Source organism: Mesorhizobium sp. WSM4836 (genome assembly GCF_055811815.1).
Genome location: NZ_JBVVQF010000037.1, coordinates 1 through 41,669, shown reverse-complemented (window position 1 = coordinate 41,669; position 41,669 = coordinate 1). Strand labels below are relative to the sequence as shown.

General features: G+C 63.3%; 34 protein-coding genes and 1 riboswitch. Of the genes, 14 read left to right on the top strand and 20 right to left on the bottom strand.

Annotated elements, in window-relative coordinates:
* The 5 genes from AC0L2P_RS29555 to AC0L2P_RS29535 all read right to left on the bottom strand — a co-directional run.
* On the bottom strand, positions 1-1,619 hold a 1,619-nt coding region (locus AC0L2P_RS29555; RefSeq protein WP_473506446.1), incomplete at its 3' end, for an efflux RND transporter permease subunit.
* A gap of 2 nt (positions 1,620-1,621) precedes the next feature.
* Positions 1,622-2,815 (bottom strand): efflux RND transporter periplasmic adaptor subunit, encoded by a 1,194-nt coding sequence (locus AC0L2P_RS29550; RefSeq protein WP_473506444.1) that lies wholly within the window; start codon positions 2,813-2,815, stop codon positions 1,622-1,624.
* Between the two features lie 282 nt (positions 2,816-3,097).
* Positions 3,098-4,228: a patatin-like phospholipase family protein gene (locus AC0L2P_RS29545; RefSeq protein ID WP_473506454.1), complete on the bottom strand. Its 1,131-nt coding sequence runs from the start codon at positions 4,226-4,228 to the stop codon at positions 3,098-3,100.
* Positions 4,229-4,254: 26 nt separating this feature from the next.
* The gene (locus AC0L2P_RS29540; RefSeq protein WP_473506442.1) at positions 4,255-5,037 is read right to left on the bottom strand and encodes a 3-hydroxybutyrate dehydrogenase; all 783 of its coding nucleotides are present in this window, start codon (positions 5,035-5,037) and stop codon (positions 4,255-4,257) included.
* A gap of 200 nt (positions 5,038-5,237) precedes the next feature.
* A complete protein-coding gene (locus tag AC0L2P_RS29535) occupies positions 5,238-6,326 on the bottom strand; it encodes a citrate synthase/methylcitrate synthase (RefSeq protein ID WP_473506440.1) in 1,089 nt (362 codons plus the stop codon).
* Between the two features lie 92 nt (positions 6,327-6,418).
* Between AC0L2P_RS29535 and AC0L2P_RS29530 the strand changes: the two genes are divergently transcribed.
* Positions 6,419-7,567, top strand: a complete 1,149-nt coding sequence (locus AC0L2P_RS29530) for a citrate/2-methylcitrate synthase (protein ID WP_473506438.1) — start codon at positions 6,419-6,421, stop codon at positions 7,565-7,567.
* A 66-nt stretch (positions 7,568-7,633) separates the two neighbouring features.
* On the opposite strand, the gene phaR is transcribed toward AC0L2P_RS29530, so the two are convergent.
* Positions 7,634-8,242: a polyhydroxyalkanoate synthesis repressor PhaR gene (gene phaR, locus AC0L2P_RS29525; protein WP_473506436.1), complete on the bottom strand. Its 609-nt coding sequence runs from the start codon at positions 8,240-8,242 to the stop codon at positions 7,634-7,636.
* Positions 8,243-8,520: 278 nt separating this feature from the next.
* Here phaR and AC0L2P_RS29520 point away from each other — a divergent pair, with 278 nt between their 5' ends.
* The 6 genes from AC0L2P_RS29520 to AC0L2P_RS29495 all read left to right on the top strand — a co-directional run bounded on the left by AC0L2P_RS29520 (position 8,521) and on the right by AC0L2P_RS29495 (position 16,507).
* On the top strand, positions 8,521-9,705 hold the full coding sequence (locus AC0L2P_RS29520) for an acetyl-CoA C-acetyltransferase (RefSeq protein ID WP_473506434.1): 1,185 nt from the start codon (positions 8,521-8,523) through the stop codon (positions 9,703-9,705).
* A 106-nt stretch (positions 9,706-9,811) separates the two neighbouring features.
* Positions 9,812-10,537: an acetoacetyl-CoA reductase gene (phbB, locus tag AC0L2P_RS29515; protein ID WP_473506432.1), complete on the top strand. Its 726-nt coding sequence runs from the start codon at positions 9,812-9,814 to the stop codon at positions 10,535-10,537.
* A gap of 726 nt (positions 10,538-11,263) precedes the next feature.
* Entirely contained in the window at positions 11,264-14,671 is a 3,408-nt protein-coding gene (locus tag AC0L2P_RS29510; RefSeq protein WP_473506430.1) for a helicase-related protein, read from the top strand.
* Positions 14,672-14,683: 12 nt separating this feature from the next.
* Positions 14,684-15,070, top strand: coding sequence for an RNA-binding S4 domain-containing protein (locus AC0L2P_RS29505; protein ID WP_473506428.1), 387 nt, complete (start codon positions 14,684-14,686; stop codon positions 15,068-15,070).
* Between the two features lie 148 nt (positions 15,071-15,218).
* A complete protein-coding gene (gene fdxA / locus AC0L2P_RS29500; RefSeq protein ID WP_473506426.1) occupies positions 15,219-15,557 on the top strand; it encodes a ferredoxin FdxA in 339 nt (112 codons plus the stop codon).
* Between the two features lie 368 nt (positions 15,558-15,925).
* Complete coding sequence (locus AC0L2P_RS29495; protein WP_006327799.1) at positions 15,926-16,507, top strand: CarD family transcriptional regulator; 582 nt, start codon at positions 15,926-15,928, stop codon at positions 16,505-16,507.
* A 70-nt stretch (positions 16,508-16,577) separates the two neighbouring features.
* Here the strand turns inward: AC0L2P_RS29495 and AC0L2P_RS29490 are convergent, their stop codons facing one another.
* The 3 genes from AC0L2P_RS29490 to AC0L2P_RS29480 form a co-directional block, all read right to left on the bottom strand.
* Positions 16,578-17,351, bottom strand: a complete 774-nt coding sequence (locus tag AC0L2P_RS29490) for an amino acid ABC transporter ATP-binding protein (RefSeq protein WP_473506424.1) — start codon at positions 17,349-17,351, stop codon at positions 16,578-16,580.
* Entirely contained in the window at positions 17,348-18,028 is a 681-nt protein-coding gene (locus AC0L2P_RS29485) for an ABC transporter permease subunit (RefSeq protein ID WP_473506422.1), read from the bottom strand. Before AC0L2P_RS29485 ends, AC0L2P_RS29490 begins: the two co-directional genes overlap by 4 nt.
* A gap of 121 nt (positions 18,029-18,149) precedes the next feature.
* Positions 18,150-18,923, bottom strand: a complete 774-nt coding sequence (locus AC0L2P_RS29480) for an amino acid ABC transporter substrate-binding protein (protein ID WP_473506421.1) — start codon at positions 18,921-18,923, stop codon at positions 18,150-18,152.
* Between the two features lie 327 nt (positions 18,924-19,250).
* Between AC0L2P_RS29480 and AC0L2P_RS29475 the strand changes: the two genes are divergently transcribed.
* On the top strand, positions 19,251-20,108 hold the full coding sequence (locus tag AC0L2P_RS29475) for an RNA polymerase factor sigma-32 (RefSeq protein ID WP_473506419.1): 858 nt from the start codon (positions 19,251-19,253) through the stop codon (positions 20,106-20,108).
* Positions 20,109-20,118: 10 nt separating this feature from the next.
* Here AC0L2P_RS29475 and AC0L2P_RS29470 read toward each other — a convergent pair whose 3' ends face one another.
* The 4 genes from AC0L2P_RS29470 to thiB form a co-directional block, all read right to left on the bottom strand.
* A complete protein-coding gene (locus AC0L2P_RS29470) occupies positions 20,119-21,588 on the bottom strand; it encodes a M48 family metalloprotease (protein WP_473506452.1) in 1,470 nt (489 codons plus the stop codon).
* Between the two features lie 254 nt (positions 21,589-21,842).
* Positions 21,843-22,634 (bottom strand): thiamine ABC transporter ATP-binding protein, encoded by a 792-nt coding sequence (thiQ, locus tag AC0L2P_RS29465; protein ID WP_473506417.1) that lies wholly within the window; start codon positions 22,632-22,634, stop codon positions 21,843-21,845.
* The gene (gene thiP / locus AC0L2P_RS29460; protein ID WP_473506415.1) at positions 22,631-24,250 is read right to left on the bottom strand and encodes a thiamine/thiamine pyrophosphate ABC transporter permease; all 1,620 of its coding nucleotides are present in this window, start codon (positions 24,248-24,250) and stop codon (positions 22,631-22,633) included. Before thiP ends, thiQ begins: the two co-directional genes overlap by 4 nt.
* A 255-nt stretch (positions 24,251-24,505) precedes the next feature.
* Complete coding sequence (thiB, locus tag AC0L2P_RS29455; protein WP_473506413.1) at positions 24,506-25,519, bottom strand: thiamine ABC transporter substrate binding subunit; 1,014 nt, start codon at positions 25,517-25,519, stop codon at positions 24,506-24,508.
* 43 nt (positions 25,520-25,562) lie between these two features.
* Positions 25,563-25,677, bottom strand: a riboswitch (TPP riboswitch).
* A gap of 115 nt (positions 25,678-25,792) precedes the next feature.
* On the opposite strand from thiB, the gene AC0L2P_RS29450 reads away from it, so the two are divergent.
* The 4 genes from AC0L2P_RS29450 to AC0L2P_RS29435 all read left to right on the top strand — a co-directional run bounded on the left by AC0L2P_RS29450 (position 25,793) and on the right by AC0L2P_RS29435 (position 28,877).
* Positions 25,793-26,437, top strand: a complete 645-nt coding sequence (locus AC0L2P_RS29450; RefSeq protein ID WP_473506411.1) for a thiamine diphosphokinase — start codon at positions 25,793-25,795, stop codon at positions 26,435-26,437.
* Between the two features lies 1 nt (position 26,438).
* Positions 26,439-28,259 carry an ABC-F family ATP-binding cassette domain-containing protein gene (locus AC0L2P_RS29445; protein ID WP_473506409.1) on the top strand — a complete coding sequence of 607 codons (1,821 nt, stop codon included), beginning with the start codon at positions 26,439-26,441 and terminating at the stop codon, positions 28,257-28,259.
* Between the two features lie 76 nt (positions 28,260-28,335).
* A complete protein-coding gene (locus tag AC0L2P_RS29440) occupies positions 28,336-28,578 on the top strand; it encodes a type II toxin-antitoxin system CcdA family antitoxin (RefSeq protein WP_473506450.1) in 243 nt (80 codons plus the stop codon).
* Positions 28,578-28,877, top strand: coding sequence for a CcdB family protein (locus tag AC0L2P_RS29435; protein ID WP_473506408.1), 300 nt, complete (start codon positions 28,578-28,580; stop codon positions 28,875-28,877). Before AC0L2P_RS29440 ends, AC0L2P_RS29435 begins: the two co-directional genes overlap by 1 nt.
* 32 nt (positions 28,878-28,909) lie before the next feature.
* Here the strand turns inward: AC0L2P_RS29435 and AC0L2P_RS29430 are convergent, their stop codons facing one another.
* The gene (locus tag AC0L2P_RS29430) at positions 28,910-30,616 is read right to left on the bottom strand and encodes a hypothetical protein (protein WP_473506406.1); all 1,707 of its coding nucleotides are present in this window, start codon (positions 30,614-30,616) and stop codon (positions 28,910-28,912) included.
* Between the two features lie 73 nt (positions 30,617-30,689).
* A complete protein-coding gene (locus tag AC0L2P_RS29425; RefSeq protein ID WP_473506404.1) occupies positions 30,690-31,988 on the bottom strand; it encodes an adenylosuccinate synthase in 1,299 nt (432 codons plus the stop codon).
* Positions 31,989-32,308: 320 nt separating this feature from the next.
* Here AC0L2P_RS29425 and AC0L2P_RS29420 point away from each other — a divergent pair, with 320 nt between their 5' ends.
* The gene (locus AC0L2P_RS29420; RefSeq protein WP_473506402.1) at positions 32,309-33,211 is read left to right on the top strand and encodes a DMT family transporter; all 903 of its coding nucleotides are present in this window, start codon (positions 32,309-32,311) and stop codon (positions 33,209-33,211) included.
* Between the two features lie 84 nt (positions 33,212-33,295).
* Here AC0L2P_RS29420 and serA read toward each other — a convergent pair whose 3' ends face one another.
* From serA to glmM, 5 genes are all read right to left on the bottom strand, one after another.
* Positions 33,296-34,894 carry a phosphoglycerate dehydrogenase gene (gene serA, locus AC0L2P_RS29415; protein ID WP_473506400.1) on the bottom strand — a complete coding sequence of 533 codons (1,599 nt, stop codon included), beginning with the start codon at positions 34,892-34,894 and terminating at the stop codon, positions 33,296-33,298.
* Between the two features lie 171 nt (positions 34,895-35,065).
* Positions 35,066-36,241 carry a phosphoserine transaminase gene (locus AC0L2P_RS29410; RefSeq protein WP_473506398.1) on the bottom strand — a complete coding sequence of 392 codons (1,176 nt, stop codon included), beginning with the start codon at positions 36,239-36,241 and terminating at the stop codon, positions 35,066-35,068.
* Between the two features lie 181 nt (positions 36,242-36,422).
* Positions 36,423-37,196, bottom strand: coding sequence for an outer membrane protein (locus AC0L2P_RS29405; protein WP_473506397.1), 774 nt, complete (start codon positions 37,194-37,196; stop codon positions 36,423-36,425).
* 229 nt (positions 37,197-37,425) lie between these two features.
* The gene (locus tag AC0L2P_RS29400) at positions 37,426-38,274 is read right to left on the bottom strand and encodes an outer membrane protein (protein WP_473506395.1); all 849 of its coding nucleotides are present in this window, start codon (positions 38,272-38,274) and stop codon (positions 37,426-37,428) included.
* A gap of 226 nt (positions 38,275-38,500) precedes the next feature.
* Entirely contained in the window at positions 38,501-39,853 is a 1,353-nt protein-coding gene (gene glmM, locus AC0L2P_RS29395; RefSeq protein WP_473506394.1) for a phosphoglucosamine mutase, read from the bottom strand.
* Between the two features lie 816 nt (positions 39,854-40,669).
* Between glmM and AC0L2P_RS29390 the strand changes: the two genes are divergently transcribed.
* On the top strand, positions 40,670-41,332 hold the full coding sequence (locus tag AC0L2P_RS29390) for a hypothetical protein (RefSeq protein WP_473506448.1): 663 nt from the start codon (positions 40,670-40,672) through the stop codon (positions 41,330-41,332).
* The last annotated feature ends 337 nt before the right edge of the window (positions 41,333-41,669 follow it).

The window sequence follows — 41,669 nt, the reverse complement described above, 5'->3', positions numbered from 1 at the left end:
AAGAATTCGACGCCGGCGCCGAATTTCGAATAGGCGTAGCCGACGCCGAACAACAGCGCCACGGTGAGGACAAGCACTGTGATGGGATAATGCACCGCCTGCTTGACCACCGCCATGTACCAGCCGTCGTGATTGTCGTCCGGGTGATGAGCCGGCGCCTTGGCGAATATCGCGCCCAGCGTCGGCGCGAAGACCAGTGCGTAGAGCATCGAGGCCGAGAGTGTCACGATCAGCGTGATCGGCATATATTTCATGAAGTCGCCGATAATGCCCGGCCAGAACAACAGCGGCGAGAAGGCGGCAATGCGCGTCATCGTCGCCGCGATAACCGGGCCGGCCATGCGCTTGGCGGCAAGCGCGAACGCCTGTTGCTTCGGCATGCCCTCGCTCATACGCCGCTCGGCGAATTCGGTGACGATGATGGCGTCGTCGACCAGCATACCGACCGCCAGGATGAGACTGAACAGCACGATCATGTTGATCGTGTAGCCCATCATCGCCAGCAACAGGATGCCGATCAGGAAGGATGAGGGGATGGCCAATCCGATCAGCAGCGAGGCACGGCCCGACAGCGCATAGAGAATGACGATGAACACCAGGATGACGGCGATCATCACGTGGTTCTGCAGGTCGCCGAGCAACTGGTTCACGAAGACGGACTTATCTTGCGTGTAGGTGACGTGCATGCCCTCCGGCATCGTCTTGATGAAGGCGTTGGACACCTCCCTGACCTTGCCGATCGTATCGATCAGGTTGGAGCCGATGCGCTTCTTCACCTCGATGGCAATCGCCGGCTTGCCGTCGAGGCGGGTCACCGTCTCGGCGTCCTTGAAGGTCGAGCGGATGGTGGCGATATCCTTGGCCTGCACCACCGCATTGGGGCCGGCGACGACCGGAAGCGCCGCCACGTCCTCTGGCGTCTCGATAAGCGACGGCACCTTGACCGCGTACTTGCCCTCGGACCCTTCGATGTTGCCGGCGGCGACAAGACTGTTGGAAGCGCCGACCGCGCCGATCAACTGCTCTAGTTGCAGCCCGTAGGACGACAGTTTCATCGGATCGATGACCACTTCGACGAGGTCGTCGCGGGCGCCCTGCAGCGAGCCCTCGAGCACGCCAGGCACTTCCTCGATGCGGTCGCGCAGCTCGCGCGCGGCGGCCGTCAGCACGCGCTCGGGCACCTCGCCCGACAGCGTCACCACCAAAACGGGGAACTCGGAGACATTGACCTCGGTAACGACGGGCTCCTCGGCCGCCTGCGGCAGGTCGGCCTTGCCGTCCTGTACCTTGCTGCGCGTGTCCTGCAGCGCGGTGGCGAGATCCGTCTGTGGCTGGAATTCGACCAGCACATAACCGCCGCCCTGGAAGGCGGCCGATCGCATCTCCTTCAAGCCCTTCAGGCTCTTCAGCTTGGCTTCCATCGGCCGCAGCAGGAGGCGCTCGGAGTCTTCCGGCGAGATGCCCTGGTAGATCAGGCTGACATACATCATCGGAATTGGAACGTCCGGTTCCGCTTCCTTTGGCGTCGACTGGTAGGCGACCGCACCGGCAAGGATGAGAAAGACCAGGACCGAAATGGTCAGCCGGGCATTGCTGATTGCAAGTTTGACGATGTCCATGATTACTGCGTTCCGGTCGTCGCTTCGCCCAACAGCTTTTGAATGGTCGCCTGGTCTGCTTCGATCGGCTTGACCATTTCGCCTTCCTTCACCAGCTCCTGGCCGGCGACGATGATGCGGGCGTCAGCAGGAATGCCGCCGAGCACCAGGCCGGTCGGCGTGTCGTCGACCAGGTCGATCGGGAAGAACACGACCTTATCGCCCTTGTCGACGGCGCGGATGCCGAGATCGCCCTTGTCGCCGAGCGTCACCACGGAGCGCGGCAGCATGACAGCGTCCGTCGGCTGGGCGCTGAGCGCGATTTCGGCCGTCATGCCGGCCGGTACGGAACCATCTGCATTGGGGATGGCGACTTCGACCCGGAAGGTGCGGGTGGCGGACGACGCGTCACGGCTGATGTAGCGCACGGTGCCCTCGACGATCTGGCCGCTGACCAGCCGTACATTCGCCTTGTCGCCGATCTTCAGATAGCCGAGATCACGCTCGCTGACCTCGCCGCGGGCGATCACAGGGTCTAGGCTCAGAATGGTTGCCACCTCGCCGCCCTGCATGACCGAACTGCCAAGCTCCACCGGCACCCGGTCGATGACGCCGTCGAACGGAGCCCTCACCTCATTGCGATCAAGCTGGGCTTGCATGGCTTCCAGCATCGACTGCGCTAAGGTCAGGGTGGAGCGGGCGTTGTCGAGCTGCAGCTTAGGCAGATTGCCGGTTTTCGCCAGCCGCGAGGCCGCATCGAGTTCGGCCTGACGCTGCGCGACAAGCTGCTTGGCATTGCTGAGCGCCGAAAGTTTTTCCTCGGAAGCAAGCATCAGCACGAGGTCGCCCGTCTTGACGTGCTGACCTTGCTTGACCGGCAGCTTGTCGATGATGCCGTCGACCCGGGTCGCCAGCACCGCGCGCTTGTCTGCCTCGGTCAGTCCGGAAATGCGGATGGCGCGCGCATAGGTCCGCCGTGGCGGGGTTATGACCGCGACCGTGCGCAAAGACGCCTTCGGCTGTTCGGCTTCGGCAGTCCCCGATTCGGCATTCTTGGGCTTGCTCGCGTCCGCCTTGGGCTGCTCGACCTCGCCCGCCTTGGGTTTGCCGTCGGCGGCCGCGCTGCCGACTGACGAGAACTGTCCCGTCGCCATCCAGGCGGCAAACCCGATAAGCACAACAATGGCTGCAAGCTTGTGAAACCTGATTTTCGGCATCGTCATTTTTCCAGTGCACGGGGTTCGGCCAGGCCGCATCTTCTAGTTGGGGCGCGTCGCCGATATGGGTGCGCGCGAGGCCGTATTCAAATTGCCGTGATCGGCGAAGCGCGCTTCTACCTCAAAGTTGCATCGCAATATAGTCAGAAAAGTTGATGGGTTGTTGCTTTGGCTGCAAAGATGCGGCTGATGGATCGGCGCTCGATCACCAAAAAACAGCGGTATGGCAGCAAGTGTCAGGATGATTTAGACGATTGCGATGTCATCTGCTTTGCGCAGGCGCTAGGCCGGACGGCGGGCGGCCTGCGGCTGCTTGCGCGCTGCAAGAAACTCCTTGACCCGGCGGCCCGGCGCCGGCCCGCGCACCGGCTTCAAGCCGTCGTCGAGCTCGCCGGACAGATCGGTTGTCGGCCGCTTGCCGACGGCGTCGTAATTTTCTTCCAGCCAGTCACTGGCTGCGGTGCGGCCGAGGTCGCGCAGATAGGCAAGGAACGCCCATTCGGCATTGACTTTGGATGATGCCGACAAATCCTTGAACGCTTCGTCGGCATCGATGCGGTGCATGCGGATGTCGCGATATTCGCCGTGCGGCAATCGGCCGGCAGCGATCAGTTCCTTGACGAAGGCGATCGAGCGGAATTCGCGCAACAGCCCGGCATTGAAGGTGATCTCGTCGATGCGGTTTTGGATCTCATTGGCGCTCTTCGGCGTCCCCTCGCGGACCACCGGATTGATCTGCACCAGAAGCACGTCCTCGGTGGCCGCTGTCTTGAAGAACGGGAACAGTGCCGGGTTGCCGCCATAACCGCCATCCCAATAGGGCACGCCCTTGATCTCGACGGCACGGAACAATTGCGGCAGGCAGGCCGACGCCATCACCGTGTCGAGGTCGATCTCGCCGTCCGAGAAGACCCGCAACTGGCCTGTCTCGACATTGGTAGCGGAAATGAACAGTTCCATCGACTTGCAGGCGCGCACATTGTCGAAATCGATCTCACGTTCGACCACGTCGCACAGTGGATTGATGGCGAGCGGATTGGCGACATAGGGCGAAAATACCCGAGACATCGTATCGAACAGGAAATAGCCGGGCGTGTTCTCGATCGACCAATTGCCCCAGGCGACGTCCCAAGGCATGCGCTGCACCGGGCTGAAGCGGCCTTTTGCCGCCACCGCACGCCAGAAATCGTCGAGCTTACGCCGCGCGCCCTCGACGCCGCCGCGGACGAAACCGTCGGCCAGCGCCACGGCATTCATGGCGCCGGCGCTGGTGCCCGAAACCGCCGTTATATCGAGGCGCCCGTCCTCCAGCAGCCGATCGAGCACCCCCCAGGAAAACGCCCCGTGCGAACCGCCGCCTTGCAGCGCGATGTTGATCTTCTTTGGCTCTTCCACCTTGCCGTTTTTCGGCATGGCGTGGCCCTTGACCGCTGAAAGCTTCACTGAGCGGTCCAGCCGCCATCGACAGAGATGTGCGCGCCGTTGATCTGCGCCGCCGCATCCGAGCATAGGAACACCGCGGCCGCCGCAACCTGCTCGACGGTGACGAACTCCTTGGTCGGCTGCTTTTCGAGCATGACCTCACGGACCACCGTCTCGCGGTCCATCTTGTTGGCCTTCATCTGGTCGGGAATCTGCGCCTCGACCAGCGGCGTCAGCACATAGCCGGGACAAATGGCATTGCAGGTGATCTTGTCGCGCGCCAGCTCCAGGGCGACAGTCTTGGTCAAGCCGATAATGCCATGCTTGGCCGAGACATAGGCCGACTTGAACGGCGACGCGACCAGGCCGTGGGCCGAGGCGACGTTGACGATCCGGCCGCCACCGGCCTGTTTCATCAACGGGATGACGGCGGCGATGGTGTGGAAGGCCGATGACAGGTTGACGGCGATGATCGCATCCCACTTCTCGATCGGGAAGCTTTCCACCGGCGCGACATGCTGGATGCCGGCATTGTTGACCAGGATGTCGACCGAGCCGAATGCCTCGGCTGCCTTGGCCACCAAAGCCCGGCACTCGGCCGGCTTCGACATGTCGGCCTTGACGTAGACGGTCTTCACCTTGTGGTGCTTCGCAATTGCGTCGGCGACGGCGTGATCGTCGGCGGTGTCGGAAAAGGAATTGACGACGACGTTGCAGCCTTCGGCCGCGAGTGCGTGGGCAATGGCCAGGCCGATGCCCGAGGTTGAACCGGTGACGATGGCGGTTTTTCTGGTGGTCAAGGCGGCTTATTCCTTTCGAGGCGGGCTCCCGTGGAACCATGCTGCACTGCAGCATATAGGCTCTCTGTCACCCAAGAACAGCGGATGTGTGGAGCAATGACATGAAATTTTTGTCATGTAGGCACTCTCTCGTTTTGACGAGAGGGTGTCCGGAACCGGCTATAGTGGGCCGGTTTCCGTAAAGCATTCGGGGAGAAATCCTAAGCGACGAGGTCCGGCACCGGCCCGATATAGCGCGACTGCGGCCGGATCAGCCGTCCGCTCGACTGCTGCTCACGAGCATGGGCAATCCAGCCGGCGACGCGCCCGGCAGCAAAGACATTGGTGAACGCCTCTGTCGGAAAGCCCGCCGCTTCCAGCAGGAGCGCTGTGAAGAACTCGACATTGGTCTGGATCGAGCGCGAGGGCTTGGCGATGCGAAGCACTTCGAGGGCCGCCTGCTCAGCGCGCTCGGCAAACGCCAGCCGGTGGCCGGCTTCGCCCTTGGCGCCGAGTTGCCGCACCACCGCTTTCAGCACGTCGGCACGCGGATCGCGCACGCGGTAGATGCGATGCCCGAAGCCCATGATGCGGCGGCCGCGCGCGATCTCGTCACGCAGCCACCCGGCGGCGTCGCCATGCGCCTCGATCGCATCCAGCATGTCGATCACCGGACCAGGCGCGCCGCCATGCAGCGGCCCCTTGAGCGCTCCGAGCCCGGCCAGCACCGCCGAAGTAAGCCCGGCCTGCGTCGAGGCGACCACGCGCGTGGCGAAGGTCGATGCGTTGAGACCATGGTCGCAAACCGTCACGAGATAGGTATCGAGCGCCTTCGCCGATTTAGGCGAGGCCACAATGCCGGTCAGCATCCGCAGCATGTCGGCGGCATGATCGGCCGTGCTATCGGGCGCAATTGGGCTTTCGCCGCGCTGGAAGCGTAGCAAGGCCGGCGTCAGCACGGCAGGTGCCGCAACCAGCCGCAGCGCGTCCGGCAATTTGTCACCGTCCGGCAGCAGGGCAATGCCGGCGCGCATCGCGCTGTAAATGTCGAGGGATGCGAGAAACGGCAGCAAGGGTTCGATCTGCTCGAACACTTCGCGGCGCGCCCGACCGATCGCGTTCGCCAGTTCCTTGTCGCCGGGAAGATCGTCGAAAAAGCCGTCGAACAGCAGATGAACCACCTCGGCGTATTTCCAGCGGCCTGCCAGTTCGGGCAACGAATGGCCGCGGATGGTCAGGCGGCCACCAAGACCGTCAACATCGGAGAGCACCGTTTCCGCCGCCACCACATCATCGAGCCCATTCGCCATTGGTTTTCTCCTTGACCCTTTCCGGGCGGTAGATAAGGGTTGGCGACTGGACCATCAATCTTGATCAATCGAATCAACACACCAAGGCTGACATGACGGAGTGGCTGACGCGGGACGAAGCCCTGGAGCGTCTCAAGGTGCGCGCCCAGACGCTCTATGCCTATGTCAGCCGCGGACGCATCGGCATGCAGCCGGATCGGGCGGACCCACGCCGCAGCCAGTATCGCGCCGACGACATCGCGGCGCTGGCGAGCCGCCGGGCGCGCGGCCGAAATCCCCAGGCAATCGCCGAAAGCGCAATTGCCTGGGGCGAGCCGGCGATCGCCACCACGATCTCGACCGTTTTGCACGGCCGCCTCGTCTATCGCGGCCAGGATGCGATCGCTCTCTGCGAGGCTGCCACGCTGGAGCAGACGGCAAGCCTGCTTTGGGCATCCGACGCACCAGTGTCGTTCGCGTCGGCGAGCCGCCACGGCAACGGCGCAACTGGCCGGCCGGCGGCCTTCGCGGAATTGGCCGCGTTGGCGGCCAACGACCGGCCTTCGCTCGGCCGCAGATCGGCTTCGCTCAACCACGACGCGGCCGGCGTCATCGCCGCTCTGGCCCAGGCGCTCGGCGCGGTTCGCGGAACCGGCGCCGTGCATCAACGGCTGGCGCGGGGCTGGTCGCTTGATGCGGCCGGCACAGACTTGATCCGCCGCGCGCTCGTGCTGTTGGCCGATCACGAACTGAACGCATCGACCTTCGCCGCGCGAGTCGCCGCGTCCACCGGCGCACCTGTTTCGGCCTGCCTGCTTGCCGGCCTCGCCACGCTCTCCGGTCCGCGCCATGGCGGCGCCGCTGAGGCGGTCATGATGCTGGCGGAGGATGCGCAGAGATTGGGGCCGGATGCGGCTATCGGACGCTGGCTCGGTCACGACAGGCCGCTGCCCGGATTTGGCCATCCGCTTTACCCCGACGGCGATCCACGTGCGGAACCGTTGCTGGCCGCGATCGATGTCGACGATGGGCTGTTACGGCTTTGCGATGCGGCCTTTGCGGCAACGGGCATGCGCCCGAACGTCGATTTCGCCTTGGCTGCGCTGACGCGCAGCCTCCGCTTGCCGTCCGATGCGCCGTTCCGCTTGTTTGCGCTCGGCCGCAGCGTCGGTTGGGCCGCGCATGCCGTGGAGCAGGTGACAAGCAACGGCCTGATCCGGCCGCGCGCCCGCTACCGGGGACCGCTGCCGGAGCAGCTCTAGCCGCGTTGTTTGCGAAGTCTCAGCGGCACCTGAGGAAGTTTCGGCCGGCGCTTCGCCGGCCGGCAGTCACGACATCGTGTCGAGCTTGCGCTGCATGGCGGCGATCTGCTCCTTCAGCTCCTGAAGGTCGTCGGGTTTTTCCGATGTTTCCTTCCTGGCCGGTTCGCCCGGCGCTGCTGCCGGCGCAGAGCCCGCAGGCGGGAACGGCGTGAACAGCCGCATGGCGTTCTGGAACATTTCCATGTTGCGCCGCGTCTGCTCCTCCAGCACCTTGATCGGTGTGGCGATCTTCATCATGTCCATCGGCGACTTGCCGAGGGCATCTTTCATCTGCTCGCGAAAGCGTTCCTGCTCCTTAGAGAAGGCCAGCATCGACTGCTCGAGAAAGCTCGGCACGATCATCTGCATCTGATCGCCGTAATAGGCGATGAGCTGACGCAGGAACGGGATCGGCAGCATGTTCTGCCCGTCCTTATTCTCCAGCTCGAAGATGATCTGGGTCAGCACCGGATGGGTGATGTCGTCACCGGTCTTGGCGTCCTGGACAGTAAAGTCCTCGCCTTTTTTGACCATATCAGCGAGATCCTCGAGCGTCACATAAGTGCTGGTGCCCGTATTGTAGAGACGGCGATTGGCATATTTCTTGATAACAACAGGTTCGTCTTTTGCGGCCATCTGCATCCTCCCCGGACACCGGCCAGCTTAAGTAAGCCGCCGGTAACGATTGCGCCTTTTTTAAGGATATGCGCAAAAGCCTCATGAATCCAAGCAGTTTGTGCAGTGCGGGAACATTTTATGCTGCGCAGCACGGACGGGCCGCCGTTGCAGCGACGGGCGGCCTGCTTGCGACGGAGCAACGCCATGCCCATTTCGGGTTTGACTCGGATTGTGGAAAGGGCAAGAAAAGTCCCCAACGGCACCCGAAATCGTTTCCCGCAAGCCTGGAGAAGAACATGTCCGCTTCCAACGCCATCGTTGTCGCCAGTGCGGCGCGCACGCCCGTCGGCTCCTTCAACGGCGCCTTCGCCAACACGCCAGCCCATGAACTGGGTGCCGTCGCCGTCAGGGAAGCGCTGGTCCGTGCCGGCGTCGACGGCAAGGAGGTGGACGAGGTCATTCTCGGCCAGATCCTGACCGCGGCTCAAGGGCAGAACCCGGCGCGGCAGGCGGCAATGGCCGCCGGCGTGCCGCAGGAGGCGACCTCCTGGGGCCTCAACCAGCTCTGCGGCTCGGGCCTGCGTGCCATCGCGCTCGGCATGCAACAGATCGCCCAGGGCGACGCAAAAATCATCATTGCCGGCGGCCAGGAATCGATGTCGATGGCTCCGCACGCGCAGCATTTGCGCGGTGGCGTCAAGATGGGCGACTTCAAGCTGATCGACACCATGATCAAGGACGGTCTGACCGATGCCTTCTATGGCTATCACATGGGCAACACCGCGGAGAACGTCGCCCGCCAGTTCCAGATCACCCGCGACGACCAGGACCAATTCGCACTGGCTTCCCAGAACAAGGCCGAGGCCGCGCAGAAAGCCGGAAAATTCAATGACGAGATCGTTGCCTTCACCGTCAAGGGCAGGAAGGGCGACACAGTCGTCGACCAGGATGAATACATCCGCCATGGCGCGACAATCGAGGCCATGACCAAGCTCAAGCCCGCCTTCGACAAGGAAGGCACGGTGACTGCTGCCAATGCCTCCGGCATCAACGACGGCGCCGCCGCCGTGGTGCTGATGACCGAAACGGAAGCCGCAAGGCGCGGTATCACGCCGCTGGTGCGTATCGTTTCCTGGGCGACCGCCGGTGTCGACCCGCAGATCATGGGGACGGGACCGATCCCCTCCTCGCGCAAGGCGCTGGCCAAGGCCGGCTGGTCGGTCGGCGACCTCGATTTGGTCGAAGCCAACGAAGCCTTCGCCGCGCAGGCCTGCGCCGTCAACAAGGACATGGGCTGGGACCCGGCCACCGTCAACGTCAATGGCGGCGCCATCGCCATCGGCCACCCGGTCGGCGCCTCGGGCGCCCGCATCTTCAACACGCTGGTCTACGAGATGCGCCGCAGAAGTGCCAAGAAAGGTCTTGCGACGCTGTGCATCGGCGGCGGTATGGGTGTTGCCATGTGCGTGGAAGCATTGTGATGAGATAAGCGATACGAATAGGATGCTGGCGCAAAGCGAGTAGGGAGTAGAGGGCAAACCCCACCGCTTCAACGCTCAGTCATCTGCATTTCCGGGAGGAGGACACATGACAAAAGTTGCAATCGTCACAGGCGGGTCGCGCGGCATCGGCGCGGCGATATCGGTCGCCTTGAAAAGCGCCGGCTATTCGGTGGCCGCAAACTACGCCGGCAATGACGAAGCGGCGGCAAAGTTCAAGGCCGCGACCGGCATCCCAGTCTACAAATGGTCGGTCGCCGACTACGAAGCCTGCGCCGCCGGCATCAAACAGATAGAGGCCGATCTCGGTCCCGTCTCGGTGCTGGTCAACAATGCCGGCATCACTCGCGACGCGATGTTCCACAAGATGACGCGCGAGCAATGGAAGGAGGTCCTCGACACCAACCTTTCCGGCGTCTTCAACATGACGCATCCGTTGTGGGGCGGCATGCGCGACCGCAAGTTCGGTCGCATCATCACCATCTCCTCGATCAACGGCCAGAAAGGCCAGGCCGGCCAGGTCAATTATTCGGCCTCGAAGGCCGGCGACATCGGCTTCACCAAGGCACTGGCCCAGGAAGGCGCGCGCGCCGGCATCACCGTCAACGTCATCTGCCCCGGCTATATCGCCACCGAGATGGTCAAGGCGATAGACGAGAAGGTGCTCAACGAGCGCGTCATCCCGCAGATCCCGGTCGGCCGTCTCGGCGAGCCGGACGAGATCGCGCGCTGCGTCGTCTTCCTCGCTTCCGACGATGCCGGTTTCATCACCGGCTCGACCATCAGTGCTAATGGCGGCCAGTACATCGCCTGATGATTTATCTTTACGTTAAGACAGATACGCGCTGAACGAACGGGCCTGTAAAACGGCCCGTTTCAATTGGCAGCGTTTCCTCCGCAAGTCATCGGAGCGCTGGCCCAATCCGGCACGTAAAGGTTAACGGCATCTGCGCAACTTGTGCACAACCTGTCCCGCAGCCTGTGGATTCTCGGTGGAAAAGCTGTTCACAACACAACATGGTGTGGTGAACAAACCGAGAAACTTCGGCTATCTCTGATTCGTCGCCGATTCGTTCCGGCTTTGAGCAGAACGTTAACGGCGAGAGCTGAAAACACCCTCGAAATGATTAAAGCGCATTAGGAAACATCAATAATTTCATAATGTTGGACGACGCATATTCGCCGGCAACGATCATTCACCGGCAAAGGTTAACGGCGGTGCTGGCTTGGATGCCGCTTGCATGAATCGGGCCAGTTTCCGGGATTCAGCATGTGGTGAGACTCGCCGGCAGAAAACCCAGATGTAGCCGTGAACAAACCCTGAATCAGCGCGAGTCAGTGATTCGTCGCTGATTCGTTCCAGACTCGTTCCAACTGTTAATCGGGAACAGATTTTCTGGCTTTGAAGCGAGCAATCGGCCTGCCCTTGGCACATTCCGCTTTCGCTTCGCGCCCGAAGTCCCTATGTCTCGCCTGTCATACGCGGCCAATATGGGCGCGCTCCCGACAATGCGAGGCAGAGAGCCTTATTTCCAGGCCGATGAACATCCATCCGAAACACACTGAACCGCTGATCCTGTCGGGTCGAGACGTGACGGCCGTGCTCGGCCCGACCAACACCGGCAAGACCCATCTCGCCATCGAACGCATGGTGGCGCACGAAAGCGGCGTCATCGGCCTGCCGCTCAGGCTGCTTGCCCGCGAGGTCTATACGCGCGTCTGCGAAAAGGTCGGCGCCCATAAGGTGGCGCTCATCACCGGCGAGGAAAAGATCCAGCCGGCGGGCGCGAAATACTCGGTCTGCACCGTGGAAGCGATGCCGCGCGAGACCGACGCCGCCTTCGTTGCCATCGACGAGGTCCAGCTCGCCGGCGATCTCGAACGCGGCCACATCTTCACCGATCGCATCCTGCATCTGCGCGGCCGCCAGGAGACGCTGCTGCTGGGCGCGGCCACCATGCACGGCATCCTGCAGCGCCTGTTGCGGGGCGTGTCGGTGGTGACCCGGCCGCGCCTATCACATCTTGCCTATGCCGGCTCGAAGAAGCTGACGCGCCTGCCGCGGCGCACAGCGATCGTCGCGTTCTCGGCCGACGAGGTCTATGCCATCGCCGAGCTGATCCGCCGCCAGCAGGGCGGTGCCGCCGTCGTGCTCGGCGCGCTCAGCCCGCGCACCCGCAACGCCCAGGTGGCGCTGTTCCAGTCGGGCGACGTCGACTATCTCGTCGCCACCGACGCCATCGGCATGGGCCTCAACCTCGACCTCGACCACGTCGCCTTCGCCCAGAATCGCAAATTCGACGGCTACCAGTACCGCAACCTGACGGCGGCCGAGCTCGGCCAGATTGCCGGCCGCGCCGGCCGGCATCTGCGCGACGGCACCTTCGGGGTCACCGGCCAGGTCGATCCGCTGGATGAGGAATTGGTCAAGAAGATCGAGGCGCATGATTTCGACCCGGTGAAAGTGCTGCAGTGGCGCACAGCGCATTTCGATTTCGCCAACCTCGATGCACTGAAGCGCTCAATCGAGACCAACGCCCCGGTCGAAGGCCTGACGCGAGCACTGCCGGCAGTAGACGCGCAGGCGCTCGAGCATCTGTCGCGCGACGAGGACGTCCGGGCACTCACCACCGATGCCAGACGCGTGGCGCTGCTGTGGGAAGCCTGCGCGCTGCCCGACTACAGGAAGATCGCGCCGGCCCAGCACGCCGACTTGATCGCCTCCATCTACATGGACCTTGCCAGGCACGGCCACGTCGACGAGAACTACATGGCCGAGCAGGTGCGCCGTGCCGACACCACCGAAGGCGACATCGACACGCTGTCGCACAGGATTGCCCAGATCCGCACATGGACCTTCGTTTCCAACCGGCCCGGCTGGCTGGCCGATCGGGCACACTGGCAGGAAAAGACGCGCGAAATCGAAGACAGATTGTCTGATGCGCTGCATGAGCGGTTGACGAAACGTTTTGTAGACCGCAGGACTTCCGTCCTCATGCGGCGCCTTAGAGAAAACACGATGCCTGAAGCCGAAATCAGCCCAACCGGAACCGTCCTCGTCGAAGGCCATCACGTCGGCGAGTTGCAGGGTTTCCGCTTCACCGCCGACCAGAGCGCCGGCGGCGAGGACGCCAAGGCGGTGCGGGCGGCGGCGCAGAAGGCGCTTGCCGCCGAGTTCGAGGCGCGGGCCGAGCGCTTCGGCGCCTCGGCCAACGGCGACATCGCGCTGGGTTCGGATGGCACGCTGCGCTGGATCGGCGCCCCGATCGGCACACTGGTCGCCGGCGAAGACGCTTTGAAGCCGCGTCTCGTTCTGCTCGCCGACGAGCAACTCACCGGCCCGGCCCGCGACAAGGTTGCGGCGCGTGCCGAGCGCTTCGTCAACTTCCAGATCGAATCCCTGCTGAAGCCGCTGGTCGATCTCAAGAATGCCGAGCAGATCACCGGCATTGGCCGCGGCATCGCTTTCCAGCTCGTCGAGCATTTCGGCCTCATCAACCGTCGCGACATCGCCGACGAGATGAAGTCGCTCGACCAGGAAGGCCGCGCGGCGCTTCGCCGTCTCGGCGTGCGCTTCGGCGCCTATCATGTCTTCGTGCCGGCGCTGATCAAACCGGCGCCGGCCGGGTTGATAACGCTGCTGTGGGCGCTGAGAAATGACGGCAAGGACAAGCCCGGCTTCGGCGACGTCGTTCACGCACTGGCCTCCGGCCGTACCTCGGTGGTCATCGATCCGACCTTCGACAAGAGTTTCTACAAGCTGGCGGGCTATCGCAATCTTGGCCGGCGTGCTGTACGCGTCGATATTCTCGAGCGGCTGGCCGACCTCATCCGGCCGGCGACCAACTGGAAGCCGGGCCTCGGGCCTCGCCCCGACGGCGCCTATGACGGCCAGTCCTTCATGGTGACGCCGCCGATGATGTCGATCCTCGGCGCCACCGCCGACGACATGGAAGAAATCTTGAAGGGGCTCGGCTATCGCGCCGATGCCAAGCCGGCGGCCGAGGTCAAGGCGCGGCTCGAAGCACAGGACAATGCCGCGCGTGAAGCTGCCGCTGCAAAGCAGGCGGCGGAAGAGGCTGCGCGAGCCGAGCAGGCGAGGATGGCGGAAGCATCTGCCGCGGCAGAGCCGCCGGCCGAGATTTCCGAGCCAGTGCCGGATGCGGCCCCGGTTGCGGAGGCGGCGGCCGAAGCCGCGACCGAAGTGGCGGCAGAGCCTGTCGCGGAAGCTCCAGCCCCTGAAGCTGCGGCGGAAGTCACGCAAGAGACCCGGCCCGCCGCCGAGATGGCTGCTGAAGCGCCTGCAGAACCAGCGGCTGAGCCAAAGGCGGGTCGTGGGGAGGAAACTGAGGCTAAGGCACCGGCAGAGCCGCCGGTTTCCGAAACTATGGAAGCATCGCCGGCCGAACCTGCAACGACGGCGGAAGCCGTTGCCGGCGAAGCTGCCCCAGAGGCGGAGGAGCCAAAACCCATCCTGTTGTGGCGGCAGGGTCGTTTCGACCAGCGCCCGCGTCATCGCCAACATGACAAACGCCCCCGGGACAATCATCGGGACAGTCGCGCGCGTAATGGTCAAGCTGCGCCTGGCGGCCGCAGCGATGCGCCGGTGGATGCCGGCGGGCAACCAACGCCGGGCGACCGGCCCGCCCGTCAGGGACGCCACGACCAGCGTGACGGCGCCGGCAAGCCGCGCTTCGACCGCAGCAAGTTCAAGCCCAGGCCGCAAGGCGAGGCGGCAGAGCAGCGCGCCGGCAAGCCGCAAGGCGAACGCCCCGACGGGCGCGAAAACCGGCCCGACTGGAAGGCTGGCCGGCAGGACGGCAAAGGCGGCGCGCAAGGTGCAAAGCCCGCCTTCCAGCCAAAGCCGCGTGAGGAACGCCCGGTCCGCTTCGATCCGGACTCGCCCTTCGCCAAGCTCGCCGCGTTGCGCGACCAGCTGAAGAAGTAAGCTGCTCGTCCGATGGTCACTGATGCCCGCCAGCGCATCGACAAGTGGCTGTTCTTCTCGCGCGCGGTAAAATCGCGCACGCTGGCAGCCAAGTTGGTCGTCGCTGGACGCGTGCGCATCAATCGCGACAAAGCAGCGCAGGCCTCCGATACGGTCCGGCCGGGCGATGTTTTGACCATCACGCTGGAGCGGCGGATCTTCGTCTGGAAAGTCCTTGGCACCGGCCTACGGCGTGGCCCGGCCGAAGAGGCCCGCCTGCTCTACGAGGACATGTCGCCGCCCCCCGCGCCCAAGGGCGAGGCGCTTCCGGATGCGGTACCGCCGTTGCGCGAGGCCGGCAGCGGCCGCCCGACGAAGAAGGAACGCCGCCAGACCGACCACCTGCTCGGCGACGATTGAGCAAGGCCGACCTTCCGCTTTGCCGGCCCTCTGGAATTCCATTCCGGAAACCGCGGCACCGCTGGTAAGAGCCGCCCTTGCCACCAGCGGACAAAGGCGTTACCTCACCAAAAAAGCCGAACAAAATGGGACGTCCCGGAGCCGACCAATGACCTATGTCGTGACCGACAATTGCATAAAATGCAAATACATGGACTGCATCGAGGTCTGTCCGGTCGACTGTTTCTACGAAGGTGAGAACATGCTCGTCATCCACCCGGACGAGTGCATCGATTGCGGCGTCTGCGAACCGGAATGCCCGGCCGACGCGATCAAGCCCGACACCGAGTCGGGCCTCGACAAATGGCTGCAGATCAACACCGAATATGCCGAGAAATGGCCCAACATCACCGCCAAGAAGGAGCCGCCGGCCGACGCTAAAAACTTCGATGGTGAACCCGGCAAGTTCGAGAAATATTTCTCCCCGGAGCCCGGCGAAGGCGATTGACGAGCCTGCCGGCTGCGGCGGCCTGACGCCGCGTAACAGACGTGATACATTAACGGCCTTGACGGGCGGCGACGGCGCATGGCCTTCGCGCGTGCAGCAAAACCTTGATTCTTCCGACTTTTTGTGTTATATCAGCCAAACATGCCGGTGACACAACGTCGATTTATGGCGCAAACGCCCCAAATCACTGAAAGGTGAATTTCTCAATCCGGACCAGAGCGATCTGGGGCAGGCGATCGCGATGTTGCGATTTGCCGGTCCTGGCCTTTCCGGTGAGTTCATCGTTGTGCGGCTAACGACCGGTCACCCCGGTCGCACGAGTTCGGGCCGGCACGATGCCGGTACCACAACAAGGAGTTTAGGGCGTAATGGCAACGATCACCCCGCAGAAGAAGTCCACCGCAGCGCGCCACGGTTTCAAGACCGGCGAGTACATCGTCTATCCGGCGCATGGTGTCGGCCAGATCGTCTCGATCGATGAGCAGGAAGTCGCGGGCCACAAGCTGGAACTGTTCGTCATCGACTTCCAGAAGGACAAGATGCGCCTCAAGGTGCCCGTCGCCAAGGCGACCTCGATCGGCATGCGCAAGCTGTCGGAAGAGGATTATGTCGAGCGCGCGCTAAAGGTCGTGCAGGGCCGCGCCCGCGTCAAGCGCACCATGTGGTCGCGCCGCGCCCAGGAATATGATGCCAAGATCAACTCCGGCGACCTGATCTCGATCTCGGAAGTGGTGCGCGACCTCTATCGCGCCGACAACCAGCCGGAGCAGTCCTATTCCGAGCGTCAGCTCTACGAGGCGGCGCTTGACCGCATGGCCCGCGAGATCGCGGCCGTCAACCGCATGTCGGAGACCGAAGCGGTGCGCCTCATCGAGGTGAACCTCAATAAGGGCCCGAAGCGCGGCGCCAAGGCCGACAACGAGGAAGCCGAGCAGGAAGAAGCTGCCTGAGTTTTTCTCGCCCTCGAATTCAGAAACCCCGGCGCAATGCCGGGTTTTTTGTTTTAAAGCGTGTCGCGATTTAACCTTCGCCACCGCCCTCCCTTTCCGCCTCGTGCTTCAGCGTGGCGATAAACCGCTTGGTCCGCTGGCGTTCCGGGTTGCTGAACAGCACCGCGGCCGGGCCTTGTTCGACGATGTTGCCGGCATCAAGGAACACCACTTCCCGCGCGATCTTCGAGGCGAGCCGCAGATCATGCGTCGCCATCACCATGGTCGTGCCCTCGCTGGCGAGCTTGCCGAGCACGTCGACCACCTCCTGCGCCAGTTCCGGATGGAGTGCCGAAGTCGGCTCGTCGCAGAGCAGGACTTTCGGCGAAGGCGCCAGCGCCCGGGCGATCGCCACGCGCTGCTGCTGGCCGCCTGACAGCGTCGCCGGCCACGCATCGGCCTTGTGCGCCATGCCGACCTTTTCGAGCAGGGCGAGCGCCCGTTCGCGCGCTCTCTCCTTGGGCCATTTCAGCACCGTCACCAGCCCCTCCATGATGTTCTCGATCGCGGTGCGATGCGGAAACAACTGGAAATTCTGGAACACCATGCCGGTCTGCAGCCGCAGTCGCTGGATATCCCTGGTCGAGACCCTGCCGCCGGGGTGGAATTCGAGTGCATCGTCGCCGATCCGCACCGTGCCTGACGTCGGCAGCTCGAGCAGGTTGATACAGCGCAAAAGCGTGCTTTTCCCGCCGCCCGACGGCCCGACCAGAGCCGTGACGCTGCCTTCCTCGATGGTGACGGTCACGCCCTTCAGCACCAAATTGTCGCCGAAACGCTTTTCGATGTTGGTCAGGCCGATCATGCGCGCGCCTCCAGGAAGCCGCCGTAGCGGTTGAGTCGCGTTTCCAGCCGCGCCTGCAAGGCCGACAGCACGGAGCTCATGACCAGATAGAGGGCCGCTGCCTCGACATAGAGGATCAGCGGCTCATAGGTGGTGGCGACGATGCGCTGCGCTGCCTGGAACATCTCCGGCACGGTGATGGCGGCGGCGAGCGAAGTGTCCTTGACCAGCGAGATGAAGGTGTTGGACAGCGGCGGCACGGCGACGCGCCCCGCCTGTGGAAGAATGGTGCGCCGCATTGCCTGGGCCCAGGTCATGCCGATCGAATAGGCCGCTTCCCACTGGCCCTTGGGCACCGAACCGATGACGGCGCGGATGATTTCCGAGGAATATGCGCCAATGTTCAAGGTGAAGCCGATCAGTGCTGCCGGAAAGGCGTCGAGCAGGATGCCGACCGATGGCAGGCCGTAGAAGATAAGGAAAAGTTGCACGAGAAGCGGCGTGCCGCGGAATATCCAGACGTAGAAGCGGACCACGGCGACCAGCGGTTTGGGACCGAACAGCCGGGCAAGCGCCACGACCAGGCCGAGAACAAGACCGAATGCAAACGACAGCAGCGTCAACGGCACGGTGAAGATCAGTGCAGCCCACAGCAGCGTAGGCAGGGATTCCAGCATCAATTGCAGCCAGTGCGGCACGAAGGCTCCTCCTTGCCAGATTGCCGTCGCTCATATCACGCGAAAGCGGCGGGCCGTCAAAGACAGCTCGCCGCGATATGAACGACGCGGGCCGGCATTCGGCCACACGAGAAAAGCCGTTTTACTTCGAAACGTCCTGGCCGAAATAGGTGTCGGCGATTTTCTGGTAAGTGCCGTCGGCCTTGATGTCGGCCAGCGCCTTGTTGATGGCGGCCACCAGTTCCGGATCGCCCTTGCGCACGATGACGCCAGAATAGTCGGCGTTTTCTTCCTGGGCGGCAATCTTCACATTGGCGTCTGGCTTGTGCTTCTTGAAATCGAGGAAGGACAGGCTGTCGTTGATGGTGGCGTCGGCGCGGCCGGTAAGGAGCAACTGGATCGACTGGTCGAACCCATCGGTGCCGACGAGCTCGGCGCCGCTGGTTTCAGCCAGCTTGCCGAAATTCGAAGTCAGCGACTGCGCCGCCTTCTTGCCCTTGAGATCGGCGAAACCTTTGATATCGGTGTTGTCGCCACGCACGATCAGCACAGCCTTGGAGGCGATGTAGGGATCCGAAAAGTCATATTTGGCCTTGCGCGCCTCGGTGATGCCGACCTCGTTGATGACGGCATCGTAGCGGTTGGCATCGAGACCGGCGATCAGCCCGTCCCATTTGCCTTCGAGGAACTGGGCTTTGACGCCGAGGCGCTCGGCGATGGCCCGCGCGATCTCGACGTCGAAGCCGACCAGCGCGCCGGAAGCATCATGATAGGTGAAGGGCGCATAGGTCCCTTCCGTGCCGACCTTGAAGACGCCGGACTGCTTGATGTGGTCGAGATTGCCGCCGGCATGACCGGCGGCGATGGTCAGAAGCTGCAGCGTTCCGGCGACAATGAGCGATGTGAGCCATTTCATTTTTCTGTGATCCCGTCCTTGGCCGATCTCCGGCGTCATTGCGAGTGCCGGAAAATGACAGATGCGCGATGCCGGAATAAGAAATTAAATTTCAAAAATCTCGCGCCCTTGAAATCCCATTCTAACCAGAATCTCCCGGCGCCATCCGGCTGGGTCAAGGCCGGTGGCGAATCGCCTGGAACGGCGCAATCGACATGACAGTCCGGGGGAACATTCCCCCGCATGGCACGTTCTTCGCTGTTGTAGGGCGCGGCGCCGCCATTTCAACCATCGGCGCCAACTCACGATTCTGCGATTGCACCGCAACGCCTGAAGCAGGAGCGCGGCATGATGGAAGACAGTGCAGGACGGACCATGGTTCGCGCGGCGATGAAAGCCCCTTATCTGGAACGTGACGAAGAGCATCTCCTGGCGCTGCGCTGGAAGGAAAACAATGACCAGCACGCGCTGCACCGCATCACCGTCGCGCATATGCGGCTGGTCATTTCCATGGCGTCGCGGTTTCGCCACTACGGCCTTCCGCTGGGCGACCTGATCCAGGAAGGCCATGTCGGACTGCTGGAGGCAGCGGCCCGTTTCGAGCCAGAGCGCGAGGTGCGGTTCTCGACCTATGCGACCTGGTGGATTCGGGCCTCGATGCAGGACTATATCCTGCGCAACTGGTCGATCGTGCGCGGCGGCACCAGCTCCGCGCAAAAGGCGCTGTTCTTCAACCTGCGGCGCCTGCGCGCCCGCCTGGCAAACGGCGCCGAGCAGACGTCGAATGCCACGCTCTACCGCGAAGTGTCGGCGGCTCTCGGGGTATCCGAGGCCGATGTGGCGATGATGGATTCCCGACTTTCGGCGCCCGACAGTTCGCTCAACACGCCGCTTGCCGACGATGCGGGCGCTACAGAGCGGATGGAGTTCCTGGTTTCGGATGACCCGCTGCCCGATGAGGTTGTGAGCGACACGATCGACGTCGAACGCCGCTCTGTCTGGCTGAAGACGGCGCTCGGCGCGCTCAATGCGCGAGAACTCAGGATTATCGAGGAGCGCCGGCTGAGCGACGAGGGCGCGACGCTCGAAGCCCTCGGCGAAACACTCGGCATCTCCAAGGAACGTGTCCGCCAGATCGAGGCGCGCGCCATGGAAAAGCTCAAGGCGGCACTGGTGAAGCAGAACCCGGAATTTCTAGCGGCCTGAATCGCGTCGGCTATTTGTCGGTGACGATCTTGACCTTGTCGCCGGCCGAAACGGCAGCACCCGGCGACAGCGCGTTGAGCACCCTGAACAGATCCAGCTTGCGGTCGACGCCGACCATCTGTGCGGCGAGCGAGCCCATTGTCTGGCCGGCCTGCACCGTGACGATGCGGATACGCAGCGGCTTCAACGCCGCCTTGTCGGCAGCACTCAGGATGCGGAACGAGCCGCTGACCGAGCGCGCCACCGTGCTCAGCGAGGTGCTGGCCGAAGGCGCCGCGGTCAGCAAGCGGTAGACCTGGCCTCCGGCACGGATCACCGCAATGTCGAATTGCCAGCCGTCGGCGCCGGCATGCGCGGTTGCCGCTTCGTTGCCGTTGATCGTCTCCTGGCGCACGCTGCTCTCGTCGAGGCCGGCAACCCAGCCGCTGCGGATGTAGTCGGTCAGCGAGCGGTCCTTGTCCATCGAGACGCCGTCGAAGCGGATTGCGATGTCGCCCGGGCCGGTCGCCGTTACCGCCGCCGCCGAATTGTCGATGATGAAGCCGTTGGGCACCGAGAACGACACGCCGAGGCCAGGATGCAGGAAGGTTTCGCCGCGCACATAGCCTTCCTCCGGCGTGTCGCCGTAAAGCAGCCCGTCTATGCCTGCAAGGAACGATTCGCGATCGCGCGATCCGACACCGGGCGCACCGAACTGGCGGGCGTGGCGCTGCGCGAGATCGATACGCTGCGGCGTGTTGGGGTGCGTCGCCAGGAAGTCGAGGCTGGCGTCGGTGGCGCCGCTGATCGAGCGGAAATCGGTATAGGCCGACATCGACTGCAAGAAGCGGCCGGCGGCGTAAGGGTCGAGGCCGGCTTCGCCGATCGATTTGATGCCGATGGCGTCGGCCTCCAGCTCCTGATTGCGCGAGAATTGGGCCAGCCTAAGCTTGCCGCGGATCAGCGCCGCCTTGGCGGTCGGGTTGTCGCCGAGCACATCCGAAACGACCTTGGTCGCCAACCCCTCCTCGGCTTCCAGCTGCTGGCGCTGCAGACCATGATTGGCCGTAACATGGCCCATCTCATGCGCAATGACGGCGGCAAGCTCGGCTGAATCGTTGGCCAACGCCAGCAGGCCGCGGGTGATGTAGAGATAGCCGCCCGGCAGCGCGAAGGCATTGACGTTGGGCGAGTTGAGAATGGTGATGCGGTAGGTCTGGGTCGGGTTGGCCGACACAACGGTCAGTCTGCCGACGACCTTGGCCACCATGCGCTCGAGCATCGGGTCGGAATACTCGCCGCCATAGGTGGCAAGGATTCGCGGGTGCTGCGCCTTCGCCAGTTGGGCGAGCTTGCTGTTGGCGGCGACATTGTCGACCGTGATCGGCTTGTCGGAGGGCTGGAAGCCCGATTCCTGCACGTCGGGAGGCGTGAACATCTGGCAGCTTGCCAGCGCCACGGCAAGGCTGGCCAGCGCCACAAAGCGCGCCAGCGGCTTCAGCCTCCGATTGTCGATGCCGGTCGGCAGGTCGGCTTCCTTTCAAGTCCTGGCACGTGACCACGAAAATCAGGTGCGATTTCCGAAAAGCATCACGCGCAAAATCAAGTGCTGTGGCGTCCTTCGTGCGTCCGACAGATACGAGGCAGCAAGGGCAAATCACGCTCTAGGGCGGACCAGCTCCTGGCGGACCTAGCCACACTACCTCGACCATGGCAAGCAAGCGCCGCTTCGCCTTCCACCGGTTTGACCATAAATTATGTCCGCTTCCGGGCAACATCTCGTGATCCAGCCGCAAACGGACCCGAGCCGATATAGCGTCGGAATGCATCCGGTCCAGCCCCGACGAAAAAATCAGCGGCGGTGCCGGTCGCAGCAACCGTGCCACCATCCAGGAAAACCATTTTGTGGCCGATACGGCGCGCATCGTCCGGCTGGTGCGTCACGAACAGCACCGTCATGCGCTGCTCTGAATGGACATCGGCCACCAGGTCGAGCATGTCGTCGCGCAGTGCCGGTCCGAGCGAAGCGAACGGCTCGTCGAGCAACAGCACCGGCCGGTCACGCACCAGGACCCGGGCGAGTGCGACGCGCTGGCGCTCGCCGCCGGAGAGTTCGCGCGGCAGCCGGCTTTCCTTGCCGGCAAGGCCGACGCGCTTCAGCGCTGCGGCGATTGCGGCGCGATCAGCCTCGCTCAGTCTGAGCGAAGGCGAGCGGCCGAGCCCGACGTTCTGCTCGACGGAAAGATGGGCAAACAGGTTGTTTTCCTGGAACACCATCGATACCGGCCGCGCTGAGGGCGGCGCATTGCTGACATGGGCGCCGCCGATCAGCACCCGGCCCGACCGCGGCGCCTCGAAACCGGCCACCAGATTGAGCAGCGTCGACTTTCCCGAACCGCTCGGCCCCATGATGGCGGTGATCTCCGAGGCCGGGAAATCGACGTCGAATGTAAGCGGCGTTTCGCCATAGCTGAACGAGACATTGTCGAGCCGCACCGCCGCGCCTTTTTCCACCGAAATGGACCGTTCCGGGCTGATCGGCATCATGATTTCTCCCTCCTTCCCAGCCAGTCCGCGGTCAGCACCAGCGCCAGGCAGACAAGGCCGAGCAGCAGCGCCAGCCCGGCCGCATCCTCGGTGCGGTAACTGCCCATGCGCGCCAGCAGCAGATAGGGCAAAGTCTGCACGGAATCGCTGCCGAACAGCGCAATGACGCCGAGATCGCCGAGCGACAGCGCCATAGCGAAGGCGAAGCCGGTGGCGAGCGGCCGTCGCAGCGACGGCCAGTCGACCAGCCGCAACCGGTTCCAGCCCGAGATGCCAAGCTGTGCACAGAGCCGTTCGTGGCGTTCGCTCGCCGCGTCATAGGCAGGGCGGATGGCGCGGATGGCGAAGGGCATCGCCATCACCGCATTGACCGCCACCACCATGACGGGGGCGATCGCAAAGACATCGCTGACGATGCGCAGGAGCAGGAACCAGCCGGCGCCGATGACGATGGGCGGCACCACGAGGACGAACCCCGCACCGGTATCGGCCAGATGTTCGAGCAGTGTCCGCCGGCCTGTCCGCCGGGTGAGCGCCAGCGCCCGGCGCGCCATGACCAGCGACAGCGATAACGCCAGAGAGAGCAACGCCGACAGGAGGGCGAGCACGGCACTGGTCGCCGTCGCTTGCCGCACCACGTTCTCGCCGGCCAGCCGGCCGAGATCGGCGCCAAGCCCGGCCGCCAGCGTGGCCGCCATCGGCCCGGCGACAAACAGCACCGCCAGCCCGATCACCAGCGCGTTCAGCACGGTCTCGGCCGCACCGGCTGAAAAATACCGGCGCGGCGCCACCTGCAGATTGGCGTCGCCGGTCGTGTTGGCGCCAAGCCGCGTCAGTGCCAGCACGACCACGAAGGTCAGGGCAATCTGCAACAAGGTCAGCGTCACCGCCCGCGCCGGGTCGAAGTCGAAACGCAGCGCCTGGTAGATGGCAACCTCCAGCGTCGTCGCGCTGGGTCCGCCGCCGAGCGTAAGCACGATGGTGAAGGAAGTGATGCACAGCATGAAAACAAGCCCGGCGATGCCCGGCAGGGCCGCGCGCAGCGGCGGCCACTCGATCAGCCGGAAGGCCGGCGCAGCACCCATGCCGAGCTGACTCGCCAGCCGCCATTGGTCGGCCGGCACGGTCTGCAATGCTTCCAGGAACAGCCGCGTTGCCAGCGGCAGGTTGAAAAAGACATGGGCGACGAGGATGCCCGACAGGCCGTAGATGCCGGGCCAGTTCTGACCGCCAAGCGTGCTGAGCATGCCGGCAAAATAGCCGGCGCGGCCATAGAGTGCCAGGACACCGAGTGCGGCAACAATGGCCGGCAGCGCCAGGGGCAGCGCGAAAAGCTGCAGGATGAAGCCTCGCCCGAAAAACTGTGGATGCCGCGACAGGGCACGCGCGACGAACAGCGCCGGCGCGACGGAGAGCAGGGTAGAAAGTACCGCCTGCCAGAGCGTGAAACGGGCGACGCGCAAGAGATAGGAATCGAAAGCGGAGGCGGCGCCGGAAGGGTCGCGTGCGGCTTCGATGGCCAGCCCGGCGAATGCCCCGCCGATCAGCAGCGCGATGGCGGCGAGCGCGACAATGCCGGCGACGACGCGGGAGTCGGGTGATGACGCGCGTTGCACGCTAGACCGCCAGATTCGAGATTCTTAGCGAGGACAGCGTTTCTTCGCGCCCCCCTCTGTCCTGCCCTGTTCGCCAAAGGTTGGCATCTCCCCCACGAGGGGGGAAATTGGTGGTCATTTCGGCCTTAGCCAATCTCCAACGTTGCAGGACTGAGCGAAACGCCGAAGCTGCCAATCTCCCCCCTCGTGGGGGAGATGACCGGGAGGACAAAGGGGGGCGCCGTAGAGCAACCATCTTCGATCAGTCGGCCAATCCTACTTGCTCATCGCCGCAAGCCACTCATCGACCCAGGCCTTACGATTGGCCGCGACCTCTTCCGGACTGAACAGCAACGTCTTGGTCGGCTTGACTAGCTTGTCAAACGCCGGATTGAGCGGCTTGTCGGTTTTGCCGGCCGGGAACATCCAGTTGGTTTCGGGAATGACGTCCTGGAATTTCGGCCCGGTCATGAAGGCGACGAACTTTTCCGCCAGCGGGTTCTTCGCACCCTTGGTGGTGATCCCCGCAACCTCGATCTGCAGATATTCGCCTTCCTCGAAGGACGTTGCCTGGTAGCGCTCGGTATTTTCGGCGACCATGTGGTAGGCCGGCGAGGTGGTATACGACAGCACCATCGGCGCTTCGCCCTTGGTGAACAAGCCGTAGGCCTCGCTCCAGCCCGGCGTCACCGTCAGCACCTTCGGCTTGAGCTTGGCCCAGGCTTCCGGCGCCTTGTCGCCATAGACCGACTTGACCCACAACAGCAGGCCAAGGCCCGGCGTCGAGGTGCGCGGATCCTGGATGACGATCTTGTCGCCGGCATCGCCCTCGACCAATTCCCTGAGGCTCTTCGGCGGGCTCTTCAGTTTTTCGGTATCGTAGACGACGGCGAAATAGCCATAGTCGAACGGCACGAAAATATCGTCGCTCCAGCCGCCTGGCACGCTCACGTCAGACACGGCGCCGTGCGGCGAAAACAGGCCGGTTGCCTTGGCCTCCGCCGTCAAATTGGTATCGAGGCCAAGCACGATATCGGCCTTGGTCGCAGCGCCTTCCAGCTTCACACGGTTGAGCAGCGCAACCCCGTCGGCGACCGAGACGAATTCGACGACGCATCCGCATTCGGCCTCGAAGGCCTTCTTCACTGCCGGCCCCGGACCCCAATCGGCAGTGAAGCTTTCATAAGTATAGACGGTCAGCCTGTCCTGCGCCGATGCCTGCCCGGGCAGGGCGAGCGCGGATGCCGCAAGCAGGACAGTCGAGACAAGAGAGTGGAAAAAACTGCGCATCGGCGCCTCCTTCGTTCGCGTTGAAAGGAATTGAGGCGTCGGGCTGTCCGAAACGTCTAATCCCTCCGCCGGTACAAACCGGATCAGGTTCAGCGGGTTGGCGGTCTTGCCTCTCAGCCGGTCCGCGAAAATCGCGTCCGGCACCCCGTTAGAGCGTTGCGACACATAGGCCCGGCCGAACTGCTGCGCAAGCGGAAGTTTGCCGGGCATCCAAAGCCCAGCCTGCCGTTTGATCTTCCGTTTGTGGGGCAGGGCTGGTAAGGGCCACGAGATATGAGCACATTCACCATCCTGCTTGGCGGCGATCTCATCCGCACGCCGTTGCTCGACCGCCAAGTCGAAGGCTCGCGCGTCATCGCTGCCGATGCCGGCATCGGCCATGCTCGTATGCTGGGCCTGAGGCCGGAACTCTGGGTCGGCGATTTCGATTCGGTGCCTGCCGAGTTGCCGGAGGACCTGGCCGCCGTGCCACGGCAGGTGTTTCCCGCCGAAAAAGACAAGACCGACGGTGAACTCGCTATCGCCGCCGCGCTCGAGCGTGGTGCGACCAGCCTTGTGCTCGCAGGCGCCTTCGGCGGCAAACGCACCGACCACATCTTCCTGCATCTGGCGTTGAGCGTCCGGCTGGCGGAAAGCGGGACGGAAGTGCTTTTGACCAGCGGCGCACAGGAAGGCGTCCCCTTGCTGCCCGGCAAGGCGGGCTTCGACTATGCCGACGGTACACTGTTTTCGGTGCTCGGCTTCTCCGACCTCGCCGGCCTGAGCGTCACCGGCGCCAAATGGCCGCTCGACAATGTCGAGGTTGTGTTCGGCTCGTCGCTGACCATTTCCAACGAGGTCAGGGGCCGGCTGGAAATCGCGCTGGCCAGCGGCCGCGCGCTGCTGCTCGCGCATCCTTTTCCCCTACCTGAAAGCTGATATGGCGCCGCCACTTCTAAATCTCGACGGGATTAAGCTGACCTTCGGCGGCACGCCGCTGCTCGACGGTGCCGCCTTGACGGCCTCGGCTGGCGACAAGATCGCCCTGGTCGGCCGCAACGGCTCGGGCAAATCGACCCTCCTCAAGATTGCCGCCGGGCTGATCGAACCGCAGGACTGCGAAGTCTTCCGCCAGCCTTCGGCGACGGTGCGCTACTTGCCGCAAATGCCCGACATGGAAGATTTTGCGACCGTCCGCGCCTATGTCGAGGCGGGGCTCGGGCCTGCCGACGATCCCTACCGCGCCACCTATCTGATGGAGCATCTCGGCCTGACCGGCGAGGAACGGCCGAACGACCTCTCCGGCGGTGAGGCGAGGCGCGCCGCGCTCGCCCGCGTCATGGCGCCCGAGCCCGACATTCTCCTCCTCGATGAGCCGACCAATCATCTCGACCTCTCGGTTATCGAATGGCTGGAGGAGGAGCTTGCCCGCACCTCCTCGGCACTGGTCGTCATCTCGCATGACCGCCGTTTTCTCGAGCGCGTGTCGCGCGCTACAATCTGGCTCGACCGCGGCCAGACCCGCCGTCTCGACAAGGGCTTTGCCTATTTCGAGGAATGGCGCGACGCCGTGCTGGAGGAGGAAGAGCGCGAGCAGCACAAGCTCGGCCGCCAGATCGTGCGCGAGGAGCACTGGCTGCGCTACGGCGTGACGGCGCGGCGCAAGCGCAACATGCGCCGGCTCGGCGAGTTGCAAACCATGCGCCAGCGTTTTCGTGGTCATCGCGGCGCCGAGGGTACGGCGACGATGACAGCCAGCGACGCCGCCGAATCCGGCAAGCTGGTGATCGAAGCCAGGAACATCGAGAAGAGCTTTGGCGATCTGACCGTGGTCAAGGGATTTTCGATCCGCATCCAGCGCGGCGATCGCGTCGGCCTGGTCGGGCCGAACGGCGCCGGCAAGACGACGCTTTTGAAGATGCTGACCGGCGAACTGAAGCCGGACGCGGGCACGGTGCGGCTCGGCACCAATCTGGAGATCGCCACGCTCGACCAGAAGCGCGAGGCCGTCGACCCGCAGGAGACCTTGGCGCAGTATCTCACCGACGGGCGCGGCGAGAACCTCGTCATCAATGGCGAACAGCGGCATGTCGTCTCCTACATGAAGGACTTCCTGTTCAAGCCGGAACAGGCGCGCACGCCGGTGCGCGAGCTTTCGGGCGGCGAGCGGGCACGGCTGATCCTCGCACGCGTCTTGGCGCGGCCGGCAAACCTGCTTGTGCTCGACGAGCCGACCAACGACCTCGACATGGAGACGCTGGAATTGCTGCAGGAACTGGTCGCCGGTTTTGCCGGCACGGTGATCCTGGTCAGCCACGATCGCGATTTCCTCGACCGCACCGTGACCAGCATCATCGCGCCGGATGGCGACGGCCGCTGGGTCGAATACGCCGGCGGCTATTCCGACATGCTGGCGCAGCGCGGCGGCACCAGGCTGGACGACCGCAAGGCGCGGCCGAAGGCAGAGACCAGCGAAGCGACCGCGGCAAGCAGGAGCGAAGCGGCCGCTCCCAAGGGCCCGGCCAGAAAACTGTCCTTTAAGCAGAAATTCGCGCTGGAAAACTTACCCAAAAAGATCGAGGCGGTGTCGTCCTCGATCTCGCGGCTGGAGAACAACATCGCCGATCCGGCCTATTACGAGCGCGACCCGGCCTCGTTCCAGAAGACGATTGCCGCGCTCGACAAGGAGCGCGTCACACTGGCAGCGCTCGAGGAGGAATGGCTGGAACTCGAGATGCTGCGCGAGGAGATGGAGGGGTAATTCGCGAGCTCAAACACCTTGTCATTGCGACTGGACAGGTGTGCGCATATATTATGCGCATGCTGTGGAGGTGATCATGCGCAAGATAGCTGTGAATGCAGTTCGTCAGCCGGCAAATCTGTCGATCGACTCAAAGCTCATGAAGGAAGCCAAGGGGCTCGATGTGAATGTCTCGCGCGCCGCTGAAGCCGGCATCGCAGAGGCAGTGGCCGCCGAAAAGACGCGGCTGTGGAAGCTTGAGAACCGCGCGACGATAGATGCGTGGAACGAATACGTCGAAAAACATGGTATTCCGCTGGTAGAACATCGCCAATTCTGATGGCGCGCTACGACGTCTTCGCGGGTGGCATTGAAGGCGGCTATCTCCTCGACGTCCAGGCCGATCTGCTCGACCATTTCAAGACCCGGGTGGTCGTCCCGCTACTGCCGGCTGCGATGGCGCCATCACCAATGCGAAAGCTCCATCCCGTTTTCGAGATCAATGGTCGGAAACTGGTCATGGCCACCCATTTGATCGCCACGGTTGCGGCGACGGAACTGGGCGAGAGCCGACTGAATCTGACGAGGCATCACGACGACATCGTGAGCGCACTCGACATGCTGTTCCAAGGCTTCTGAGCCAAAGAGGGCGTTGGGCTGGTGAGCCGACCTCACCCCGCCGTCTTTGTCTGCCAGGCCTTCAGCACCTCGTCGAACACCTTCTCGCCGGGAATTCCCTTTTCCATGGTGAGCAGCGCCCGCCGCCCGGTCTTGTAAACGACCGGCACGTCGATCCAGTCCTGGCCCCTGAGCAAGGTCAGATTGGCGTCTTCATCCGCCTTGGTGTCGTTGAGCGCAACCAGGAAGAAACCGTCGGCGATCTTGGCAGGGATCCCGATCAGCGGGCTGCCGGCATCCTGCTCGGAGCCCTTCATGGCGACGCGCAGGATGTTGTCGACGCCGCCGCCCTCGAAGCCCTCAGGCGTCAGGAAGATCATCTCGATGATATGGCTGGCCGGCAGCGTCTGGTCGGTATTGCGACGGATCGTCATGCGCAACTGGATATCCTTGCCAGGAATGGTCGCTTCGGCGCGGATTGCCGGCTCGGGCGGCAGGTCGCCGCCGGGCGATTCTTGCACCAGCGACCAGACGATGTTGCCAGGCTCGGCCGAGCCTTGAGCGGTGCTGGTGCGCTCCTCGTAGAAGATCGCCTTCTGGCCGACGGCCAATGCGGCTTGCGGCGGAACTGCCGTCGGTGCCGCTGCCGTCGCGGGCGGCGGGGCCGCCGCTGTCGGGGGCGCCGCAGCATTGGGCGGTGCCGCCTCACCGCTGGCGGGCGGCGTTGCGGGAGTTGGCGCAGCGGGGCCATCGACCGCTGGAGCATTGGCCGTGGCTTGCGCATTGGCAGGTGCGGCCGGTGCCGACGCGGCGGGTGCCGGGGTGGTCGGTGCTTGTGCGGCCGACGGCGGCGTGGTCAGTGCGGCGACGGATTCGCCTTCGCCGATGCCCGCCTGCCCGGCCGCGGGGCCGGGATCGACTTCGTGGCCCTCGGGCGTCAGGCGCTGCGTGAACTTCGCGCCTTCGCCGGCCTCCGTCGGCGGCGCGGCGGCCGGTACGGCCGCATCGGCCACCGGCTTGGCCGGGGCTGGTTTTACCAGCGGTTCGGTGGCGACGGCGTTGGTCTCGTCGAGGCCGAGCATGCTGCCGAACGCATCCTTGTTCAGCCATATGCCGTAGCCGCCACCGGCAATGACGAGCAAGGCCATGACGGCGGCGATCAGACCACCGTAGCTGCGCCTGCGCTCGGCGGGATGGAGCCGCTGGAACCTGTCCTCCGCGGGGCCGCCGTCGTTGGAAAAGTCATCGCCAGGAAAAAGGCCGTCTTGGCCCTCGGCCGTCGGAAGATCCATACTGGGCGGCGGCGGACCCGCGCGCTCCTGAGGAAGAGCGACGGGCTGCGGCTTTTGCCAGTTCGGCGCTGCCTTGGCGGGCGTGGGCTCCCATGCTGGCCCAGCCTTTGCCGGCTCCGTTTTTGCCGGTTCGGTCTTTGCCGGCTGCCATGCCGGCTCCGTCTTTGCCGGCTGCCGGACATGGCTGGACTGGTTCTTGTTGCGGTCGATGGAGGAGAAGATGTCCTCCAGTTCCGCCAGCGGATCGGGTGGCGGCGCAGGCTTGGCATAGTCCCGCTCGACTTTGGCGATGGCGTCTTCCAGTGCACGCATCTGCCGGTCGACATCGGAAGGCGTCATCGTGGCCTTCTCTGCGAGTTGTTTCGCGATTGACGAACGGGCCCTGTCATAGACCCTGGCGCGCACTTCCGCCGACGGCTCACCGAGTTTATCGAGCGCCTTTTTCAGAATAGGAACAAAATCTACCATACGTCAGTCGACCTGCATTTGTTTCTGGGCCGGCCCCCGCAAATCAGCCGCAATGCCCGGAAAGGCTGAGAAACTAGTCTTGAAACGGATCGGTCACAAGTATCGTGTCGTCCCGTTCAGGGCTGGTGGAAAGGAGTGCGACCGGCGCGCCGATCAGCTCTTCGATGTAGCGAACGTACTTCACCGCCTGGGCCGGCAGGTCGTTCCAGCTGCGCGCGCCTGCGGTGGTGCCTTTCCAGCCCTCCAGCGTCTCGTAAACCGGTTCGACGCGGGCCTGCGCGCCCTGGCTGGCCGGCAGGTAATCGATCGCCTCGCCGTCGAGGCGGTAGCCGGTACAGACCTTGATCTCGTCCAGCCCATCGAGCACATCGAGCTTGGTCAGCGCAATGCCCTTGATGCCGTTGACGGCGACGGCTTGGCGGACCAGCACGGCATCGAACCAGCCGCAGCGCCGCTTGCGGCCGGTGACGACGCCGAATTCATGGCCGCGCGTGCCCAGGAACTCGCCGATCTCGTTCTTCTGTTCGGTTGGAAACGGGCCTTCGCCGACGCGCGTCGTATAGGCCTTGGTGATGCCGAGCACATAGCCGATGGCGCCCGGCCCCACACCTGACCCGGCGGCGGCCTGGCCGGCAACCGTATTGGACGAGGTGACGAACGGATAGGTGCCGTGGTCGATGTCGAGCAACGTGCCTTGCGCGCCCTCGAACAGGATGCGCTCGCCGGCGCGGCGTTTGTCGTCGAGGATTTTCCAGACGCGGTCCATATAGGGCAGGATCTCGTCGGCGACCGAGATCAGCTCGCTCATGATCGCCTCATGCGTGACCTCGGCATGGCCGAGCCCGCGGCGCAGCGCATTGTGATGCGTCAGCAGCCTGTCGACCTTCAAGGGCAGCGTTTCCAAATCCGCCAAATCCATCACCCTGACCGCGCGCCGGCCCACCTTGTCTTCGTAGGCGGGACCGATGCCGCGACGGGTCGTGCCGATCTTCGTTCCGGAATTGGAAGCGGCGTCCTCGCGGAATCCGTCCAGCTCCCGATGCAAGGACAGGATAAGCGCGGTATTTTCGGCTATTTTCAGGCGATCCCGCGTGACCTCGACCCCTTGCACCTTCAATTTCGCCACCTCCGCGACGAAAGCGTGCGGATCGAAGACGACGCCATTGCCGATGATGGACAGCTTGCCTTGCCGCACCACGCCGGACGGCAGCAGCGACAGCTTGTAGACCTTGCCGTCGACGACCAGCGTATGGCCGGCATTGTGGCCGCCCTGGAAGCGCACGACAACATCGGCGCGCTCCGACAGCCAGTCTACGATCTTGCCTTTGCCCTCATCGCCCCATTGCGAGCCGACGACCACCACATTGGCCATATTTCTTTTCCCTTGAGACGCCGCACGAGCAGCTTGAACAATTCGAAACGATAGGCCTCTATCGCATCGGCCCCCAAAATCGGAATCGATTTTCGGAAAAGCACGACGCGAGGATTAAAGCCTTCCGACGCGTACTTTGTAGCGTCCAATTGCACGCACGTCGCTCTATAGCGTCAAGACCCGGCGAGCGCGACCACTCTTTGCCGCCCAAAACGCTCCGAGGCACAACAATTTTCGCCTTTGACATCATTTACTTGGGCTGGCGGTCGCAATAGGCCCACACGACCGTCAAATTCCCTCTGCCTGGCCGGAATGTCGCGATGCATCGAGCCGCCTATCTGTTCCTGCTGTTCACCACCTTGCTTTGGGGCGGCAACTCCGTGGCGGGAAAGCTGGCGGTCGGCCATATCTCGCCGATGACGCTGGTCTTCCTGCGTTGGCTGCTGGCGGTTCTGATCTTGCTGCCGATCGGCTGGCGAACGCTACGCCAGGACTGGCCGGTGGTGCGCAGGCACTGGTTGCTGCTTGGCGGGCTCGGCGCTTGCGGCTTCGCCTTCTTCAACACGATCTTCTACACGGCGCTCAACTACACCACGGCGATCAACGTCTCGATCGAGCAGGCAGCGATCCCGATCGTCATCATCATCGCCAATTTCGTACTGTTTCGCCTGCGGGTGAACCGGGTACAGATCGCTGGCGTCGTGCTGACCATCATCGGCGTCGCGGTGACGGCGAGCCATGGCGACCTGCGCCAGCTGCTCAAGCTGGATCTCAACTTCGGCGACGCGATCATGCTGGTCGCCGTGCTTTGCTACTCTTTCTATTCGGTGGGGTTGCGGCTGAAGCCGGTCATCCGCTGGCAGAGCCTGATGCTGGCGCTGTCGGTTGCCGCACTCATCACGTCGCTGCCTTTCTTCCTGTGGGAGATTGCCGCCGGCAAGGTCATCGTCCCCGATACCCGCGGCTGGGCTGTCGCGTTCTATACCGCCATCGGTGCTTCGGTCATCTCGCAGATCTTGTATATCAGGGGCAACGAGCTGATCGGCGCCAACCGGGCCGGCCTGTTCATCAATATGGTGCCGATCTTCGGTACGCTGCTGTCGGTGCTGATTGTCGGTGAGACATTCCAGCTTTATCAGGCGCTGGCTCTCGTGCTGGTGCTCGGTGGCATCAGCCTCGCCGAATACAGCGGGCGGAAGATGGCGGCATCCGCTGCTGAATGAAGTCGCTTGCCGCGACGTTTCACTGCGGATCTATCACGACCGCGGAAGCGCCCCGCGTGCTGCTGCACACGGGGCGACCGAATTTCAGGCTATCCCCACGTCGAAATGCAGCCGCTTGGCGGAATCGATCGACTTGTGCGAGCGCACCTGCGCCAGCACGTTTTCCGGGAACGGCGCATCGAGATAGAGCAGCGCGATGGCATCGCCGCCCGGCCGGTTGCGGCCGAGCTGGAAATTGGCGATGTTGACGCCGTTCTCGCCGCACACCGTGCCGAGCAGGCCGATGATGCCGGGCGCGTCGGCATTGGTCGTGTAAAGCATGTGCTGGCCGACCTCGGCGTCGAGATTGATGCCCTTGATCTGGATGAAGCGCGGCTTGCCGTCCGAAAAACAGGTGCCGGCGATCGAGCGCGTCCTGTGCTCGGTCTTGACCGTCAGTTTGATATAGCCGTCGAACACGCCCGACTTGTCGCGCTTGACCTCGGCGACGATGATGCCGCGCTCCTTCACCATGATCGGCGCCGATACCATGTTGACGTCGGCGACCTGCGGCCGAATCAGCCCTGCAAGGGTGGCGCTGATCAGCGCCCGCGTGTTCATCGTCGCCGTCGAGCCGTCGAACAGTATCTCGACCTCCTTGATCGGATCCTCGGTGACCTGTCCGACAAAGGCGCCGAGCACTTCGGCGAGCTTGACGAAAGGTTTCAGCCGCGGCGCTTCCTCGGCGGTGATCGACGGCATGTTGATGGCGTTGGAAACGGCGCCCTTGATCAGATAGTCCGACATCTGCTCGGCGACCTGCAGCGCGACGTTCTCCTGCGCCTCCATCGTCGAGGCCCCCAGATGCGGCGTCGCCACTACATTCTCCATGCCGAAAAGCGCGTTGTTCTCCGCCGGTTCGACCTCGAACACGTCGATGCCGGCGCCGGCGACCTTGCCGCTCTTCAGCGCCGCGATCAGGTCGGCCTCGACGATCAGCCCGCCACGGGCGCAGTTGATGATACGCACGCCGGTCTTCATCTTGGCGATCGCCGCGGCGTCGATGATGTTGCGCGTCTTGTCCGTCAGCGGCGTGTGCAAGGTGATGAAATCGGCGCGGCCGAACAGCTCGTCCAACTCGACCTTCTCGACACCGAGCTCCTCGGCGCGGCTGTCCGACAGGAACGGGTCGAAGGCGACTACGTGCATCTTCAGGCCGACGCCACGCGTGGCGACGATCGAGCCGATATTGCCGCAGCCGATGATGCCGAGCGTCTTGCCGGTGATCTCGACGCCCATGAAGCGGTTCTTTTCCCATTTGCCGGCATGAGTCGAGGCGTTGGCCTCCGGTATCTGGCGGGCCAGCGCGAAGATCATGGCGATTGCATGCTCGGCGGTGGTGATCGAATTGCCGAAGGGCGTATTCATCACGATGATGCCCTTGCGGCTCGCCGCCGGGATATCGACATTGTCGACGCCGATGCCGGCGCGGCCCACGACCTTCAGCCTGGTCGCGGCGTTGATCAGCTTTTCCGTGACCTTTGTCGCCGAGCGGATGGCCAGCCCATCATACTGGTCGATCACTTCGAGCAGTTTTTCCTTGTCCTTGCCGAGATCCGGCAAATAGTCGACCTCGATGCCGCGATCCCTGAAGATCTGCACGGCGGTGGTGGAAAGTTTGTCTGAGACGAGAACGCGGGGCATTGGCGTGATCCTTTGCGATTGGCGTCCCTCCCCCTTGAGGGAGGGTCGGCGCGAAGCGCCGGGTGGGTCGGTACGGCCGGACGCGGCCTAATCTTCTTAAGAGGGTGTCGAGTCAGGTGGAGAGGACCCCCACCCGGCCCTTCGGGCCACCCCCCCCTCGAGGGGGAGGGATCAGGCCGCCGCCTTGAGCGACGCCTTTTGCGCGGCAAAGGCCCAGTCGAGCCAGGGCAGCAGCGCTTCGAGATCGGAGGTCTCGACTGTCCCGCCGCACCAGATGCGCAGGCCGGGCGGTGCATCGCGGTAGGCGCCGATGTCATAGGCGACGCCTTCCTTGTCGAGCGCCGAGACGATTGCCTTGGCGAACGCAGCCTGTCCGTCGGCGTCGAGTGCAGCGACTTGCCGGTCGGTGAAGGAAAGGCAGACCGAGGTATTCGAGCGCGTCGCCGGGTCCACCGCAAGATGGCCGAGCCAGGAAGATTTCCGGACAAAGCGATCGAGGACTGCGGCATTGGCATCCGCTCTGGCGACCAGCGCGTCGAGGCCGCCGATCGACTTCGCCCAACGCAGCGCGTCGAGATAGTCCTCGACGCACAGCATCGACGGCGTGTTGATGGTCTCCCCCTTGAAGATGCCTTCGATCAGCTTGCCGCCCGAAGTGAGGCGGAAGATCTTCGGCAGTGGCCAGGCCGGCTTGTAGCTTTCCAGCCGTTCGACGGCGCGCGGGCTGAGGATCAACATGCCGTGCGCGCCCTCACCCCCGAGCACCTTCTGCCAGGAAAAGGTGACGACGTCGAGTTTCTGAAAATCGAGCTTTTGCGCAAAGGCGGCCGAAGTGGCGTCGCAAATGGTCAGGCCCATGCGGGTGGCCGGGATGAAATCGCCGTTCGGCACGCGCACGCCCGACGTCGTGCCGTTCCAGGTGAAGACCACGTCGCGGTCGAAGTCTATTTTGGTCAGGTCGGGCAGTGCGCCGTAGTCGGCCTCCAACCTGCGCACGTCGGCGAGCCTCAGCTGCTTGACCACATCGGTGACCCAGCCGGAGCCGAAGCTCTCCCAGGCGACCATGTCGACGCCGCGTTCGCCGAGCAGCGACCACAGCGCCATTTCGACCGCGCCGGTATCCGAGGCCGGCACGATGCCGATGCGATAGTCTGCCGGAACCTGGAGGACTTCCCGCGTCAGCTCGATCGCTTGTTCGAGCTTGGTCTTGCCGATCTTGGCACGGTGCGAGCGCCCGAGCGCGGCATTTTTGAGCGCCTCGACCGACCAGCCGGGACGTTTTGCACAGGGACCTGAGGAAAAATTGGGATTTGCCGGACGGAATCCGGGCTTCGTCTGCGTCGTCATCGTGGTCTATCCTTCCAGATAGTGGCCCCTCGTTGGGGAGGGGTGGCCCACGGACGGCGATATGCGTTCAGCCTTTCGGCGTCAAGGAGAAAGTTTTTGTCGCTGTCGGGATATTGCCGGCGGCGAAACGCAAACGGCGTGCACACGACCCGCCATTGTTAACGTCTCGGCTCGATCGAGCTTACCAGAGATCGTAGCGTAGTCCGACTTTGACTTGATGATTGTCGATTCCTTTGCGGATCGGAAAAGAAGTCAGGCTCTCGGCAGTCACATATTCGGCGTCTGGCGCGGAAAAATACTGATAGCCCAGATCGACTGAGACGTTCTTGGACACCTGGTAGGCAAAGCCGGCATTCAGCGTGTAGGCGAAGGAGTATTGGGTCTTGTTGTCACGCAGGACGAAATCGTCGGTGGGGTCGGCATTGTCGGTGAAGTAGCTCGCCGAGAGGCGACGCTTGCTCTGGACGACACCGATACCAGCGCCGAGATACGGCGTGATTCCGACATAGGTGCCAAGATCGACATAGCCATTGAGTATGCCCGAGAAAGCATAGTTCTTCAGGGATGCTGATGCCACTGTCGCCGTTGCCGGTAGCACCACGATCCCTGTATCGTCGTAGCCGATGTCGATCTTGTTGCCGGGCAGATAGCCGACATTGAGATCGGCGCGCAGATAGTCGTTGAAATGGTAGCCGAAGCCGATGCTGGCGAAGATGGGATCTTCCCTTTCGTCGAAGCTCGCCGGCGTGAAGGCGAAATCCTCATCTTTGAAGCTCTTCTGCACCAGATAGGAGACATCGCCGCGCAGATACCATCCCGAGCCGACCTCGACCGGCACATAATCCGGCGCCTGGTCGACATAGACCGGCGGCTCGTAATCGGCGCCAAGCGCCGGCGTCAGCGGAATCACGACGAGTGCTGCAAGCGCCAGTGCTACAGGCGATTTGGATGTCATGGCCTCGGCTCCCCAACTTGGCGCATTCGCGATCGCGCGCCGTTTCAGAGAGCATTGTTAACCATAGTGGTTAAGTGCGGGTTAAGGATAACAAGGCGTTAGCAATTGATTTGATCCGTTTCGCTCCTCGAGCTGGACGGTGCTACAGAGCAACGCAGCATCTTAGGCAGCCAAACGAAACCGCCCGGCATCAGCCGGGCGGTCGACAAATTCCTCGATTTCGAAGCGACTACTTCGTGTAGACAGGCTCGGGTTCCGGAACATAGGGCTCCGGCGGGGCGCAGTCCGACCTGCCGAACTGGTAGCGCAGGCCGCCGCGCACCTCGTGCACGTTGATGCCGCGGTCATAGCCTGGGCCGACATTGCTATCTGAAGCGTAGTCGAACATCTTGCCGCCATTGATGTGGCTGAAGCGGTAGCCGACATCAAGCTTGACCCGGTCGGTCAGGCAGTAGGAGGCGCCCGCCATGGCAGCATAGGCAAAACGCCAGCCTTTGCCGCCACGATGCTCGAACTCGCCGTCATTGTCGCTGTTGTGCAGCGTGTCCCACTTCATCCAGGCGCCGCCGATGCCCGCGCCGAGATAGGGCGTGATGCCGTGCCAGGTGCCGATATCGACATAGGCGTTCGCCAGAAGCAGCAGCGCCGTATAGGACGAGGTATCGGTCGACACGCAGGGCGTATTGGGAGCCGGGTTGTTGCAGAAGCCGCTGGTCGAGCCACGGAACTTGGACTTGCTCATCCAGTCCGCAGTCAGGTCGGTACGAAAATACTGGTTGACCTGGTAGCCGACGCCGACACCGGCTGAAAACGCGCTCTTCAATTTGCCGCTGTCGAAACTGCCGGGAAACTGGGGCGGTACTGCATTATATGTGGTGTAGTCGCCACCGCGAAACTTCGACCAGTGATAGTCGATGTCGCCGCGGATGTACCAGCCGCCATACTCGGCCGGCGGCTCATAGGCGATCGGCGGCGGCGCCTCCTCGACCACTGGCGGCTCGACGAAATCGGCGGCGAATGCCGGTCCGGCGCCGGCAAATAGCGCGGCCAGGAGAGCCATTCTTGCTGCGTTGAACATGCTTATCACCCCTGAGAACCCTCGAACGGCGAACGCGCCCGAAAAATGTGATTGACCTCAGTTATGGATAATCAATCGGAAAGGTTAAAAGGCGTTTAACCGTATCGATTAACCACGAATCTCTAAGCTTTGAGGAATTTTGGCGACGTTGCTGTAGACGCGCTGACCGCGAGCCAACAAAAAGCCCGCTGGCGAGGCGGGCTTCTTACCGAATGTCGCAGGGAGATCAGGCGGCGCTGCGCGTTTCCGAAATGACCTCGACGATGTCGTTGACCACGGACTCGACAAGCTGCGGGTCGTCGCCCTCCGCCATGACGCGGATGAGCGGCTCCGTGCCGGATGGCCGGATGACTAGGCGCCCGGCCTTGCCGAGGCGATTGCGCGCATCTTCGATCGCCGCCTTGACCGGCGCCTCCTCCAGCGGCTTGCCGCCGGCAATATGCACATTCTTCAAAAGCTGCGGCACAGGCTCGAATTTCTTGGACAGTTCGCTGACAGGCCGGTTCTGCCGCTTGATGCAGGCGAGCACCTGGAGCGCCGAGACGAGGCCGTCGCCGGTGGTCGAGAAATCGGACAGCACGATGTGGCCCGACTGTTCGCCGCCGACATTGAGCCCATGGGCACGCATGTGCTCGACGACATAGCGGTCGCCGACCTTGGTGCGATGCAACTGCAGGTTCATGTCGCCGAGGAAGCGTTCGAGGCCGAGATTGGACATCACCGTCGAGACGACGCCGCCACCGGCCAGCCGTCCGCTCTGGTGCCAGGACTCGGCGATCAGCGCCATGATCTGGTCGCCATCGACGATCGCGCCGTTCTCGTCGACGATGACGACGCGGTCGGCATCGCCGTCGAGCGCAATGCCGATATCGGCGCGCACTTCGTGCACCTTCTTTTGCAGGCCGGCCGGATGGGTCGAGCCGCATTCCTTGTTGATGTTGAAGCCGTTGGGCTCGACATTGATGGCAACGACCTCGGCGCCGAGTTCCCACAGCGCGTCGGGCGCCACCTTGTAGGCGGCGCCATTGGCGCAATCGACGACGATGCGCAGGCCCGACAGCGACATCGAGCGCGGCAGCGTACGCTTGGCGAATTCGATATAACGGTCATGCACGCCGTCGACGCGTTTGGCGCGGCCGAGCCCATCGGAATCGGCAAGCGCCAGTTCGATATCCTTGTCGAGCATCCCCTCGATACGCTCCTCGATCTCATCGGACAGCTTGTAGCCATCGGGACCGAACAGCTTGATACCGTTGTCGTAATAGGGATTGTGCGAGGCAGAGATCATCACGCCTATATCGGCGCGCAGCGAGCGCACCAGCATGGCAACAGCGGGCGTCGGAATCGGGCCGAGCAGGAAGACATCCATGCCGGCGGCGCACAGGCCGGATACCATGGCGTTCTCGATCATGTAGCCGGAAAGCCTGGTATCCTTGCCAAGCACGACGCGGTGACGGTGGCTGCCGCGCTGGAACGAGAGGCCGGCGGCCATGCCGACCCGCATGGCGACCTCCGCCGTCATTGGATACTTGTTGGCGCGCCCACGAATGCCGTCCGTACCGAAATAATGTCCTGCCATGTCCGCCAGCTTCCCGATGGTTCTTTCCGAGCATCTCATGCCATAAAATGGCCCGAGCCCCGTCATCACATTGTATGATTATGCGCGGCCAATCCTTAGAAAATTGTTGTTTTGTGTGTTTTGCGTCACGCTAGCGTGTCGATTTCCGAGCCGTTGTTGCGGCAGCAGCATCCGGAAACGTCAACTCAAACCTTATTGCGCATCGTGCTGCTCCAGACAGAGATGGGCTCAGGCCCGCCGCACCCGCCGATTTGACTGCCTGTCATGCGACGCAGTGTCCTCGCTGGGAACCAGCCATGTGCGCCGTGCAATGCACCTGTAAGAACTTGGCTGGGAGACAGTCCCGGCAACGAATTCATCACCTTAAAGAAAAAGAATGCACTTCTAAATTGTCTCTGCGCTACTTAGCATCTGGCGCAACCAGCCGTTGAGCGCTATTGCTGCACTGGGACATATCATGAACCCGCCATAGGGAGAAAACGCATGCTCATCCACCGACTTGCCACTTTGACGGCTCTTGCCGTCGCGACTTTGTTCCTGGCGGCGCCTGCCAATGCGCTGACCATGGCCGAGTGCAGCACCAAGTATAACGCGGCCAAGGATGCGGGAACGCTTGGCGGGCAGAACTGGAACCAGTTCCGCAAGGCCCAATGCGGCACCGATGCCACCGCCGCTACGACCGACACCGCCCCAGCCACGGCCAAGGCCACCGACACCACCAAGCCAGCCGCGGGCGACGATGCGGCTCCGGGCCTGACGGCGAAGGAGTGCAGCACCAAATACCAGGCGGCAAAGGCCGCCGGTACGCTGAACGGCATGAAGTGGAACGATTTCCGCAAGACCCAATGCGCCGACGGCGCCACTGCAGCAGCACAACCCTCCGCCACGACCAAAGCAGCGGCAGCCACCAGCGATGACGCAGCACCTGGGCTGACGGCCAAGGAATGCAGCACCAAATACCAGGCCGCCAAGGCTGCCGGCACGCTCAACGGCATGAAGTGGAACGATTTCCGCAAGAGTGAATGCGCCGCCGGCGCAACTGCAGCGGCACAGCCTGCCGCCGCACCTGCCAAGACGACGACGGCTGCGGCGACCGATACCGGCAAAGGCCTCGGCATGGCCGATTGCAGCGCTAAATATCAGGCTGCCAAGGCCGGCAACACGCTGAAGGGCATGAAGTGGAACGACTTCCGCAAGAGCCAGTGCGGCGCCGGCGCAGCCGACGACGACACCTTGCCGGCTCCCGATGCCAAGTACACCGGCGATCCTAAGCCGCCGACCATCACCGCCCCCCAAGGCGTGAAATTCCCGACGGCGATCTCCCCGAAATACGCCACCGAGACTCCGGCCAAGGGCCGCATGCATACCTGCCTCGAACTGTATTACGCCAACAAGGACGCCAACACGCTGGGCGGCCTCAGGTGGATCCAGAAAGGCGGCGGCTTCTACAGCCTCTGCAACGCCAAGCTGAAGAGCTGACCGGCGCCATCATCCGACGATAGGAGCCCGCGAGCCGCAAGGTTCGCGGGCTTTTTTGTTGGCCGACTCCAAGGCGGCCCTGCGTTGCAAGGTGGCATCATCGACGACACTGCTAATCTCCCCCCTCGTGGGGGAGATGCCCGGCAGGGCCGAGGGGGGCGCGAAAGGTCGCAAACGTTTGATTTGTTTTCTCTGATTAATGCATGTCGCGCAAAACTGTGCAGCGGTTTTGCGATAACGACATGCATAAAAGCAAGAATCTAAAGTATCCGTTTTGATCAAGGGGTTTTAGGGGCCCATTTTCGCTGCGCCTTGAGGAGAGCGTTTGCGAGGATGA

Coding starts and splice junctions, on each gene's coding strand:
- AC0L2P_RS29550 (WP_473506444.1), bottom strand. CDS start 2,815: ATGCCGAAAATCAGGTTTCACAAGCTTGCAGCCATTGTTGTGCTTATC.
- AC0L2P_RS29545 (WP_473506454.1), bottom strand. CDS start 4,228: ATGCCGAAAAACGGCAAGGTGGAAGAGCCAAAGAAGATCAACATCGCG.
- AC0L2P_RS29535 (WP_473506440.1), bottom strand. CDS start 6,326: ATGGCGAATGGGCTCGATGATGTGGTGGCGGCGGAAACGGTGCTCTCC.
- AC0L2P_RS29530 (WP_473506438.1), top strand. CDS start 6,419: ATGACGGAGTGGCTGACGCGGGACGAAGCCCTGGAGCGTCTCAAGGTG.
- phaR (WP_473506436.1), bottom strand. CDS start 8,242: ATGGCCGCAAAAGACGAACCTGTTGTTATCAAGAAATATGCCAATCGC.
- AC0L2P_RS29520 (WP_473506434.1), top strand. CDS start 8,521: ATGTCCGCTTCCAACGCCATCGTTGTCGCCAGTGCGGCGCGCACGCCC.
- phbB (WP_473506432.1), top strand. CDS start 9,812: ATGACAAAAGTTGCAATCGTCACAGGCGGGTCGCGCGGCATCGGCGCG.
- AC0L2P_RS29510 (WP_473506430.1), top strand. CDS start 11,264: ATGAACATCCATCCGAAACACACTGAACCGCTGATCCTGTCGGGTCGA.
- AC0L2P_RS29505 (WP_473506428.1), top strand. CDS start 14,684: ATGGTCACTGATGCCCGCCAGCGCATCGACAAGTGGCTGTTCTTCTCG.
- fdxA (WP_473506426.1), top strand. CDS start 15,219: ATGACCTATGTCGTGACCGACAATTGCATAAAATGCAAATACATGGAC.
- AC0L2P_RS29495 (WP_006327799.1), top strand. CDS start 15,926: ATGGCAACGATCACCCCGCAGAAGAAGTCCACCGCAGCGCGCCACGGT.
- AC0L2P_RS29490 (WP_473506424.1), bottom strand. CDS start 17,351: ATGATCGGCCTGACCAACATCGAAAAGCGTTTCGGCGACAATTTGGTG.
- AC0L2P_RS29480 (WP_473506421.1), bottom strand. CDS start 18,923: ATGAAATGGCTCACATCGCTCATTGTCGCCGGAACGCTGCAGCTTCTG.
- AC0L2P_RS29475 (WP_473506419.1), top strand. CDS start 19,251: ATGATGGAAGACAGTGCAGGACGGACCATGGTTCGCGCGGCGATGAAA.
- thiQ (WP_473506417.1), bottom strand. CDS start 22,634: ATGATGCCGATCAGCCCGGAACGGTCCATTTCGGTGGAAAAAGGCGCG.
- thiB (WP_473506413.1), bottom strand. CDS start 25,519: ATGCGCAGTTTTTTCCACTCTCTTGTCTCGACTGTCCTGCTTGCGGCA.
- AC0L2P_RS29450 (WP_473506411.1), top strand. CDS start 25,793: ATGAGCACATTCACCATCCTGCTTGGCGGCGATCTCATCCGCACGCCG.
- AC0L2P_RS29445 (WP_473506409.1), top strand. CDS start 26,439: ATGGCGCCGCCACTTCTAAATCTCGACGGGATTAAGCTGACCTTCGGC.
- AC0L2P_RS29440 (WP_473506450.1), top strand. CDS start 28,336: ATGCGCAAGATAGCTGTGAATGCAGTTCGTCAGCCGGCAAATCTGTCG.
- AC0L2P_RS29435 (WP_473506408.1), top strand. CDS start 28,578: ATGGCGCGCTACGACGTCTTCGCGGGTGGCATTGAAGGCGGCTATCTC.
- AC0L2P_RS29430 (WP_473506406.1), bottom strand. CDS start 30,616: ATGGTAGATTTTGTTCCTATTCTGAAAAAGGCGCTCGATAAACTCGGT.
- AC0L2P_RS29425 (WP_473506404.1), bottom strand. CDS start 31,988: ATGGCCAATGTGGTGGTCGTCGGCTCGCAATGGGGCGATGAGGGCAAA.
- AC0L2P_RS29420 (WP_473506402.1), top strand. CDS start 32,309: ATGCATCGAGCCGCCTATCTGTTCCTGCTGTTCACCACCTTGCTTTGG.
- serA (WP_473506400.1), bottom strand. CDS start 34,894: ATGCCCCGCGTTCTCGTCTCAGACAAACTTTCCACCACCGCCGTGCAG.
- AC0L2P_RS29410 (WP_473506398.1), bottom strand. CDS start 36,241: ATGACGACGCAGACGAAGCCCGGATTCCGTCCGGCAAATCCCAATTTT.
- AC0L2P_RS29405 (WP_473506397.1), bottom strand. CDS start 37,196: ATGACATCCAAATCGCCTGTAGCACTGGCGCTTGCAGCACTCGTCGTG.
- AC0L2P_RS29400 (WP_473506395.1), bottom strand. CDS start 38,274: ATGTTCAACGCAGCAAGAATGGCTCTCCTGGCCGCGCTATTTGCCGGC.
- glmM (WP_473506394.1), bottom strand. CDS start 39,853: ATGGCAGGACATTATTTCGGTACGGACGGCATTCGTGGGCGCGCCAAC.
- AC0L2P_RS29390 (WP_473506448.1), top strand. CDS start 40,670: ATGAAGTGGAACGATTTCCGCAAGACCCAATGCGCCGACGGCGCCACT.